The sequence below is a fragment of the Streptomyces chlorus genome (genome assembly GCF_042655885.1).
GTDB classification, from domain to species: Bacteria; Actinomycetota; Actinomycetes; order Streptomycetales; family Streptomycetaceae; genus Streptomyces; species Streptomyces chlorus.
In genome coordinates this window covers 1-57,671 of record NZ_JBHSOA010000025.1, presented here as the reverse complement: position 1 = coordinate 57,671, position 57,671 = coordinate 1, and the positions used below count along the sequence as shown (strand labels likewise).

Below are 57,671 nucleotides of genomic sequence, written 5' to 3'. Positions count from 1 at the left end.
GACGATCGAGGGCGTACTGCGCCTGCCACCGCCCGGCACCCCGGGGTCCGGCCCCGAGAACGCGGGGCCCGGAGCCATCCCGGAGACCGGGGGGCATGAGGGTGGTGCCAAGCCGGGCCGGTCGGAGGGCGGCGGCCCGGACACCGCCGGGCCCGGGCGTGAGCCGCGCGGTCCGCAGGGCGGCCCGGCGGACGACGGCCCGGACGAGGACGAGCTTCACGTACGGATCCACGAGCTGATCGAGCCGGGCGGTCCGGCCGGGAGGCGTCCCCGGCACGGCGCCGGCTTCCTGGCGCCGAAGCGGCGGGGCGGCTGGGAACTACGGCCGTTCAGCGGTACGGAGACCGGCTCCGACGGCGCCCCCGTGCCCGCGGAGGCGGCCGCGCGGGCCCGGCAGTGGGCCGAGGAGGGTGCTCAGGTCGTGCTCGTCCGGCGGGAGGGAACGGCGGTGGCCGTTGCCGCCCTGGTCCCCCAACTGCACCCGCTCGCCCACCACTTGGTGCGCGCTGCACGGGAGTGCGGTGAGGTGCGGCTGGTGGGCGGCCCACCCGGGCTGCACCGCCGGTTCGGGCTCGAGGAGGCCGTGCCCACCGGGCACCGGCGTACGGCCGCCCTGGTGCGCTCCCTCCAGGTGGAGGGGCACGGGGTCGTGGTGGTCTCGGCACGGACCCGGCGTGCCCTCGTCCGCGCGGACCTGGGCATCGGATCGATCACCCTCCCGCGGCACGTGCCGTGGGACGCCGACGCCGCCGCCCCGCCCGATGTCGTCCACCTGCTGCTGACCGCCCTGCCGGAGGCCCGGCGGATCGGCCGGCTGTGTGTCCGGCTGGAGGGCGCCGGCGCCGTGGCGGGCTCGGCTCTCGCCCTGCTCGTGCCCCGCCCGCGGGCCTGGGCGCGGGCTCGTCTGGTAGCCGACGGGGTGAGCATCGCCTCAGTCGCCGCGGGCCTCTGGGCCGGGTGGCGACTGCGCGGGCGTCCGGCCCCGGCAGCCGCCGGACGCACGCCCTGGCACGCCATGGCGGTGCGCCAGGTGATGTCCCGGGCCGGCACCTCGTCCCGGGGGCTGGACGAGACCGAGGCCGCCCGGCGCAGGCAGTTCGAGGGCCGTGACCGGCACGAGGGCGCCGGCACCCTGATCGGCCGGGTCGTGGAGGAGTTGGCCAATCCGCTCACGCCCGTCCTGGCGATCGGCGGCGGTGTCTCGGCGGCGCTCGGCTCCGTGCTGGACGCCCTGCTGATCGGCGGGGTGCTCGGTGTGGACGCGCTGGTCGGCGGGGTGCAGCGGCAACAGGCCGACAACGCGGCACAGCGGCTGGTCGAGGCCACCTCGGTGCGGGTGCGGGTGCGCCGGCCCGACCGGGCGGAGGCGGTGGAGACGGCCGGCGAGCACCTGGTGCGCGGGGACGTGATCGAGCTGCGGGCCGGGGACTCGGTCCCGGCGGACTGCCGGGTGGTGCGGGCACAGGGGCTGGAGGTGGACGAGTCCAGCCTCACCGGCGAGTCGCTGCCGGTCGTGAAGAGCGCGGCGCCGACCGCGGCCCGGGCGGTCGCGGACCGCACCTCGATGCTCTACGAGGGCACGACGGTGGCGGCCGGCCACGCGCTCGGCGTGGTCGTCGCCACCGGGACCGCCACCGAAGCGGGCAGCGCGGCCGATGTGGGCGCCGAGGGCGCACCGCCGGAGAGCGGGGTGGAACGGCGGCTGAAGGCGCTGGGCCGGTGGTTCCTGCCGTTGTCCGTCGCCGCGGGAGTCGCCCTCTTCGCCATCGACCTGCTGCGCAGACGACCCCTGGGCGCCGCCCTGGGGTCCGCGGTCAGCCTGTGCGTGGCGGCCGTACCGGAGGGGCTGCCGTTCGTCGCCACGGTCGCGGAGCTGGCCGCGGCCCGCCGGCTGTCCGCGCGCGACACCCTGGTCCGCAGCGCCTCCACCATCGAGGCGCTGGGCCGCACCGACGTGCTGTGCTTCGACAAGACGGGCACGCTCACCGAGGGCCGGATCAGTCTCCAGCAGGTCTCCGACGGCCTGCGGCGCGGTGGCCCCGACCGGCTCACCCCGGCGCTGCGCCGGATCGTCGCCACAGCCGCCCTGGCCGGTCCGCCGGGCGCGGCCGCGACGCTCGCCCATCCCACCGACCGGGCCATCGCCGGCGGCGCCGAGTCGCTCGGCGCCCCCCCGGCCCGGGCCGCCGGGCTCGGTACGGACGTCTGGGAGCGGCTGGCCGAGCTGCCGTTCGAGCCGGGGCGCGGCTACCACGCCGTGCTGGGGCGGTCCGGCAGCGAGGCGCGGATCGTCGTCAAGGGCGCGCCGGAGATCGTGCTGTCCCGCTGCGACCGGGTCCGCCGGGACGACACCACCGAGCCGTTCGACGAGCGGCTGCGCGCGGAGACGGAAGCGGAGATCGACCGGCTGGCCCGGCGCGGCCTCAGGGTGCTCGCGGTCGCCGAGCGGGTCCTGCCCGCGGGTGCGCGGCAGGACGACACCGCCCCCGCCGGTCCGGGGGACCTCGGCGACGAGGTCGTCGGCGGGCTGTGTCTGCTGGGGTTGCTGGGCCTCGCGGACCCGGTGCGGCCCACCGCCGCGCAGAGCGTGGACCGGCTGTCCCGGGCCGGGGTGCGCATCGTCATGCTCACCGGCGACCACCCCAGCACCGCCGCCGCGATCGCCCGGGAGCTGCGGCCCTCCCAGGAGCCGCGCCTGATGACCGGGGCGGAGCTGGACGCCCTCGACGACGCGGCGCTCGCCGGGACGCTGCCGGACATCACGGTGTTCGCCCGGGTCACCCCGGCGCACAAGGTCCGTATCGTCACCGCGCTGCGTTCGGCCGGCCGCACCGTCGCCGTCACCGGCGACGGCGCCAACGACGCGCCCGCCATCCGGATCGCCGACGTCGGCATCGCCCTCGGCTCCCGGGCCACACCGGCTGCCCGCGCCGCCGCCGACGTGGTCGTCACCGACGACCGGATCGAGACCATCGTCGACGCCTTCGTCGAAGGCCGGGCCATGTGGGGCTCGGTGCGCAGGGCGCTGGGCATCCTGCTCGGCGGCAATCTGGGGGAGATCATCTTCACGCTGGCGAGCACGCTGCTCACCGGGCGCAGTGCGCTGAACGCCCGCCAGCTGCTCCTGGTCAACCTGCTCACGGACATGCTGCCCGCCATGGCCATCGCCGCCCGGCCGCCCGCCGACCACCCCGACCGGCTGCTCGCGGAGGGCCCGGAGGCCTCACTCGGCAAAGCCCTGACCCGCCACATCCGACTGCGCGCCGCCGTCACCACGGTGGCGGCCACGGCCGCCTGGATCGTCGCCCGTGCCACCGGCACCCGGGGGCGCGCCGACACGGTCGCCCTGGTCGCGCTGGTGACCTCCCAACTGTTCCAGACGCTCCAGGACGCGGGCCGTGATCCGGTGGTGGCCGCGGCCGCGGTGGGGTCCCTGGTGGTGCTGGGCATGGTGGTGAGCGTGCCGGGGCTCAGCCACTTCTTCGGCAGCCGGCCACTGGGCCCCGCGGCCTGGACGATCGCGCTGGCGTCGGCGGCCGGGTCGCTGCTGGTGCCCCTCGTGGCCCGGGTCGCCGCCGACGCGCTGGGGAAAGTTCACCCGCAGAACACCCGTGTGCAGCCTGCTGGATGACTTGGAGGCCGACAAAGGAGTCGTACCCGGCACGACGCACACGAAAGGCGGCCGACCCATGCCGCACATCCTCACCACGATCCTGACCCAGGTGGCGGTCGCCCTGATCGAGGCCGCAGTGGTCCGGCTGGCCGTCCAGCTCTGGAAGGCCCTCGGTACGAGCGGGCGCCCGGCGGCCGCATACGCCTGAGCGCCCCCGAACCATCCTGCCCGAATTGTCCGTTCAGGTGGGTTTATCCGCGCGCATTGATGGAACGCGGCCAGGAAGACCCCTCGCCACTCATGCCTCACGGCAGGAGAGGACGGAGATGACTTCCCCAGGTCCACAGACCCAGCCACCGCAACAGCCGGCCCCGCCACAGGCCGGGATCCAAGCCGAGGAGACCCCCACTCCAGAACCGCAGCAAGCCCCGACGGAGCACCCCGAGGAGAAGCGGACGGGCGGCAAGGTACTGCACCTGCGCACCGCGCACGCCCGGGTTCCGATCCCCTACGTGACCCCGGGCGACATGTTCTCCGGCGCCGGCAGGACCACGGCCGCGTCCACGGCCACGTCCATACTCCCCTCGCCCCGCAAGCTGGCCTTCTACGGCCTCCTCGGCGCCATGGCCGTGGTCGAGGCCGTCGAGTGGCCGATCGCGGTCGCCGTGGGCGCCGCGACCGAAGTGATCACCCGCGAGCAGGCGGCACGGCAGCGCCAGGGGCACGAACCCGCCGGGCGGGAACGCGCCGGCCACGAGCAGGGCCGGGAGTCCGCCGCCGACCGGACGGAGACCGCGACGCCGCCGCAGTCGGCGACGGCATGACGGATCCGCCCTGAACGCCGGTGGGACCGGACGCCGTCCGAGCGTTCGGCCCCACCGGCGTTCAGGGCTTCCGAGCCACCCCTCACTCGGCTCGAACCGGCCGGTCGCCACTCAGGTGAGCAGGGAAAGCGCGGCACCGCGTGCCCGAATCTCCGGCACAGGATGCCAATTTCTTGATATGGGGACCTTTTTGGCCCTCTACCTTTGATCGATCATCGATCAGGGAGTTATTGTCACCAGCGAGGTCTCCACCAGAGACCTCATCGCCCTGTCCTGCCAAAGACCAAGGGCACCCCCGAACCCTTACCGATGAGGGAACCCCCTTCGACTGAGGAAGGCGGCGACATGACCGACCTCAAGGCCATCCAGCCGAGCGAGCTGGACCAGCTCCCGGACCGCGACCCCGAGGAGACCGCCGAATGGCAGGCCTCGCTCGACGCCGTCGCCAAGGCGGCCGGGCCGCACCGGACCGCGTATCTGATGCGCCGTACGCTGGAGCGCGCCGAGGGCGCCGGCGTCGCGCTGCCGCAGCTCCTCGAGACCGACTACATCAACACCATCCCCACCGCCGCCGAGCCCGCCGTGGACGGCGACGAGGCGATGGAGTCCCGCATCACCGCGTGGAACCGCTGGAACGCGGCGGCGATGGTGTCCCGCGGCAGCAAGTACGGCGTCGGCGGCCACATCGCCACCTTCGCCTCCGCGGCCTGGCTCTACGAGACCGGCTTCAACCACTTCTTCCGCGGCAAGGAGGGTGACGGCTCCGGAGACCAGCTCTACATCCAGGGCCACGCCTCCCCCGGCATCTACGCCCGCGCCTTCCTCGACGGCAGGCTGACCGAGGCGCACCTCGACAACTTCCGCCGCGAGGCCGGCGGCGACGGACTGCCGTCCTACCCGCACCCGCGGCGCCTGCCCTGGCTGTGGGAGTTCCCCACGGTGTCGATGGGCCTGGGCCCGATCTCCGCGATCTACCAGGCGCGGTTCAACCGCTATCTGACCAGCCGCGGTATCAAGGACCTGTCGAACTCCCACGTGTGGGCGTTCCTCGGCGACGGCGAGATGGACGAGCCGGAGTCCACCACCGCGCTCACCCTCGCCTCCCGCGAGGGCCTGGACAACCTGACCTTCGTCATCAACTGCAACCTGCAGCGGCTCGACGGCCCGGTCCGCGCCAACTTCAAGATCGTGCAGGAGCTGGAGGCCCAGTTCCGCGGCGCCGGCTGGAACGTGATCAAGAGCCTGTGGGGCACCGCCTGGGACGAGCTGTTCCAGCTGGACACCACCGGCGCGCTGGTCCGCCGCCTGCGCGAGGTACCCGACGCGCAGGTCCAGACGTACCAGACCCGCGACGCCGCCTACATCCGCGAGGACTTCTTCGGCAAGGACCCCGCGCTCGTCGAGATGGCGAAGCTGCTGAGCGACGACAAGATCGTCGAGTGCTTCCAGCTCTCGCGCGGCGGCCACGAGGCCCGCAAGGTCTACGCCGCCTACCGCGCCGCGCTCTCCCACACGGGTGCGCCGACCGTGATCCTGGCCCAGACGGTCAAGGGCCACACGCTCGGCGACGGCTTCGCGTCGAAGAACGCCAACCACCAGATGAAGAAGCTGTCGGCGGACGAGTTCAAGGCAATGCGCGACCGCCTCGAACTGCCGATCAAGGACAGCGACTTCGTCGACGGCGTGGTCCCCTACGGCCACCCGGGCACCGACTCCCCCGAGGTCCGTTACCTCCAGGAGCGGCGCGTGGCCCTCGGCGGCCCGGCCCCGGCCCGCCGCGTCCACCCGGTCGCTCCGCTGCCGGCCCCGGCCGAGAAGGCGTTCGCCGCCTTCGACAAGGGCTCCGGCTCGCAGAACGTGGCCACCACCATGGCGTTCGTCCGCCTGGTCAAGGACCTGGTCCGCGACAAGGAGACCGGCAAACGCTGGGTGCCGATCGTCCCCGACGAGGCGCGCACCTTCGGCATGGAGTCGCTCTTCCCCTCGCTCGGCATCTACTCGCCCAAGGGCCAGACCTACGAGCCGGTCGACCGCGACCAGCTGATGTACTACAAAGAGGCCAAGAACGGCCAGATCCTCAACGAGGGGATCACCGAGGCCGGTTCCATGGCCGACTTCATCGCCGCCTCCACGTCGTACGCGACGCACGGCGAGCCGATGATCCCGTTCTACATCTTCTACTCGATGTTCGGCTGGCAGCGTACGGCCGACCAGATGTGGCAGCTCGGCGACCAGCTCGGCCGCGGCTTCCTCGTCGGCGCCACCGCCGGCCGCACCACGCTCACCGGTGAGGGCCTCCAGCACGCCGACGGCCACTCCCCCGTCATCGCGGCGACCAACCCGGCCGCGCTGAGCTACGACCCGGCGTTCGCGTACGAGATCGCCACCATCGTCAAGGACGGTCTGCGCCGGATGTACGGCGCGGCGGCCCCGGGCGAGGACCAGAACGTCTTCTACTACCTGACGGTCTACAACGAGCCGGTCCAGCAGCCGGCCAAGCCGTCGGCCGCCGGGATCGACGAGGGCATCCTCAAGGGCCTGTACCGCTTCAACACGGCGGAGTCGGCCGGGCTCACCCCCGCGGCCAACGCCGCGCGGATCCAGCTGCTCGGCTCCGGTACGGCGATCCACTGGGCGCTGAAGGCGCAGCGGCTGCTCGCCGAGGAGTGGGGCGTGGCGGCCGACGTGTGGTCGGCGACGTCGTGGACCGAACTGCGCCGGGACGCGCTGGACGCCGACGCGGCGCTGCTGCGCGGCGAGGAGCGGGTGCCGTACGTCCGGCAGGCGCTCCAGGGCGCCGAGGGCCCGGTGCTGGCGGTGTCCGACTACATGCGCCAGGTCCCCGACCAGATCGCGCAGTGGGTCGAGCAGGACTACTCCTCGCTGGGTGCCGACGGCTTCGGCCTGTCGGAGACCCGTGAGGCGGCCCGCCGCCACTTCGGTGTCGACGCCGAGTCCATCGTCGTCGCGGCGCTGGCGCAGCTCGCCCGGCGCGGCGAGGTGCGGGCGACGGCCGTGAAGGAAGCGCGCGAGAAGTACGGCCTGTGACAGGGCACGCGTCCTACGGACTGTGATGGCAGGAGGCCCCCGCTGCGGCGGGGGCCTCCTGCCATCATGGGCCGCATGCGTGCTGCCCGGCTGATCAAGATGGTACTGCTGCTCCAGTCCCGGCCCTCCATGACCGCCGCCGAACTGGCGCGCGAGCTGGAGGTGTCGGAGCGGACCGTCACCCGGGACGCGCAGGCACTGTCCGAGGCCGGGGTGCCGGTGTACGCGGACCGGGGACGGGCCGGCGGGTACCGGCTGGTCGGCGGGTACCGGACGAGGCTGACGGGGCTGGCCCGCGACGAGGCGGAGGCGCTGTTCCTGTCCGGGGTGCCGGGCGCGCTGCGCGAGATGGGGCTCGAGGACACGGCCTCCGCGGCCCGGCTGAAGGTGTCGGCGGCGCTGCTGCCGTCCCTGCGGGACGCGCCGAGGACGGCGGCGCAGCGGTTCCATCTGGACGCCCCGGGCTGGTTCCGCGAGGTGCCGGCGCCCGAGCTGCTGCCGGCCGTGGCGGACGCGGTGTGGGACGACCGTCCCGTCATCGCGCGCTACCGGCGCGGGGAGAGCGAGGTGGAGCGGGAGCTGGAGCCGTACGGGCTCGTGCTCAAGGCGGGGGTCTGGTACCTGTGCGCGCGGGTGCCGGGGCAGGGGGCATCGGGCCCGATGGCCTACCGGGTGTACCGGATCGACCGGTTCACGGCGGTGGAGGCGGTGACGGGGACGGGTGTGGGCACGGAACGCTTCGAGCGCGACCCGGAGTTCGACCTGCCCGCGTTCTGGGCGGAGCGGGCGGAGCAGTTCGCGCGCTCGATCCTGCGGGCGGAGGTGGTGGTACGGCTGTCGCCCGAGGGAGTGCGCGCGTTGCCGCACGCCGTGGACGCGGCGGCCGCGCGGGAGGTACTGGCCGAGGCGGCCGGGACCGGAGCGGACGACGACGGGTGGGTGACGGTGACCCTGCCGGTGGAGTCCGAGGAGGTCGCCCGCACCCAGCTGACGGCGCTGGGCTCCGAGGTGGAGGTGCTCGCGCCCGCCTCACTGCGGGAGCGGTTCGCCGCCCAGGCCGTACGGCTGGCCCTGCTGTACGGGCCTGGTGTCTGTCGTTCGGATCAGGCCGGATCAGGGAGCGGGGTCCGGTGCCGGGGGCATTGCCCGCGCCTTTCAGGCAGTGGGGGAGCATCGCAAGGCGGAGGAGCATCGCAAGGCGGAGGAGCATCGCAAGGCGGAGGAGGGAGCCAATGGGGGTCTCCCCTGCTCGAGCGAAGCCGAGAGCTTGGGGAAGGATCCCTAGGGACCGACGACAACGCGGCGAGGTGCGGCACCGGGGCCCGCGAGCCCCGGCCTGATCCGAACGGCAGGCCCTGAGTGATCCGCGTTTTCCGGGGTGCGTCTTGGGGGTCCAAGGCCGATGCTTGACGCGTGATGGACGAGACGGAGTTCTGGGAGCTGGTCGACACCGCCCGCGAGGACGCCGAGGGCGACCCGGAGGAGCAGGCCGACCTGCTCGTGGAGCGGCTCGCGCGGCTGGACCCGGAAGCCGTTCTCGACTTCGCCCGGCACTTCGAGTCCCGCTACCACCGCGCCTACCGCTGGGACCTGTGGGGCGCCGCCTGGGTACTCCTCGACGGGGCGAGCGACGACGCCTTCGACTTCTTCAGGTGCTGGCTGATCGGCCAGGGCCGCGAGGTCTACGAGGGCGCGCTGCACGACCCGGACGCCCTGGCCGATCTGCTGGACGACTTCGACGAGGAGATCGACGGCGACGGCGAGGAGCTCGGCTACGCGGCGGACGAGGCGTACGAGCAGCTCACCGGCATCGTGGCCCCCGACCTGGACCTCCCCGCGGGCCCGGCCGAGCCCGAGGGCACGCCCGTCGACTTCGAGAACGACTCCCGGCTCGCCGAACGCTATCCCCGGCTCTGGGACCGGTTCCGGCCCTGAGCCCCGGGAGACCTGCTCACCGGGGTTGCGCTCACCTCGAGGCCCCCGCGATCCGGCTGTTCTCCCCCTGCGCCTTTTCCTGCGTCTTTTCCTGCGTCTTTTCCTGCCGCTCCTGTCGGCGTCCGGCGTCCGGCCGGCGGCCCTGCAGCTCCGCCGCCATCTCCCTGATCCTCGGCAGCCGGGCGTGCAGGGCGGCACCCGGACAGCTGGTCATGAAGCCGTCGCTGTGGCCCGCGAGGGCGGGCAGCATCACGGTGGTGCCGGCCGCGTAGCGGCTGCCACCGTTACTGGAGACCAGCCGGACGTCGGATCGCGGGTCGGTGCCGGACAGACCGAGCTTCCAGGCGGTCAGCCGGGCGATCGCGCGCTCCATCGCGGGCGGCACGGGCACCCCGGCGGTGAAGGTGCCGAGCGCGGCGATACCCGTACTGCGGTGGTTGAAGCCCTGAGTGTGGGCGCCGGTGACGGGACGGCCGGTGCCGCCCGCTCGGCCTTCGTAGATGGTGCCGCAGCGGTCCACGACGAAGTTGTAGCCGATGTCGTCCCAGTCCCGGGCGGTGGTCTGGCCCTCGTAGAGGCTGCGGATGTGGGTGGGGGCCTCGGCGCAGTCGTAGTCGTTGGGCGAGTCGGTGTGGTGGACGAAGACGGCGACGACCTTGTCGTCGTAGCGCGGGGGCGGCTGTTCGCGGTCGGCGTCGCCCACCCAGGCCGCTCTCGACACGATGGGGGGCCTGGGCGCCGTGTAGGCGACCGTCTTGCGTGCGGGGACGGGGGCGGCCGCCGAGGGCTCCGCGGCCCGTTCGACGCCGTACGCGCACAGCACCAGGGCGACCGCCGCGGCGACGCCCGGCAGGCAGCCGAGCAGCACTTTGACGGTTCTGGGCAGGCCCGTGCGGCCGGTTGTGCGGGATATCCGGGAACCATGGCGCGGCCGCGCTCCCCTTGGTCTTTTGAGGACACGCATGCCTTCACTGTGGGTCGGATCGAGCGGGCCCGCGACGTGGCCGCGCCAACCGGTGGAACCGTGATCCGGTCCACGGCGGAACCATCGTCCGGGTCCTCGGCGTTCTTCCGGGTACACGCGCGTGCGGCCGCTTCCCGGTGGTCACCCGCGCGTGGCTGATCACCGGGCCCCTCCCCCACGTATGAGAGGGCCCGAGAGGAAGGCGGCGTGCGTGGACCTGCTCGACATCCTGCTGTTGCTGGTCGTCCTGGCCTACGCGGCGTCCGGCTACCGGCGCGGTCTGCTGGCCGGCTGCGTGTCGCTGGCCGGTTTCGTGGGCGGTGCCGTCGTCGGCGTGTGGATTCTGCCCTGGGTGATGGACCTGGTGCCCTCGGGGACGACCGGGGCTACGGTGACGGCCCTGGTCACGGTGCTGCTGCCGGCGGCCGCGGGCCATGAGCTCGCGGGCCGGCTGGCGCTGCGGCTGCGGCGGGAGCTGGACCGGGGGCCGCTGCGGGTGGCGGACGGGGTCGGCGGGGCGGTGGCCAACTCGGTGGCCGTGCTGATCGTGGCCTGGGTGATCGCGTCCGTCCTCGGTGCCTCCTCGTCCCCGTTGATCACCTCCGCGATCCGGGACTCGCGGCTGCTCGGCGCGGTCCACGAGGTGATGCCGGACAGCACCCCCGCGTGGTTCTCGCGGGCCACCTCGACGCTGACCGAGGCGGGCTTCCCGCAGGTCTTCAACCCGTTCGAGAACGAGTCGACGGCCGAGGTCGCCGAGCCCTCCGGCGACAGCGTCACCGCCGCCGCCACCCGGGCCGCCCAGCGGAGCACGGTGAAGGTCGAGGGCGTCGCGGGTCTCCAGGGCCGCGAGGGCAGCGGCTTCGTGTACGCGGCGGAGCACGTGATGACCAACGCCCATGTGGTGGCCGGCATCGACGAGCCGACCGTGCGGGTCGGCGGCGTCGGGCGGGCGTACGAGGCCCGGGTGGTGCTGTTCGACCCGCAGAAGGACGTGGCCGTGCTGTACGTGCCCGAACTGCGGGCGCCCGTCCTCCGGTTCGTCGACGACGCCGACCGCGGCGACTCGGCGGTCGTCGCGGGCTACCCGCAGGACGGTGACCTGAATCTCCAGGCGGCGACGGTCGCGAACCAGGTGCGGGCGAGGGGGCAGAACATCTACGGGGACCAGGTCGTCACGCGCGAGATCTACTCCATCCGCTCCACCGTGCGCCCCGGCAACTCCGGCGGGCCGCTGCTGACCACCGACGGCCGGGTGTTCGGCGTGGTGTTCGCCCGGTCCACCTCGGACGCGGAGACCGGCTACGTCCTGACCGCGGCCGAGGTCGCCGGCGACGCGGAGCGCGCGGCGAACGCGACGGCACCGGTGGACACGGGGGAACCGGTGACGTCGTAGACGGCGCCGCGGGCCGCCGCGGATCGACAGGTCGGCATGGGGGTCACTTTACGACCGGGCCCGTCGTGTGTCCGCCGTGATGTCCGGGCGGCGGGGCAGGATGGGAATCATGGAACCTTCCCGCATCGCGGTGGCCGGCGCGTCCGGCCTCATCGGCGGCGCACTCGTACAGTCCCTCACCGCCGACGGGCACAGGGTGGTGCGCCTGGTGCGCAGGACGCCCCGCACGGAGAACGAGGTGCGGTGGGACCCGGAGCGGGGGTCCGTGGACGCGGCCGGGCTCGCCAGGTGCGACGCCGTGGTCAATCTCGCCGGCGCCGGGGTGGGCGACCACCGCTGGACACCCGCGTACAAGGAGCGGATCCGCACCGGCCGGGTGCGGGGTACGGCCGCGCTCGCCGAGGCCGTCGCCGGGATGAAGCGGGACGTACGGCCGCGGGTGTTCGTGAACGGCAGCGCGATCGGCTACTACGGCGAGACCGGCGACCGCGCGGTCGACGAGAGCGCGCCGGCGGGCTCGGGCTTCCTGCCGGAGCTGTGCGTCGAGTGGGAGGCCGCCGCGGCACCGGCGCGGGAGGCGGGTGTGCGGACGGCGTTCGCCCGGACCGGGCTGGTGGTGGCCCGCGGGGGCGGGGCGTGGGGCAGGCTCTTCCCGCTGTTCCGGGCCGGGCTGGGCGGGCGGCTGGGCGACGGACGCCAGTACTGGTCGTACGTCGCCCTGCACGACGAGGTGGCCGCCCTGCGTCATCTGCTCGACACCGACGGGCTGTCCGGGCCGTTCAACCTGACCGCGCCGCACCCGGCGACCAACCGTGAGATCACCGAGGCGATGGCGCGTGTGCTGCGCCGGCCGACGCTGTTCGCGGTACCGGCGCCGGTGCTGCGGACGGTGCTCGGCGAGATGGCCCAGGACGTACTGGGCAGCGCCCGGGTGCTGCCGACGCGGCTGCTGGAGTCGGGGTTCCGGTTCGCGTTCCCGGACATCGAGGGGGCGATCCGCGCGGCGCTGTGACGGGGCGGGCGGGGCGGAGCGCACCCCGGGTGAGGGGCGGTGGGGGCCTGGGGCGCGGGACGACCGGGGCGCGTGCGCCCTGGGGTCTTTCGTGCGGATCAGGCCGGATCGGGGAGCGGGGTCCCGTGCCGGGGCACCGCCCATGCCCTTCGGGCAGTGGGGATCATCGCAAGGCGGAGGGGGGGCCAATGGGGGGGGTCTTCCCTGTTCATGGAGGGTCCCCCCGCTCGAGCGGAGCCGAGAGCTTGGGGAAGGAGCCCCGGGGGCCGCCGACAACGCGGCGAGGTGCGGTGCCGGACCCCTCGAGCCCGGCCTGATCCACACGACAGGCCCTGAATGACCGCTGCGTTCCGTCCGGCGGGCGTATGCGACCGCCGTGCGCCCGTGCCCCTGCCGATGCGCGACTCCCCGGGCGCCTTCCCGGACCTAACCTCGAGCAGAACTCGCTTATCCCTGGGGCCTGTTGGGGGCATGACGTCTCCAGCGTCCGCGCAACCTCGAGGAGGGGCACGTGCTTGAGCCCACGTACCAGGCGGACGTCGTCGTCGTGGGGTCCGGGATCGCCGGACTCTCCGCGGCGCGACGGCTGACCGGCGCAGGAGTCACCACCGTGGTCCTGGAGGCCGCCCACGCGGTGGGCGGCCGGATGGCCACGGAGAAGATCGACGGCTTCCGGCTCGACAGAATCGGGCAGTTGCTGTCCACGGCGTATCCCGAGCTGCGGCCGGCCGCGGGCTTGGACGGGCTCGTCCTGCGCCCGTTCGCGCCCGGGGTCCTGCTGCACAGCGACGGACGACACCACCGCGCGGGCGTGCCCACCGGCGCGCGGGGCGCAAGGGGCGCACTCCACGTGGTGCGCGCCCTGGCGAGCGCCCCCAGGGCGGGGTCGGCACCCCGGAGGCCGGTGGCCGTGCCCGGACGTCAGGTGTCCGCGCCGCGGAGCCGGACCGGCGCCCCGCTGGGCACCGCCGTCGACCAGGCCCGGCTGGGTGCCGCGTTCACCCGGCTCGCGGGCACACCGGTGGAACGGCTGCTGGTCCGGCCGGAGTTGACCGCCGCCGAGGCGCTGCTCGCCCGGGGCCTGCCGGCCCGTACCGTCGACGGCTTCCTCCGTCCGCTGCTCGCCGCCCTGTTGTGCGACCCGGACCTCACCACGTCGAGCCGGTGCGCGGATCTCGCGCTGCGCGCCTTCGCGGCCGGGCGGCTGTGTCTGCCGGAGGGCGGCGCGGAGGCGCTGCCGGAGCTGCTGGCGCGAGGACTGCCGGCGGGCACGGTGCACACCGGCGTCCGGGCCACCTCCGTCTCGACGACGTCGGTGACCACCGCCGAGCACGGCGAGTTCCGCTGCCGCGCGGTGCTGATCGCGACGGACGCGCGCGCCGCCGCGCAGTTGCTGCCGGGCCTGCGGGTGCCGGACTTCCACCCGGTGACGGTGGTGCACCACGCGACGGACGAGCCCCCGGAGACCGGTGCCTCGCTGCTCCTGGACGCCGACCGGGGCGGTCCGGTGACGCACACGGCGGTGGTCAGCCGGGTCGACCCGTCCCGGGCCCCGGCGGGCCGCGCGCTGGTGTCGTCCACGGTCCTGGGTCCGCCCGGGGCGCAGGTGGACACGGACGTACGCATGCACCTGTCCAGGCTGTACGGCATGTCGACGGCGCGCTGGGAGACACTGGCGGTCCACCACACCGCCGACGCCGTGCCGGCGACGCCTCCGCCGCACGATCTGCGCCGCCCGGTGCGGCTGCTGGCGGGTCTGTACGTGTGCGGCGACCACCGCGACACCAGCACCGTGCAGGGCGCCCTGCACTCGGGCCGCCGCGCCTCGGCCGCGATCCTGGCGGACCTGGGCGCGGACCGCCCCCTGCACACGGCCGACCCCCTCCCGACACCCCGAGCAGCCTGACCACCCCGGGTGGGCGGCGCCCCGCGCCGCCCCCTGCACACGGCCGACCCCCTCCCGACACCCCGAGCGATCTGACCACCCCGGGTGGGCGGCGTCCCGCGCCGCCCACCGTCTCCTTGCCGACCACCCCGCCCGCCACCGACGCACGGAGCTCCTACCGACGCACGGCGCCTGTCCGGACCCGTGCCCCCGGGCAGCCGTCAGTCGCTCCACGAGGCGTCTGGCAGTCCCCGACGGCCCTCCGCCGGCCCCGGTGGCCGCGGGGCACGGAGCCACCGCGGCCCCTCGACCCGCGCCCATCGGCGTCGCCGCTCAGCCGTACGCCGCGATCCTCTCCCGGTAGACGCGGACCGGGGCCGCGTCATGGTAGGGCTCCAGGCGGCGTTCGAAGTCGCGGACGTACTCCACGGCCCGTACCGAGCGCATCTCGGCGGCCTGGCCCGCCGCCTCGGCGGCGAGGAGGCAGGCCTGGTCGAGTTCGCCGAGACCGAGGCGCGCGGTGGCGAGGACGACCCGGCAGAACAGGCGGCTGCGGGCGTAACCGGGGGCGCGCAGTTGCAGCGAGCGCTCCGCGTGCTGGGCGGCGGCCCGGAACTGCTGGAGGTCGCGGTGGCAGTGGCCGAACTCGTCGGCGAGCTGGGCCTCGTCGAAGAAGCGCACCCAGTGCGGGACCTCGTCGCCGGGCCGTGTGCTCTCCAGGGCGCGTTCGGCGCGTACCAGCGCCGCGGTGCAGGCGCGGACCTCACCGAGCACCCCGTGCCCGCGCGCCTCCACGGCGTGCAGCAGGGCCTGCACCAGGGGCGGGGTGGAGCCGCCCACGCCCTGCTGGGCCACCCGCGCCAGCTGCACGGCCTCCCGGCCGTGGCCGAGGTAGACGGCCTGCCGGCTCATGGTGACCAGGACGTACGCGCCGTAGGTCCGGTCCGCTGCTGCCTGGGAGAGGCGGAGCGCCTGGACGAAGTAGCGCTGGGCGAGCCCGTGCGCGCCGATGTCGTACGACGTCCAGCCGGCCAGCCGGGTCAGGTCGGCGACGGCGGCGAACAGGCGGCGGCCGGTCTGTTCGCCGTAGCTGCCGCGCAGCATCGGCTCGCACTCGTGCTCCAGGTAGCGCACCAGGGCCTGGCGGGCGTGGCCGCCGCCGTAGGCGTCGTCGAGGGTGCGGAACAGCTCGCCGACGGAGCGCAGGGCGGCGATGTCGCCGCCGGTGACCCGCTGGCCGGGGCCGCGTTCGGCGGCGTGCCGTCGGCGGGGGGCGAACCCGGACGGCCGCCCCGCCGGTCCGCCCGCCGGTCGGATCTGGGCGGGGACGCGGACCGATGGTTCGGCGCGGGCCACCTTCTCGTCGGCACGGCCGATGAGCCAGTCCCGGCTGGGTACGACGAGCCCCGCCGAGGTGAAGGCGATCTTGCGCAGCTCGGCGTGGCTGCCGGAGTCCTTGCGCCACAGCCCGCTGACGATGTCGACGGCCTCGTCGGGGGTGGCGGCGAACTCCAGGCCCGCGTAGACGGGGGCACAGGCGTCCAGGCCGAGGTCCTGGGCGGTGAGCCTGCGGCCGAGGCGCCGGGTGAAGACCTCGGCGATGAGCGCGGGTGTGGTGCCCCTGGGCTGCTGCCCACGCAGCCAGCGGGTGACGGAGGTCTTGTCGTATCTCAGGTCGAGCCCGTGTTCGAGACCGAGCTGGTCCACGCGACGGGCGAGTCCCGCGTTGGAGAACCCCGCTTCTGCGATGAGCGCGGCGAGCTGGCGGTTGGGGGTGCGCTGCGCGGGTCGTTCCGACATCTGCGGTGCGGTCTCCTGCCTTCCGGCGAACGTGGTGGTGCCCGGATTGCCATGAGCAGCCCATGAGCAGCTCTTACGGCCTGCTGAACGGCGCGAATGTAGCGGAGAGTAAACGCCTGGTCGCAGCATTCGACTCGCATTCATCCGATCGTGTGAGGATTAACCTCGCGGCTGACGACCGGGGACCCTGGAGCGGCACGGAACCGGCGCCCCCACGCGCGCCAGGAGAACTGCCGGAACAGCGGCCCGACCGGGCGCCGGAACAGCGACCGGTCGTACGGTCGTACAGTGGCTTGGGCACGTTTCGCGCCTTACCGCGTTTCCGTGTTTCCGTGTTTCCGCCTTGATGCTCGTTTGCCTTACTGCCTTACTACTGCCTGGGAGGCGCTCGCCGTGAGTGAGTTGCGGTTCGTCCGAATGGGTTTCGGGACCGAGTCCGTCGACTACCAGGTGGCCTGGGACGAACAGCGCCGGGTGCACGCGGCGCGGTTCGCCGACGAGGTGCCCGACACCGTGATCCTGCTGGAGCACCCCTCGGTCTACACGGCCGGCCGGCGCACCCAGGACAGCGAGCGCCCTCTCGACGGCACCCCGGTCATCGACGTGGACCGCGGCGGCAAGATCACCTGGCACGGCCCCGGCCAGCTGGTGGGCTACCCGATCCAGAAGCTGCCCCGCCCGGTGGACGTGGTGGCGCACGTGCGGCGCCTGGAGGAGGCTCTGATCCGCACCTCCGCGGAGTTCGGCGTGACAGCCACCCGCATCGAGGGCCGCAGCGGGGTGTGGGTGCTGGGCGACCCGGTCGAACAGCGCCCGGCGCGATATGGAGGGGCAGCGCGCAGCACTTCGGCCGAGGATGGCGGCGGGCGACGGGCGGGCCTCTCCCTGGACTTCGACCCCCGCCTGACCGACGAGGAGTTCGACCCGCGGCTGAACGGCCCCGAGTACGCGCCCTCCAACGCCGGCCAGCGCCGCGAGGACCGCAAGCTCGCCGCCATCGGGATCCGGGTGGCCAAGGGCGTCACCATGCACGGCTTCTCGTACAACGTGCAGCCGGACAACAAGTGGTTCGACCGGATCATCCCGTGCGGCATCCGCGACGCGGGCGTCACCTCCCTCGCGGCCGAACTGGGCCGCGACATCACGCTCGACGAGGTGCTCCCGGTCGTCGAGCGCCATCTGCGCGACATCCTGGAGCACGCCGACCCGAAGCCCCGGGAGATCATCCGCGCGAGCGCCTGATCCGGCCCGATCCGAACGAGAGGCCCTGACCTCGCATCCGGGAATGCGCCCCGCGCCTCGGAGGTTGGCCTGACCGGCAGGCCCGACAAACACGGGCGTACCCTGGTGTACGCCGAAGAATCGAAGCTAGGGAGCCGATGTGTCCGCAGTCGCACCCGACGGACGCAAGATGCTGCGCCTTGAGGTCCGCAACAGCCAGACCCCCATCGAGCGCAAGCCCGAATGGATCAAGACGCGGGCGAAAATGGGGCCCGAGTACACGAAGATGCAGAACCTCGTCAAGAGCGAGGGCCTGCACACGGTCTGCCAGGAAGCCGGCTGCCCGAACATCTACGAGTGCTGGGAGGACCGCGAGGCGACCTTCCTCATCGGCGGCGACCAGTGCACCCGGCGCTGCGACTTCTGCCAGATCGACACCGGCAGGCCCGAGGCCCTCGACCGTGACGAGCCGCGCCGCGTGGGCGAGTCCGTGGTCACCATGGACCTGAACTACGCCACCATCACCGGCGTCGCCCGCGACGACCTGGAGGACGGCGGCGCCTGGCTGTACGCCGAGACCGTGCGCCAGATCCACGCGCAGACCGCCGCGCGCGAGACCGGCCGCACCAAGGTCGAGCTGCTGGCCCCCGACTTCAACGCCGTCCCGGAGCAGCTGGCGGAGGTCTTCTCCTCCCGCCCCGAGGTGTTCGCGCACAACGTCGAGACCGTGCCCCGCATCTTCAAGCGGATCCGCCCCGGCTTCCGCTACGACCGCTCCCTGAAGGTCATCACCGCCGCCCGGGACTACGGCCTGGTCACCAAGTCGAACCTGATCCTCGGCATGGGCGAGACCCGCGAGGAGGTCGGCGAGGCGCTCCGGCAGCTGCACGACGCCGGCTGCGAGCTCGTCACCATCACGCAGTACCTGCGCCCGTCGGTGCGTCACCACCCCGTCGACCGCTGGGTGAAGCCGCACGAGTTCGTGGAGCTGAAGGAGGAGGCCGAGCAGATCGGCTTCTCCGGCGTGATGTCCGGCCCGCTGGTCCGCTCCTCGTACCGCGCCGGCCGCCTGTACCAGATGGCGGTCGAGAAGCGCGGTACGTACGTCGCGGCGCAGGCCGTCTGACGCGACGTCCCCCGCACGCTCCGGCCCCGGGTGAGGCATGCGCGTGAACTCGCGCACAAGATACTACTGGCCGGTAATGGCCGAGAAGACGCGGCCCCGGCCGTCCTCGCAGATGAGGGCGCACGCCGGGGCCGCGTCGGCTTTCGCGGGCGCGAACCTCGGCTTCATGTCGGTTTGACCGGCGGGTCACGCCCTGGTAACACCAATCTGTAACCCTGGAATCACGCCACGTACTCCCGTATCCGAAGACACTTCGAGGGGGACCTCCACGATGCAGGCCGCGCCCGTCCGCGCCACCGCCATCCCGTCCTTCGGCACCGCCCTGCGCGCTGTCGAGTCGCTCCTGATGAGCGGCGGCCAGCGCACCGCCCGCCGCAACGCCTGGACCTCCGTACTGGAGGACCGCCGTCGCGCCAAGGACCGGGTCGAGGCACAGCGCGTGCTCGACCGGTCCCCGACCGTCACCAACCTCTGACCTCTCCCCTGTTTCCTGAACTCCTCCTGCCCGCCACCCGGTTCCGCCCCGACGCCGGTCCCGCGCCCGCTCCCCGCGCGGCATCCGTCCGTCACCCTCCCGGCCCCCACCCGGCCCCTCACGGACACTGCCGTCGTTCTCGCTCCTGGGGACACGTAGACTTCGTGGCATGGCGAGGAAGGAAACCGCAGCGGACGCTGCGAACCCCGGGCGACTGAAGCAGATTGCCCTGACCTACAAGATGACCCGCAGGGCCGACAAAAAGATCGGTCTTGTACTCGCGGCTATCGGAATCGTCACCTTTGGTGTCTTCCTCGCGATCGGTTTCTTGATCGGTCACCCCATCTATCTCGGCATCCTGGGCTTCCTGCTCGCCTTCCTCGCGACGGCGATCGTGTTCGGGCGCAGGGCCGAGCGAGCGGCCTTCGGGCAGATGGAGGGACAGCCGGGCGCTGCCGCGGCCGTACTGGACAACGTCGGCCGGGGCTGGACCACCACCCCCGCCGTGGCGATGAACCGCAACCAGGACGTGGTGCACCGCGCGGTCGGCAAGGCCGGCATCGTGCTGATCGCCGAGGGCAACCCGAACCGGGTGAGGAGCCTGCTCGCCGCCGAGAAGAAGCGGATGAACCGCATCGTCGCGGACGTGCCGGTGCACGACATGGTCGTGGGCACGGGCGAGGGCCAGGTCGAGCTGAAGAAGCTGCGCACGACCATGCTCAAGCTGCCCCGCGTACTCACGGGCCCGCAGGTCACCGCGACCAACGACCGGCTGCGCGCGCTGGGCGACCTGATGAGCAACATGCCGCTCCCGAAGGGCCCGATGCCCAAGGGCATGAAGCTCCCGAAGGGCGGCCCGAAGGCCCGCTGAGGCCCCGTATACGACGCTTGCACGAAGAGGGGGCGCCCGGAGTGATTCCGGGCGCCCCCTCTTCGTCGTACCGGCTTCGTCGTACCGGCGCCGCCGGCGTCAGATCCGTACCTCGACCGTGCGGGCGAGCCGGTCGTGCAGGCCGCGGCCGTCGCGGTCCCAGATCAGGGCGGGGACGGCCAGGCAGAGCAGCGCCGAACGGACCAGGCCGCGCACCGGCTGGACCCGGCCGCTCTCGAGGGCGACGACGCGCAGGCCGAAGAGGCGCTTTCCGGGAGTGAACCCGACCGTGCCGACGGTGAGGACGCTCAGCACGAAGAACAGCAGGAGCGCCCAGTTGCTGGTGCTCTGCCCGTAGCCGTCGGTGATGAGGCCGTATGCGATCAGGACGCACAGCGCCCAGTCGACGGCCAGGGCGCCGATCCTGCGCCCCGGACGGGCGATGGAGCCCGGTCCGTCCTCCGGCAGCCCCAGCTGCTCGCCCCGGTACCCGAACTCGGCGCCGGCGTCTTCCATGGCCGCGCGCGGCCCGGAGAGCCACGATCCGATTGCCTGCCTGTTGTCCACCCGACCACGGTACTGCGCCCGTACATGACCGGCGGAGGGCGGGGTGGACCGGGGAGGGGGCGGGGTGGACCGGGGAGAACGACGATGCGACGGCGGGATGTGACCGGGCTACCGTGAGAGATGAGCCGGTTAACTTGTGCGAAACAAATGGGTCACGCCCGAGAAATCACCCGTCCCTAGGGTCGAGTGCAGCGTGGGCCACCCGCACTGGCCGCACGAACGATCTACCACCCCGGCGGGACGGTCGGGAGTAGGAGGAGCTGGATGTTCCAGAACGCCGACGAGGCCAAGAAGTTCATCGCGGACGAGGACGTCAAGTTCGTCGACGTCCGCTTCTGCGACCTCCCGGGCGTGATGCAGCACTTCACGGTGCCTGCTGAGGCGTTCGACCCCGATGAGGAGCTGGCCTTCGACGGATCCTCGATCCGCGGTTTCCAGGCCATCCACGAGTCCGACATGGCGCTGCGCGCGGACCTCATGACCTCCAGGGTCGACCCCTTCCGTCGTGACAAGACGCTGAACATCAACTTCTTCATCCACGACCCGATCACGGGCGAGCAGTACTCCCGCGACCCGCGCAACGTCGCCAAGAAGGCCGAGGCCTACCTCACCTCCACCGGCATCGCGGACACCGCCTTCTTCGGCCCCGAGGCCGAGTTCTACGTGTTCGACAGCGTGCGCTTCAACACCTCGGCGAACGAGTCCTTCTACCACATCGACTCCGAGGCGGGCGCCTGGAACACCGGTGCGCTGGAGGACAACCGCGGCTACAAGGTCCGCTACAAGGGTGGCTACTTCCCGGTCCCGCCGGTCGACCACTTCGCCGACCTGCGCGCCGAGATCTCCCTGGAGCTGGACCGGTCCGGCCTGAAGGTCGAGCGCCAGCACCACGAGGTGGGCACGGCCGGCCAGGCCGAGATCAACTACAAGTTCAACACCCTGCTCGCGGCCGCCGACGACCTGCAGCTCTTCAAGTACATCGTGAAGAACGTCGCCTGGCGCAACGGCAAGACCGCGACCTTCATGCCGAAGCCGATCTTCGGCGACAACGGCTCGGGCATGCACGTCCACCAGTCGCTGTGGTCGGGCGGCACCCCGCTGTTCTACGACGAGCAGGGCTACGCCGGCCTGTCGGACATGGCCCGCTACTACATCGGCGGCATCCTCCGGCACGCCCCGTCGCTGCTGGCCTTCACCAACCCGACGGTGAACTCGTACCACCGTCTGGTGCCGGGCTTCGAGGCCCCGGTGAACCTGGTGTACTCGCAGCGCAACCGTTCCGCCGCGATGCGCATCCCGATCACCGGCTCGAACCCGAAGGCCAAGCGCGTCGAGTTCCGCGCCCCGGACGCCTCCGGCAACCCGTACCTGGCGTTCTCGGCGCTGCTGCTCGCGGGCCTGGACGGCGTCAAGAACAAGATCGAGCCGGCCGAGCCGATCGACAAGGACCTCTACGAGCTGGCCCCCGAGGAGCACGCCAACGTGGCGCAGGTCCCGACCTCGCTCGACGCCGTCCTCGACCGCCTCGAGGCCGACCACGAGTTCCTCCTCCAGGGCGACGTCTTCACGCCGGACCTGATCGAGACGTGGATCGACCTGAAGCGCACGACCGAGATCGCCCCGCTGGCCCTGCGCCCGCACCCGCACGAGTTCGAGCTCTACTTCGACGTGTAAGGAGCACCGGCCGGACGCACACCGTCCGGCCCTTCTCCGCCCGTACGCCGGAAACGCTGCGAGGGCCGCTGTCACCCTGCCGGGGTGGCAGCGGCCCTCGTTGTCTCGTCCGGGCTCTGCGCGCCCGCTGCGAGGAGGAGTTCGGCCGTCTTTGTGTGGTGGCCGTTCCTGGCCCACTCGAGGGGCGAGCGGCCCTCGCCGTCGTCCTCGCGGAGACCGGGGTCGGCACCATGGGCGAGGAGTTGACGTACGACATCGGCATGGCCCCAGGCGGCGGCCGCGCACAGAGGGGTGCCGTCCGTCTCGTCACGGCTCTCCACGTCCGGGGAAGCTCCCGCGTCCAGCAGGCAGGCGACGATCTCCGTGGCTCCGCCGACGGCGGCCGCGTACAGCGGGGTGGTGCCGTCGGCGTTGGCTCCATCGGGGTCGGCGCCCGCCCGCACGAGCGCTCGCACCGTGCCGGCCTCTTCGCGCATCGCTGCCTGGACCAGTCTTCCGGAGAGCTTCTTGCACCTTCGTCTGTTCATCCGGGCGAGCGTATGCGGCTGCTCTCTCTCCTCGTACTGCCGTTGCCGGCCGCCCCGTACGCGACCGGCCGTTCCGCGCCACGGGCGGCCCCGTACCACCCCCGCGCTCCGTCACCACGCTCCCCCGGCCGACGGCGTCCGACGGCCCCGCGGAACCGTCCGGCCCGGCCGGGAACGAGACTCCCACGTGTGTCCGGAAGACACTTTCCCCGACGAGGCCGACAAGGGATGATTGAAGCTGACACTGCTGTTCGAGAGAGGCCACGGGGATGCCCGAGAGGGACGACGAGGAGCGCGAGTTCGACATCAAGTGGGCGGACACGGCCGAGCACAAGGAGCCGTCGGCCCGAGCCCGTATGCTCGCCGCGCGCTGGAAGGACAGCCCTCCCGGCCCGGTCCCGTTCCGCGGTGAGCCGGAGCACCGGGCATCCCGCCGCTCGTCGTCGTCCTGGGTCTCCACCGCCGTGGTCCTCGGCTGCGTCGCCGCGGTGATCGTTTTCCTCGGCTACATCAACTTCCGGCCGTACTGATCGCAGAGCGGCCGGGCACCCCCGGGGAACGGGGGCGCCCGGCACCGGTCAGGGCTCGGTTCAGCGGTTGTAGCGCATGAAGGCCCGGACCATGTGGCAGGTCATGTCCGACGGCGGGTGGATGCCGATCAGGTGCGCCACGCCGCGTATCGTCTCGTTGCGCGCCTGGTCGGGGAGGTAGACGCCGGAGTCGAGCAGGGCGATGGCGAGCCGCATCGCCTTGAGGCGGCGGTTGTGCGTCACATACCACTCCCGCGGGCGGCCCGGCGGCAGCGGCCGCTTCGCCACGGGCGCGCAGGGCATTTCGAGCGGGACGGCACGCTTCGCTGTGGACTGGGTGGGCATCGGCTTGAGTGCGGCAGCGGGCACAGGGATCCTCCTGTCGCGGTCAGGGTGCCCACCGAGATCCATTCCGACCCCGGCAACACCCTCGAACACTGCTACCAGTTTACTGCCCGGCACTGACATCCGGGGAACCTGAAGCAGCCATCGAAGGCCCAGGTGAGGCGGCGAATTACGGCCGCGGAACATCCGGTTCGGAGGGGGCGCGTGAGGCCGGAGAGAAATCGAACAGAGCTGGGCCGGGCGTACGGTGGGCGGCATGGAGATCTGGATCAATCCGGCCTGTTCCAAGTGCCGGAGCGCCATCAGCCTGCTGGATGCCGAGGGTGCCGGCTACACCGTCCGCCGTTATCTGGAGGACGTGCCGAGCCCGGACGAGATCCGGGAGGTGCTGGAGCGGCTCGGACTGGAGCCGTGGGACATCACCCGCACCCAGGAGGCCGCCGCCGAGGAGCTCGGGCTCAAGGAATGGCCGCGGGACGACGGATCGCGCGAGCGCTGGATCACGGCGCTCTCCGAGCACCCCCGGCTGATCCAGCGCCCGATCATCACCGCCGGGGACGGCACGGCGGTCGTGGCCCGCACCGACGAGGCGGTACGGGACTTCCTGTCCCGCTGAAGACCAATTCCCGTGTGACACAGGCCACTTCGGAGAGTTGACCGGACCGCTGAGCAACTCCGTTCGGGATCTCGTACATAGCGGCGTACGCTCCCCTACCGTTTCAGGAGGCGCGCATGTCGCGCAGGAGAACGCTCGGCCCCAAGAAGAAGATCGCTCTGCTGCTGAGCGCGGTGACGGTGGCCGGCGGCGGCGCCTTCATCATGGCGAGCACGTCGAACGCCTCCCAGGCGCCCACCACCAAGTCGGCGGCCGACTCGACCGTCTGTCAGGGCCTCGCCACCGCGCTCGGCAACAACCAGAAGTTCATCGAGGGCCAACGGGCCGATCCCGACGCGCTGTCCGAGGCGCGGATCGCCAACCGCGAAGCGGTCATCGCCCAGATCGAGCTCCAGCAGAAGGCGTCCGGGTGCACGGTGGGGGAGTCGGCTCAGGACTCCCAGCCCGCGCAGCCCGCGCAGCCCGCGCAGCCCGCCCCGGACGAGCAGGCCGGCGGTGACGACGCGGCGCAGAACCCGGGCGGCGACGGCGCGGCGGCCTCCGGCCAGCAGGTGTGCAACGGCTCCACGATCACCCTCTCCGGCGAGGACGGCGCCCCGGCGGCGTCCAGCAACCAGTTCCCGGCGGGCACCCGGCTCAAGGTCACCAACCTGGACAACAACAAGTCCACGACCGTCGAGGTCACCGGGGTGTCCGGCAGCTGCGCCCTGCTCAACAACGCGGCCTTCGAGCAGGTCCGCGAGCCCGGTAAGTTCCTGATCCGCCGGGCGCTCATCGAGAAGGTGGGCTGAGACCCGGGGCCCGCCCCGGAATCCGGAAGCATCCACCCGCAGAGCCCCCTGCGGCGCAGACCAGGTTCGGGGGGCGTGCCGCAGCGCGCCCCGGCCCGGTCGCGCCCCGGGGTGGGAGCCCTTCCCCGCTCGACCGCCGTCGAGAGCGGGGAAGGGCTCCCTGTCGTGTACGGCCCCGTCGTACCCCGGCCGTGTACGGCGGGGCCCGTCGCGCACCTGGTGACGCGTCTGATGGTCGACACGTGCTGCTCCGCGTTGGAGAAGGCCGGTCAGGTCTGAGCCGTCCCCCGGCTCAACACCCGTCGGCGAAGCGGGGGGTGCCCGTCCGCCGGGTGCCCCTCGCTTCGCCGGGTTTCACGCCGTCCCGGGCGTCCATGCCGTGAACGGGGCTCCTGTTGGGGCCCGGGTTCTGCTTCAATGGGGGCATGGACGGTTTCCGGGAGCTCATCACGACAGGTCGCCGTGACCTCGAGCCCTTCTGGCCCTCCCGTCAGCACGACGACTTCGACCGGGAGTGTTGCCGCGCGACGACCGCGCCGGCCCTCTGACGCCGTACATCCCGGCCTTCCGCCGGCGCGAACCGCGTACGTCCTCGACGAGCCCGACCACGATCTCGCGGCCGTCGAGCATCTCGACGAACCCTTCGCGCGAAAGAGCTGACCTCTCATGGCGACCACTCGTTCCGTCTCCGCCGCGGCCAACGCGGCCACCACCGTCTCCGCGAACTCCGCCACCTCACCCGCCCCGCTGGGCGCCCCTCTCGGCACCTCTTCCCACCCGTCCCGTACCGCGCCGGTGAACGGTCATCCGCGTCACCGGCTGCGGGCCGTCGCGCCGGACGAGGAGGGGGGCCTCCCCTGGTCGAACGAAGTGGAGAGCTTGGGGAAGACGGTCGCCGCTCTGCTCCCGCCGGGCGCCACCTGGCTGCCCGCGCCGCAGCACACCCTGCCCGCCCTGCCCGGACATCCGCCGATGGTCGGCTACCTGGTGCTGGTCCCCGCCGACCAGCGGCCGCCGTTCCCGGTGGCAGTCCCGGGCCCCGGAACGGCGCAGCACCACGGCACGGCTTTCCCGGCCGCACCCGACACCAACGACGACACCGCCGCCGCCGACCAGCGGATCCGGGTCGACACCGTGCAGCGCACCGCCGAGGTGGACGGGCAGCAACTCGACCTCACCTACCTGGAGTTCGAGCTGCTCGCCCATCTCGTGGCCCACCCGAACCGGGTGCACACCCGCGACCACCTGGTCGCCACGGTCTGGGGCTACGGCCATGTGGGCGACGGCCGCACCGTCGACGTCCACATCGCCCGGCTGCGCCGCAAGCTGGGCACCGAGCACCGGGGCACGATCCAGACCGTGCGCCGGGTCGGGTACAAGTACACCCCCTGAGCCACCGCCGCTCTGCCCTCGGCAGATCCCCGTTCCCTCACGCCGCCCGGTCCGGCAGAGTCTGGCCCATGAGGCTCCTGATGCTGGGTGGTACGGAGTTCGCGGGACGGGCCGTCGTGGAGGCGGCGCTGGGGCGGGGCTGGGAGGTGACCGTCTTCCACCGGGGGCGGCACGCGGCCGTGCCGGGCGTGCGGTCGTTGCTGGGCGACCGCACGGCCGACGGCGGCCTGGCCGCCCTGGACGAGGCGGACGGCACGTGGGACGTCGTCGTCGACACCTGGTCGGCGGCCCCGTGGGCCGTCCGCGACACGGCGCGGCTGCTGCGGGACCGCGCCGACCGGTACGTGTACGTGTCGAGCCGCTCGGTGTACGAGTGGCCCGCGCCCGCCGGAGCCACCGAGGAAGCCCCCCTGGTGGCCGACGCCCGCGCGGACGCCGGTCACACCGACTACGCGCGGGACAAGCGGGGCGGCGAGCTGGCCGTCGTGGACGCCTTCGGCGCCGACCGGTCGGTGCTGGTGCGGGCGGGGCTGATCCTCGGACCGTACGAGAACGTCGGCCGGCTGCCCTGGTGGCTGAACCGGATGGCCCGCGGCGGCCCGGTCCTCGCGCCGGGGCCGCGTGACCTGCCCCTCCAGTACGTCGACGTCCGCGACCTCGCCGAGTGGATCCTAGGGGCGGCCGAGCAGGGAATCGGCGGGCCGTACAACCTGACCGGCCCGCAGGGGCACGAGACGATGGGCACACTGCTGGAGGCGTGTGCGGAGGTGACCGGGGGCGCGGCCGAGCTGCGGTGGACCGAGCCGGAGGCGATCCTGCGGGCGGGCATCGAACCGTGGACGCAGCTGCCGGTCTGGGTGCCGCCGGGCGGCGAGATGCACGACGCGCTGCACGCCTCGGACGTCTCCCGGGCGCTCGCGACGGGGCTGCGCTGCCGTCCCGTCACCGAGACCGTGGCCGACACCTGGCGCTGGCTCCAGGGCCTCGGCGGCACCGCGCCCCAGCGCCAGGACCGGACGGCCAAGGGGCTCGACCCGGAGACGGAGGCGAAGGTGCTGGCGGAGACCCGGGAGCCGGGCGGAGGCGGGGAGAAGGTGTAGGTAACACCACCCCCGGGCCGGGGGGTTCGGCCCCGTGACCGGGTGCCGTGACTCGGCCAGACTGGCGTCATGACCACGGAGCGCAGGACCACGGGCCACATGAGCGGTGACACGACGACCATGGACCTCACGAACGCGACGGCCATGAGTCCGGAGGCCGGGAGCGGGGGCAGGCAGAAGGGCGGCGGGCGCGAACGGCGCACCAAGGGCCTTCTGAAGGGGGCGCTGCGGGGGCTGGGGCTGGCGCTGGTGTCGCTCCCGCTGTCGGTGATGGCCTTCACCCTGCCCCTGGTCTCGATCGCGCTGCTCCCGGCCGGCGTCGGCATCGTCACCACCCCGTACGTGCTGAAATGGGCCCGGACCTACGCGAACTGGCGGCGGATGCTGGCCGCGGAGTGGGGCGGGGTGCGCATTCCGCCCGCGTACCGGCCGGTGCCGAAGGACGCCAACCCGTGGGCGCGCACCTTCGGGATGCTCCGCGACCCGGCGACCTGGCGGGAACTGCTGTGGCTTCCGGTCGACATGACCGCGGGGTTCGTCACCGCGCTGCTGCCGGCCATGCTGCTGCTGTACCCGCTGGAGGGGTTCGCGCTCGCGGCCGGGCTGTGGCGGGTGATGCCGGACCCGTACTGGTACGGCTTCGTCCCGGTCGGCGACCAGGCCTCCGCGCTCGGCGCCGGGGCGCTGGCCCTCGGCCTGGTCCTCTTCGCCCATTTCCTCTCCCCGAGGGTGCTCGCCGCGCACTTCCGGCTCACCCGTGCGGTCCTCTCCCCCAGTCCGGGCGAACTGGAGGAGCGCGTACGGGTGTTGACCGAGACACGGCGCGACGCCGTGGACACCTCCGCTGCCGAACTCCGGCGCATCGAGCGGGATCTGCACGACGGGGCACAGGCGCGGCTGGTCGCGATGGGCATGGACCTGGGGACCATCGAGGCGCTGCTCGACAAGGACCCGGAGAAGGCGCGGGAGTTGATCGCGCAGGCCCGCAAGTCGTCGGTGGAGGCGCTGTCGGAGCTGCGTGAACTGGTGCGCGGCATCCATCCGCCGGTGCTGGCGGAGCGCGGTCTGGGCGACGCGGTGCGGGCGCTGGCGCTGCGGCTTCCGGTGGCCACCGAGGTGAGCGTGGACCTGCCGGGGCGGGCCCAGGCGCCGGTGGAGTCGGCCGCGTACTTCGCCGTCAGCGAGGTGCTCACCAACGCCGTGAAGCATGCGGAGGCGGACCGGATCTGGGTCGATCTGCACCATGCCGAGGGGTGTCTGCGGGTGAGCGTCACCGACAACGGCAAGGGCGGTGCGGCGATCGGGGCCGGTTCGGGGCTGACCGGGGTGGAGCGGCGACTGGGTACATTCGACGGCATCCTGGCCGCCAGCAGTCCCGCGGGCGGCCCCACCATGGTCACCATGGAGATCCCTTGCGAGTTGTCCTAGCCGAAGATCTGTTCCTGCTGCGTGACGGGCTGGTCCGGCTCCTCGAGGCCCATGACTTCGAGATCGCCGCGGCGGTGGAGTCCGGGCCGGAGCTCAGCCGCGCGCTGGCCGAGCTGGACCCGGACGTCGCCGTGGTCGACGTCCGTCTGCCGCCGACGCACACCGACGAGGGACTGCAGTGCGCGCTCGAGGCGCGGCGACGGCGGCCCGGACTGCCGGTGCTGGTGCTGTCGCAGCACGTCGAGCAGTTGTACGCACGGGAGTTGCTGGCCGACGGCAGTGGCGCGGTGGGCTATCTGCTGAAGGACCGGGTGTTCGACGCGGAGCAGTTCGTGGACGCCGTACGACGGGTGGCGGCGGGAGGTACGGCGATGGATCCGCAGGTGATCCAGCAGCTGCTGGCGCGGAAGTCGGGCGACGACCGGCCGCTGGCGCGGCTGACGCCCCGGGAGCGGGAAGTGCTGGAGGAGATGGCTCAGGGCCGGTCCAACGCGGCGATCGCCGGCAAGCTGGTGGTGACGGAACGGGCCATCGCCAAGCACACCGCGAACATCTTCGCCAAACTGGGCCTGGAGGTCTCGGACGACGACAACCGGCGGGTGCTGGCGGTTCTCGCCTATCTCGACCACGGCCGGTGAAACCGGACCCGCCGGGCCCCGCCCCTTTTCACTGGATGCGGTTGATCCGCAACTCCTCGCGTTTTAGGGGCTGTTGAAACCAGAGTGCCGTACGAACTTCTCATCAATTTCCGGGACGGCTGAACACCCCCGGGGTGGCTCCCGTACTCAAGGGAGCCGCCCCGCTTCTGTTGGGCGATTCGATACCCATAGGGGGTGCTCCTCAGCGAAGTCAGAGGAGTTGCGTGACTCCGTCCACCGCTGAGGCGGCGGGCTTCCAACCCGAAGGCTGCGGTCCAGCCCGAACCGACCCCTTTGCGGGGCAAGCGCAAATTACCAGAGCACCGGGAAGGCCGAGGGCCCCCTTGCGAGGAGAATGATGGGACGCAATACAAGAAAACGCCGTATGCCGTTGGCCGCCAAGGCCGTGGCCGGGACGGCGGTCCTGGCGCTCGGTGGGGGCGGGCTGGTCTGGGCGAACTTCTACGCTTCGGCTCACGAGTCGAACCAGTCGCAGAACCGGACGAAGTCGAACGCGGCACAACAGATTGCCACGATCGACTGCCCGGACGTCGGCCAGCAGCTCTCCAACGTGCCGGACCAGGCCCGCGGTGAGGTCGACGGTGAACTGGCCTCGATGGACCAGCAGATCACCGACGCCTACCAACGCCTGGTCACCACGCGCCAGGCGCAGGCCGGGGACTCGCAGTACGTCCGGAATGCCATTCTGGGTCCGCTCAAGGACCGGCGTAAGGTGCTCCTCGACCGGATCAAGCTGGAGATCAACCGCGCGGGCGGCCAGGCTCCCGGGAACCTGGACGAACTCGCCTCCTGCTCCGGCCGCCCCGCCGAACAGCCGCAGCCGACCGATGGCCAGAACGGCAACGGCCAGGACGGCAACGGTCAGAACGACGGTGGCCAGGACACCGGCCAGGGTCAAAACGGCGACGGTCAGAACGGCGGTGGCCAGGACACCGGCCAGGGCCAGGACGGCGGGCAGGCCCCGACCGACAACGGCAACGGCGCCGCGGGCCCGTTCGCCGAGGACTTCGTCAACATCAACGACGTCCAGCCGAACTCGCGCAACCTGCCGAACGGTCTGGCCGCCAACGGGAGGAGCGGCTCCAAGGGCTCCTTCACCACGAAGTGCGGTGTCAACGAGAACAAGCTGTACAACAGCGACAACATCATCGTGGCCCCCGGTGTCGCGAACGGCGCGCACCACATGCACGACTACGTCGGCAACCAGAGCAACAGCTCGCTCTCCAGCGACGACGACCTGGTCGTCGCCGAGACCAGCTGCCAGAACAAGGGCGACAAGTCCTCGTACTTCTGGCCGGTGCTGCGCGTGCAGGACGGCACCCAGGAGTTCGACGCGGCCGACCAGGGCGGCGGCGCCGAGGGCAACGTCGGCAGGATCCTGCAGGCCCAGAAGGCCGAGCTCCGGTTCGTCGGCAACAAGCGGAGCAAGGTCGTCGCGATGCCGAAGCTGATGCGCATCATCACCGGTGACGCCAAGGCGTTCATCAACGGTCTGGCGAACGCCAACACCTCGTACAGCTGCACCGGCTTCGAGAACCGACAGTCCACGGACAAGTACGTGCTGTGCCCCGAGGGCAGCCAGCTCGTGCGCACGTCCAACTTCCAGAGCTGCTGGGACGGGCAGAACGCCGACAGCGCCAACCACCGTACCCACGTGGCGTTCGTCCAGGCGGACGGCAGTTGCGCGAACGGCTTCAAGGCCATCCCGCAGCTCCAGGTCCGCCTGGTGTACGACGTTCCCACCCCGACCATCGAGAACGGTCAGGTGAAGAACCCGTACGCCGTGGACAGCTTCCCGGAGCAGCTGCACAAGCCGATCACCGACCACAACGACTTCATCAACGTCATGGACGAGAGCCTGATGAACAAGATGGTCAAGTGCATCAACCAGGGCAAGAAGTGCACGTAGTCCCCTCAGTCGTCCACTGAGAAGGACCGGTGACGAGAAAGGGCCGGTGGCGGGAATCCCGCCACCGGCCCTTTCCGTGTTCCCGGTGTGTCCGGTGCGCTCGTTCGGGCTCCGTGCCCAGCCGGGCCCGGCTTCGGCCCTAGTGCCCGGAGTGCCCACCCGTTTTCTCCCCCGCCCGGCCGGACGGGTGCGCACCGCCGCCGTGGTTCATGCTGCTGTGGTCGATGCCCTCCTCCACGTCGCCGCCGAGCCGGCCGCGCAGGTCGTCGAGCACGTTCTCCTCACCGACGGCGACCCACTTGCGTCCGACGAGGTAGAAGCCGCCGTAGTCCTTGGCCATGTCGATCCACTCGCGCTGACCGCGGTCGGTGGCGAAGGTGGCCAGGACGTACTTCTCCTTGCCGGTCTTGCAGATGGCCTGGCGGATGGTGTCGGCGTCGGTCTGCATGTTCGGCTTGCACTTCACCTCGGCGGCCAGGTGCTCCAGACTGCCGGTGGCCGTGGCCGGCACCTCGCTCTCGCCTCCGCCGGACCCGCAGCCCGCCAGCGCCAGTACCGCCACCGCGCCGGTCAGCGCGAGCATCGGTCGGGTCAGCCTCATGAGTTCCTCCGGTCCCTCCGGCGACATGCCGCACGGAGCCCCGGCGAGGGGCTCTCCGCCTTCGATACGGCTCCGGGGCCCGGAGCACTCAATCCCGGGCGGGACAAGTGGCGGGGGCGGGACAAGGACTGCGGGTGCGGGTGCGGGACAAGCGAAGTCGGGGCCGGTGACGCTGCGCAATCAGGTGACTTACGGCCGCATCGCTCGTTCTGCCTGACGTGCAGTCACAGCATGCCGCCAAGCGCCCCGCACCGCCCTCCCCCGACGGTCCGCTCCTCGACGTCGGGCAGGCCGAGGCCGCCCTCGTCGAGCACTATCCGCGGCTCGTCCGACTCGCCTACCTGATGCTGCCGGCCGAGCGGGGCGTCCGGGGCAGGCGGGTACTGACCGCGCACGCCCTGGTGCAGCGCACGCTCCCCCGCGGCCGCACCGCGGCACCGGTCGTCCCCGCCCCGTCCCGGCGGTCCGCGACGCGCTCCGCCCGGTCCGGGCAGTCCGGCGGGGCCGCCGGCCGGGACGGCGACCCCGGCTACGCGCTGGTCAGACTCCAGGTGGTGCGTGCGGCGCTGCGGGCGAGCCCGTCGCGCAGGCGCGGTGCGCGGCGCAAACGGGCGGGGCTGCCGGCCCTGCCCGCACTGCCGCCGCTCCTGCCCCAGGTGTGGGGGCTGCGCCTGTACCCCCGGTCCGGCGGTGCCGGCGAACTCGCGCTGCACCAGCGGCTGTCCGCGCTGCCCGGTCCGGCCCGCGCCGCCTATGTGCTGCGCGGTCTGGAGCGGCTCCCGGACGACGATGTCCGTGCGGTGCTCACCGACGCGGGCGTCGCCGACGCGGCTGCCGCGCTGCGCGAGGCCGACCGGGTGCCGGCCGAGTACCGGCTGCTCGACTCCCCCGCGTTCGACCCCTGCTCGCTGCAGGCCCGGCCCACCGATCTGGTGCACCGCCGCCGCCATCTGAAGGCGGCGCTGGCCGCCGGGGCCGCGCTGGTCGTCTGCGGCGCGCTCATCGGGTTGCCGGACGACGGCTGGGCACCCGACGGTGCCGCCGCGCCGCCGTACGCGCGGAACCCGGCCGCCGAGGCCGCCCTGGCCCCGGGGAAGCTGACCCGGGTCTCCCCCGCCGCCTGGAAGACCTCCGCGCGTACCGACTTCTCCGTGTGGCCGGCCCGCGGCGACCTGACCGGCGACGCGGGCCTGCTGCGCCGCGCCCTCGCCGTGTGGGCCCGGCCCGGCGAGCGGGTGCGGGTGTCGGCGACGCCGGGCACCCCGTCCGGCGGTCCGGCCGGACCGCCCCAGCTGCTGTACGCCGGGACGGTCGACAACGCGCGCGTGGTGGTCCTCCACGACGGTCTGCGCATCGCCAGGTACGCCGAGCCCACGGACGGCACCGAGGGCGCCGCCCTCGACTTCGCCCGGGTCGACGGCGCGGACCGGGCCGGGGCGAGCGCCCTGGTGCTGGGCCGGTCCGACGGCAATGTCCGCTATCTGACGGCACCCTGGGTACGTGCGGCCGGTGCGCGGGACCTGCGCGAGCCCGGCGCGGACACGACGGACCTCCCGCTCACCGACGGCGTGACCTCGCCGCTGGCCGGCCCGGCCCTGAAGCCCGGCTCGTGCACCTCGTGGAATGTGCTGGAGCTGACCGACGACGCCGGCACCCGGCTGGTGACCGACCTCGGCGAGCTGGTCCCGGCCGTACTGACCGCGGGGCGGCCCGGGGCGGCCGGTGAGGCCGCCGGTGCCGAGGCGCTGCGCACGTGGTCGCCGTTCGCCTGCTCCCTGGCGTCGATGCGCTCCGCGGGCGTACGGAGCGTGAACGCGTGGGCCTTCGCCGAGCAGCCGCTGCCGGACGCGAGCGCAGCGAAGTGGGAGTCCTCCCGCCCGGAGGGTGGGGGAGGTTCGGCCGCCTGGGTGTGCACCCGGGCCGAGACCTGGCGGGGCGGCGGTACCCGGGTGCAGGCCCAGTTCCATACGCCGGGCGGACCGTTCGGGGTGGTGGCGGCCCAGGCCGAGGACGTACCGCAGTGCGGGGAGCGTGAGCCGCGGGTGCTGGCCGGGGTGCTGTGGAAGTCCGGGGCGGGCACCTGGTACCTGCTGGCCGCCGGCAGCCGCGGCACCACGTCGGTCACCGCGACGGGCGGTGTCGAGGGCACCGCGCAGGGCAACCTGCTGACCCTCGAGGCCGAACAGGGCGCCCAGGCCGACCTCGAGGGCACCCTGGAGAACGGGGACTCGGTCACCGGGTTCCGCTGACCCGGGGCGGACCGGCCGGCGGACCGGATGATCACTGCCGCCCGGTCCGGACCGTTCGCGGCCGGGTCCGATCGGTAGGCTGTGTGTATGACTACCGGGGTACGCCGCAGAATGGGAGTCGAGGAGCGACGGCAGCAGTTGATCGGCGTCGCCCTCGAACTGTTCAGCCGCCGCTCGCCCGACGACGTCTCCATCGACGAGATCGCGTCGGCGGCCGGCATCTCGCGCCCGCTGGTCTATCACTACTTCCCCGGCAAACTCAGCCTCTACGAAGCCGCGTTGAGGCGTGCCGCGGACGATCTGGCATCGCGGTTCGTGGAGCCGCGCGAGGGCCCGCTGGGGGCGCGGCTGCTGCGGGTGATGGGCCGGTACTTCGACTTCGTCGACGAGCACGGGCCCGGTTTCTCCGCCCTGATGCGCGGCGGCCCGGCGGTCCCCGCAGGCGGAACCTTCTCAAGGAAGTCAGTCTCGACCACCAACGCGCTGGTCGACTCCGTACGGCAGCGGGCGTACGAACAGATTCTGTCGCACATGGGCGCGGTGGAGCCGCCCGCGCGGCTGGAACTGGTGGTGCGGTCCTGGATCTCGCTCGCCGAGTCGACGGCGCTGCTCTGGCTGGACGGCCGTCGTATACCGCGGGACGAGCTGGAGGCCCAGCTGGTGCACGACTTCGCCGCGCTCTGTGCCGTCGCCGCGGCCCACGACGAGGAGTTGGGCGTGCTGCTGCGCGACCTGCTCAAGGACGAGCCGGGCGACGGACCGTTCGTCGACCTGGTCACCCGGCTCATCGCCCTGGCGTCCCGGTGAGCACCACGACGACGTGGGGTCTGGTCGTCGAGACGACCATGGGTACCGGGGAGCGCAAGCACACGGAGGCACAGGTGGTGGCGCACGTCACCGGGTCCCGGACGGAGGCGCTCGCGGAGCTGGAGCGACGGGCACGGAACCACGTGCCCATGCACCCCATGAGCCCCAAGCGCCGTCGCCTCCTGCGGGCCGGCGACGGGTTCCTGCTCGTCGTCGACGGGTCGTGGCAGTCATTCGTGACCCGGTTCACCGTGGCGGAACTGCTGGAGGACTCTGCCGCGCCCCCCGCCCCAAAACCCGTGGTCGAGGCACCGGCCCCGGCACCGGCCGCCCCTGCCGCTCCACCGGGTGAGCCGGCGGAGCGGCGGGTCGGGCCGGCCGTCGAGCTGGACGCGGACGGAGTGCCGGTGCGGCCGGCCTGGCTGGGCCGCACCGACCTGACGTGAAACCGTCCGCCGGCCGGTGAGGCCCTACTCGCTCTCGAACTTGCGGTACGACGCGTCGAGGTCGCGTACCTCGGCGGAGGCGTGCAGGGTCAGATCGCCGACCGCCCGCACATGCTTCCGTACCAGTTCCAGGACGGCCTCGGTGAGCCGCGCCTTGGTCTCCTCGGTCCGCCCGGGGAGCAGGGCGATGTGGATGTGCACGAGGGCGTACTCCGCCTCCTCGTCGTGGCCGATGAAGACGTCCTCGGTCGGGCGGAACCGGGTCTTGCACGCCGGGAGCTTCGCCGCCGCGATCTCCACCACGGTGGTGTGCAGGTCCCGGGCGAAGGCGGGCCAGTCGTGGTCGAAGCCGTGCTTCAGCTGCGCCGAGTAGTCGACAGTGATCTGCGGCATGGGTGAGCCCTCCGGTTCCAGGTCGGAGGGCCCACCCTAGCTTCCGCGCCCGGTGCCTCAGCCGGCCGCGGTGAACACCGCGACCGAGCGGGCCGGGACGGTGAAGGTGCCGGTGTCCGCCGCGTAGGACGAGGTCTTCACCCCCGCGTCCGAGCCCGCCGCCTGCACCGGGTGCAGCCGGTGGCCCGTGCCGGCGAGGGCGCCGACGCGCTGTTCCTGCCGGTGGGGCGTGGCGTTGAAGACGACGACCAGGTCACCGAGGCGCATGGTGATCACGCCGGGTGTCTCGTCCTTCCCGGACAGCGGGAAGGACAGCGCGGACTGCACCTGCCCCGCGGTGTCGAGGGAGAAGGCCCCCTCCGTCGTACGGATCTTCAGCAGGTCCCGGTACGCGGCCGAGGCGCCCTCGATCTGCGGGCACCCGACCTGCACCGCGCCCAGCAGGGGCTTGGCGTAGGGCCACTTGTCGGCGTTGTCGGCGGCCGGCGGCAGACCGCGGCCGAAGCCGTTGCCGTCGGCGCAGTTCCAGTGGAGGGCGTTGAACCAGTCGCCGCTGTCGTAGGAGTTGCGGTCCAGGGACTTGGAGCGCAGCAGGTCGGTGCCGGCCTGGGAGAGCGCCGGGCCCTGCGAGAGGGCGGCGGTCGCCATGGCGAGGACCTGCATACGGGCCCGGTCGTCGACGCTCACGGACGTCGGCAGCTTGAACGTGAGCGCGTCGAACAGCGACTCGTTGTCGTGCGCGTCGGCGTAGGCGAGGGCGTCACCCGGGGCGGCGGCGTAGCCGGCCGGTGAGCCGTTGTAGTCGACCTGGGAGCCCTTGACCTCCTTGCCGTCGGTGTCGGTGAAGCGGTACTCGGCGAGGTTGCCGCTCAGGCCCACCTTGATCAGGTCCTGGTAGTGCAGGAGGCGGGCCTTCTGCTCGGCCTCGGTGCCGTTGCTCTTCGAGGTGTTCGGGTCGGTGTAGAGGCCGGAGGCGAAGCCCTGGACGCCGGGGTCCTCGTCGAAGGGGCCGCCGCCGCGGACGGCGTCACGGGCCCGGTCGGAGAAGGTGGCTATGCCGGTGCCGGCCATGTTCTGCTGCGTGGCCTGCTCGAAGCGGGCGTCGTCGGCGATCTCGCCGAAGTTCCAGCCCTCGCCGTACAGGATGATCTTCTTGCCGTCGACGCCGTCCTTCTTCACGGTGAGCGCGTCGAGGGCCTTGCGCACGGCGAGCATGTTCGCCTTCGGGTGGTGGCCCATGAGGTCGAAGCGGAAGCCGTCGACCTTGTACTCCTTGGCCCAGGTGACGATCGAGTCCACGACGAGCTTGCCCATCATGGCGTTCTCGGGCGCGGTGTTGGCGCAGCAGGTGCTGTTGGCGACGGAGCCGTCGGCGAGGAGCCGCTGGTAGTAGCCGGGCACGATCCGGTCCAGGACGCTGGTGTTCGCCTGGCCACTGGCCGCGGTGTGGTTGTAGACGACGTCCATGACGACGCGCAGGCCGTCCTCGTTGAGCGCCTTGACCATCTTCCGGAACTCGACGGTACGGGCCGTGCCGTCCGGGTCGGTGGCGTAGGAGCCCTCGGGGACCGTGTAGTGGTACGGGTCGTAGCCCCAGTTGTAGGCGTCCTTGGCGGCGGCCTTCGCCACGCACTCCTGCTGCTTCTCGGAGTCGGCCGGGTGGGCGGCGAGATCGCAGTCGACGGTGGACCGGTCGGACTTCTTCTCGGGGATGGTGGCGATGTCGAAGGCGGGCAGCAGGTGCACGTACGAGGTGCCGGCCTGCGCCAGCTTCCGCAGGTGCTTCGAGCCGTCGCTGTCCTTGTCGGTGAAGGCGAGATAGGTGCCGGGCTGCTTCGCCGTGCGGTCCTCGACGGAGAAGTCGCGGATGTGCAGCTCCTGGATCTGGGCGTCCTTGAGGGGGACGGCCTTCGGCTTGTCCAGGCCCGACCAGCCCTTGGGGGCGAGGTCGCGGTCGCCGAGGTCGACGGCGAGGCTGCGCACGGAGTCGGTGGTCAGGGCGACCGAGTAGGGGTCGGTGACCTTGTTGGTGACGAGCTCGCGGGTGCTGGGCGCCCACACCTTCACCACGTACCGGTAGGGCTTGCCCTTCCAGGACGTCGGGCCGGTGACGGACCAGACGCCGGTGGCGTCGTCGCGTTTCATCGTGGCGGTGGAGCCGCCGATCTCCAGCGAGACGCTCTGCGCGGTCGGCGCCCACACGGAGAGCGTGGGACGGCCGTCGCGGAAGACGGGGCCGAGCGCCGCCTTCGTCGCGCCGGCCGCGTACAGGTCGTCCAGGGCGCCCGCGATCTGCACGCCGGTCGCCGCGAGGACGGCGCCGCTGGCAGATCGCTGGGCGGCGACGACCTGGCCGCGCAGGGCCTCGCGTACGCGGTCCCGGTCGCGCGGGTCGACGGTCCAGGCGGTGCCGTCCTTGAGGTGCGGGAACGTCGCCTTCTGGGCGTCGGTGAGGGACGTCTTCGTCAGCCGGAGCACGTGCGTGTCGTCGCCGGTGAGCGTGCCGTCCTGCGCCTTGATCGAGCCGGTGCGGGAGGCGAGGAGCTGGGTGGAGGCCGCTCCCTCGGAGCCGTTCCAGACGACGGTGTTCCGGTCGATCCAGACCGCCTTCGAGGTGGTCAGGTCGACGGCGGCGGCCGAGCCGGGCGGCTGGGGCAGCAGGTACTTCTCCTCACCGCTCACCAGCCACACCTCATGGCCGTTCGCCTTGAGGTCGAGCGACTGGTCGGAGGGGAGGTCCTTCTCGTCGCCCTTGTGGATGATGTAGCTGAGACTGGTGGCACCCTCGGCGAGCGGTACCTCGAAGACCGCGCCATAGGGATCAGTCTTCACCGGCTTCAGGGGCTTCGACCAGTCGGTGGGATCGGCGGCGCCGGTCCACGTGTGGAGTCCCCAGCCGTCGTAGTTCCCGTCCGCGCGGTGGTAGTGCAGCACCGCCTTGGTCTTGTCCTGCGCCGGGTACTCGGGCCGTTCGGTGGTGACGGCCTCCTTGCCCTGCTCGATCCAGATCTCGCCGTGCCTGGTGACGTCGATCGTGCGGTCGGTGGAGACGTCCTTGTTGCCGTCCTTGTCGATCACCAGGAAGCCGACGTCCGAGGCACCGGGCTTGAGCTTGACGTGGGCGAAGGCGCCGTAGGCGTCGCGGCCGGTGAAGGGGTGGCTGTCCGGCCACTCGGTGGCCTCGCCCTCGGCGAGGTCGCCCCAGGCGTACAGGCCCCAGTCGTCGTAGTCGCCGTCGGCACGCTGGTAGTGGACGATCGCGTGGTCGCGGGAGGCGGCGGACGGCGGCTCCGCCACGGGCGGGGTGCCGGTGGTGGAGGCGGCCGGGGCGCTCGCGGTGCGTCCGGCCGAGTCGATCACGACGGCCTTGTAGCGCAGGGCGGTGCCGGCGGGCACGTCGTCGCCGATGGTGTGGGTGACCTTGTGGGGGGCGTGGTCGGAGGAACCGAGCGTGCGCCACTTCCCGGTGCCGGTCTGGGCGGCGAAGACAACGCGGTTGAGCTGCCCGCCCTCGACGTCGGCGGTGAGCTCGACGGTGCCGGTGGCGCCGGCCTCGGGGGCCGTGAGGGTGACCGTGGGCTTGGCGGCCGGCTTGGCGAGCGGGCCGGACGCCTTGAGGACGATCGCCGAGCCCGCCGGGACGGTGACAGTGATCTTCTTGCCGGCGTCGCTGGTCACGGAGGCGTCGGTGCCGTGGATACCGCGGAAGGTCATGCGGGCGGAACCGGTCGCGAAGGTGGCCTTCCTCGCCTCGTCGGCGTTGTTGAAGGCGACGACGTACTCGGTGGTGTCCTGGCCGGTGCGGGTGCCGGTCGCGGTGCGGGAGAAGGCGTAGACGCCGGGGCCGTCGGCCGCGTACCGCTCCTGCTGCACACCGTCGGTGAGGGCGGGGTGGGCCTTGCGGAGTTTCGCGAGGGCGCTGATCTGCCGGTAGAGCGGGGACTTCGTGTCGTAGGTGTCGTCGGCGTGGGTGCGGTCGGTGCCGATGAGGTCGTCGTCGAGGTAGTCGGCGGTGCGGGAGGCGAACAGGGTCTGGCGGGCGTCCTTGTCGCCGCCGGCGCCGGTGAAGCCCTGCTCGTCGCCGTAGTAGACGACGGGGTTGCCGCGGCTGAGGAACATCAGCTCGTTGGCGAGCATGTCCTTCTTCAGCAGGTCGGCGTCGGACGCCTTCGGGTTGTCCTGCTTCAGGAACGTCCCGATGCGGCCCATGTCGTGGTTGCCGAGGAAGGTGACCTGCTCGTAGGCGTTGGCCTTGTCGGTCGTGTACTTGTGGTCGTCGCCGAAGACGGAGGCGAGTTTCTGTGCGCCGCCGCCCTGGGAGGCGTACTGGCGGGCCGCCTCCTGGAAGGGGAAGTCGAGGGTGGCGTCGAGACGGCCCTCGGTGACGTAGGGGGCGGTGACGTCGGTGTCGGCGGAGTAGACCTCGCCGAACATGAAGAAGTCGTCGCGCCCCTTCTTGGCCGCGTAGGCGTCCAGGGCGGTGGCCCACTGGGTCCAGAACTCCATGTTGACGTGCTTCACGGTGTCGATCCGGAAGCCGTCGATGTCGAAGTCCTTCACCCACCGCTGGTAGATCTTCTCCATGCCGTCGACGACCTCGGGACGCTCGGTCCACAGGTCGTCGAGGCCGGAGAAGTCGCCGTACTCGCTGGACTCGCCGGCGAAGGTGGAGTCGCCCCGGTTGTGGTACATCGTCGGGTCGTTGAGCCACGACGGGACCTTGACGTTCTTCTTCGCGGCGGGGACGACCGGGGTCCGCGGGAACGATCCTGCGTCGACGCGCGGGAAGGTGCGCGAGCCGTCGGCGTAGTCGGCGTCGTCGAAGGGCTTCCCGTCCTTGGTCAGGTAGGGGAAGGCGCCCTTGGAGAGGTAGTCGTAGGACTTCTCCTCGTAGTCGACGACGTCGGCGGTGTGGTTGGTGATGACGTCGAAGAAGACCTTCATGCCCTTGTCGTGGGCCTTGTCGATGAGGGTCTCGAGGTCCTTGTTGGTGCCGAAGTGCGGGTCGACCTGCGTGAAGTCGGTGATCCAGTACCCGTGGTAGCCGGCGGAGGCGTCCTTGCCGGTGCCCTGCACGGGCTGGTTCTTGAAGATGGGCGCCATCCAGATGGATGTGGTGCCGAGCCCCTTGATGTAGTCGAGTTTCTGGGTGAGGCCCTTGAGGTCGCCGCCCTGGTAGAAGCCCTTGTCGGTGGGGTCGTACCCGGTGCTGAGCCGCGAACCGGTCAGCCCGCCCCGGTCGTTCTTCGTGTCCCCGTTGGCGAACCGGTCCGGCAGGACGAAGTAGAACTGCTCCCGGGTGAGATCGTGCCGCGCGGGGGCCTTCGCCAGTGAGGCGTCGGACGGGGGCGCGGGGGGTGTGGCGGCACGGGCCGCCAGGGGCTGCACGAGGGCGGCGGCGAGCGCGGCCGCGGTGACGGCGGCCACCCGCCTGCCGTGCGCGGTGCGGCGTCTCCCGGACGCCGGCCATCTGGGTGTCACAGGCGTGAACTCCTTGCGATTACGGCTCATTCGGGGCCGATCCCGCACCACGGCACGACCTGTTCCAGCCATGTCACCGGGGTGTCGCGCGACCGTATCGCCGTTGAAAGCTTTACAGCAAGGGTTGTGAAAGTAACGGTAAGGACTTTCATACGGACGCCGGTCGCGCCACCTCCGGTGAACGGCGGCGCGACCGGCGCGCGTTCAGCAGGACGACTTGCCCGCGTACACCGCGAGGGCCGTGTTCGAGCCCAGGGTGGCGGTCAGCTGCCCCGAACCGTTCACCGTCACCTGCGTGTTGTTCTGGACGTTGCAGTACGTGCCGGAGGGCAGTGAGGTCTGGTAGGTGCGGGTCAGGGAGCCGGACTCGTGGTTGACGGCCACGAAGCCCTTGTTGCCCCGGCCGAAGGCGATGGCGTCGTTCCCGTTGTCCCACCAGTTCGTCACGGCCTGGCCGCGCGTGGTGTTGCGGAAGGCGACCATGGACTTGATCTCCGGCCAGGCGTGCTGGCACTTCCAGCCGTTCTGCCAGCAGGCGTTCACCTGACCGCCGTTGGGCGGTCCGGCGTCGTGGTCGGAGAACTCGTAGCCGGAGTTGATGTCCGGGGAGCCGTAGGGCCAGGCCAGCATGAAGACGTTGGCCAGGGTGTAGTTGGCGTTGTCCTTGTAGTTGAGCGTGGAGCCGTTGCGCTCGGTGTCGTGGTTGTCGACGAAGACGCCGGAGACACCGCTGTTCATGTAGCCCCAGCCCTCGCCGTAGTTCTTCAGGTAGGCGAGGTTCTCGTTGTTGAAGACCCGCTTGAGGTCGTAGGCGTAGCGGAACTCCTGGACGTCGCCGGTGCCGGTGTACTCGCCGGGCTGGACGGCCTCGCCGGCGCCGTAGATGGCCTCCTGCTTCCAGTACACGCCGGGGTTGCTCAGGCGGGACTTGATGTTCGCCAGGTCGGCGGCCGGCATGTGCTTGGCCGCGTCGATGCGGAAGCCGTCCACCCCGAGGGAGAGCAGGTCGTTGAGGTACCCGGCGATGGTTTTGCGGACGTACTCCTCTCCGGTGTCGAGGTCGGCGAGACCGACCAGTTCGCAGTTCTGGACGTTCCAGCGGTCCTGGTAGTTGGTGATCTGCGAGGTGCAGTTGTCGAAGTCGGGCGACGAGTACAGGCCGGGGTAGTTGTACTTGGTGTACGAGGAGCCGCCGGTACCGGTTCCGTTGCCCGCGGACATGTGGTTGATGACCGCGTCGGCGACGACCTTCACGCCGGCCGCGTGACACGTGTTCACCATGTTCCGGAAGGCGGTGCGGTCGCCGAGCCGGCCTGCGATCTTGTAGCTGACCGGCTGGTACGACGTCCACCACTGCGAGCCCTGTATGTGCTCGGCGGGCGGGGAGACCTGGACGGAGCCGTACCCGGCGGGGCCGAGGGTGGTGGTGCACTCGCGGGCGACCGAGTTGAAGTTCCACTCGAAGAGGACGGCGGTGACGTCCTTGTTCCCGGGCGGCGCGGCCTGCGCGACAGTCGGGGTCATGACAACCGAGGCGACCGCGAGCGCGGCGACCCCGGCGAGGGTTCTGCGTGCCATGTGGGGTTCCTTCTTCATCGAAGGGTGTGGGGAGTGCGAAGGCGGCTGAAGCTTCTTGCTGAAACCTTCAGAAACCTTGCGGCAACGCAGATGTTAGAGGCCCGCCACCCGAAAGGGCAGCGGGCCGTACGAAGTTGAATGAAAAAGTTGCGGACCGGACCTTCGGGCCGTGCCCGTACCGGGTCAGTCCGTGGTGAACCACACCGTCGTGTCGCCCGGCACCTTCGCCTGGCCGTCCGCCCCGTCCACGTCACCGCTGGCGAGCAGCACCCGCCCGTACGCCGGGGTGATCACCGCCTCGCCCGTGGTGTTGGCGACGCACACGAACTCCCCGCGCCTAAAGGCGAGGACGCCCTCGGGTGCCCGCAGCCACTCCACCGCGTCGCCCGCGCCCAGGTCGGCCTGGTCCCGGCGCGCGGCGAGCGCGGTCCGGTACAGCTCCAGGGTCGAGCCGGCCGCTCCGGTCTGCGCCTCGACGCTCAGCTCGCCCCAGGTCTCCGGCTGCGGCAGCCAACTGCCGCCGCCCCCGAAGCCGTAGGAGGAACCGTCGCGGGTCCATGGGATCGGTACCCGGCATCCGTCGCGGAAGCCGTCCTGGCCCGCGCCCCGGAAGTACGCCGGGTCCTGACGCACCTCGTCGGGGAGGTCGACGACGTCCGGGAGACCCAGTTCCTCGCCCTGGTAGACGTAGGCCGAGCCGGGCAGTGCCAGCATCAGCAGCGTCGCCGCGCGGGCCCGGCGCAGACCGAGTTCGCGGTCCCCGGCCTCCCGGATCTGGGTGCCGAGGCCCGCCGGGTTGCCGAAGCGGGTGGCGTGCCGGGTGACGTCGTGGTTGGACAGCACCCAGGTGGCGGGGGCGCCGACCGGGCGCATGGAGTCCAGCGTGCGGTCGATGACCACGCGCAGTTCCTCGGCGTCCCAGTGGGTGCCCAGGTACTGGAAGTTGAACGCCTGGTGCAGCTCGTCCGGGCGGACGTAGTTGGCGGTGCGCTCCACGGTCGGCGTCCACGCCTCGGCGACGAAGATCCGCTCACCCGCGTACTCGTCGAGGACGAGCCGCCACTGCCGGTAGATGTCGTGCACGCCGTCCTGGTCGAAGAACGGCATGACATCGTTGCCCAGCAGCTTCAGCTGCTCGTGGTCCCCCAGGTCGGGCAGGCCCTCGGCCTTCACCATGCCGTGCGCGACGTCGATGCGGAAGCCGTCGACGCCCATGTCCAGCCAGAAGCGGAGGATGGAGCGGAACTCGTCGCCGACGGCCGGGTGCTCCCAGTTGAAGTCGGGCTGCTCGGGTGCGAAGAGGTGCAGGTACCACTCGCCCGGGGTGCCGTCGGGCTCGGTGACCCGGGTCCAGGCGGGGCCGCCGAAGATCGACTCCCAGTCGTTGGGCGGGAGCTCGCCGCCTGCGCCCTTGCCGGGGCGGAAGTGGTAGCGGTCGCGCGAAGGCGAGCCGGGGCCCTCGGCGAGCGCCCGCTTGAACCACTCGTGCTGGTCGGAGGAGTGGTTGGGCACGATGTCGACGATGATCCGCAGGCCCAGTTCGTGGGCGTCCCGGATCAGCGCGTCCGCGTCGAGCAGGGTGCCGAACATGGGGTCGACGGCACGGTAGTCGGCGACGTCGTAGCCGGCGTCGGCCTGCGGGGAGGCGTAGAAGGGGCTGAGCCACACGGCGTCCACCCCGAGGTCGCGCAGGTACGGCAGGCGGGAGCGGATGCCCTCCAGGTCGCCCATGCCGTCGCCGTTGCTGTCGGCGAAGCTGCGCGGATACACCTGGTAGATCACCGCGTCCCGCCACCAGTCGTGGCGCCTGGTGACGGTGGCTACGGCAGCGTCGGTCGTCGGAGTGGGGGCCGGGGCGGCGGCGTGCTGCTGGCTCATGTCGTCCTTGAATACGTGGGGTCGGTCAGGGAGGCGAGTGGGGCCGAGGAGGCGGGATGCGGCTGACGAGGCGGCCGCGGTGCCGGCGGGGTCGGATGTTTGTGCACCGCGACCGCCTCCCCACGCGCGGTGAGGCGCGCGGGAGTCCTGCGGAGGGCGTCAGCCCTTCGTGCCGCCCGCGGTGAGGCCGGCCACCAGGTTCTTCTGCACGAGGTAGAAGAACGCGGAGACGGGTATCGCGATCAGGACCGCGGTGGCGGCCATGAGGTTGCGCTGGGCGTCGTGCTCGCTGACGAAGCTCTGCAGACCGACGGCGAGCGTGTACTTCTCGTCGTCCAGCATGAACGTCGTGGCGAAGGCGACCTCGCCGAACGCGGTGATGAAGCTGTAGAAGGCGGCGACCGCCAGGCCCGGCTTGGCGAGCGGCAGGATCAGCCGCACGAACGTGCCGAACGGGGACAGCCCGTCGACCCGGCCCGCCTCGTCGATCTCGAACGGAATGGTGTCGAAATAGCCCTTCATCAGCCAGGCACAGTACGGCACCGCGGTCGAGCAGTAGACGAGGATGAGGCCGAAGTAGGTGTCGATCAGCTGAAGGTCGGACAGGATCTGGTACATCGGGACCATCAGGACGGCCACCGGGAACATCTGGGTGACCAGCAGGACCCACATGAACTTCTTGTACCCGGGGAACCGCATCCGGGAAACCGCGTACCCGGTGGTGGCGGCGACCAGGACGCCGATGACGGTGGTGCCGAGCGAGACGATCAGCGAACTCTTCAGCCAGTCGAAGAAGTTCGTGTTCTGCAGCACGAACGCGTAGTTGTCCAGCGTCATCTTGCCCCAGATACCGCCGGGGCGCAGATAGTCGTCCTTGTCCGGGCCGAGGGACAGGAAGACCAGCCAGGCGACCGGGAACAGCGCGACGACGCTCGCCACGACCAGGATGCCGTGCGAGGCGAGGGCCCCGCCGCGGCCGATCTCACCGCGCCGGGTGCTGGGCCGCCGGGGCGTGGTCTTCTCTGCCGGCTTGCCCGTCACCACGGCTGACGGCGGGCTGTCGAGGGTGCTCATGGGGGCTCCTGCCTCAGATCGCGAGCTGCTGCTCATTGCGGTTCAGCCAGCGGCGGTAGAAGGAGGTGAAGACGATCAGGATGGCCAGCAGCAGCATGCCGTAGGCCGCGGACTGCGCGAAGTCGCGCGGCTGCTGCCCGAAGCCGAGTTGGTACGCCCAGGTGACGAGGATCTGCGCGTCCGGGGCGGTGTTGCCGAACAGCAGGAAGATGACCGCGAACTGGTTGAAGGTCCAGATGATGCCGAGCAGGACGACGGTGGAGCTGACCGAGCGCAGGCCCGGCAGGGTGACGTGACGGAACCGCTGCCAGGCGCTGGCGCCGTCCATCTCGGCCGCCTCGTACAGCGTCCCGTCGATCGACTGGAGGCCGCCGAGCAGGGAGACCATCATGAACGGCACACCGCACCAGGTGTTGACCATGATCGCGGCGAACCGCTGCCAGAAGGTGTCCTCGAGCCACAGCGGCGTCGGCAGGCCCAGGGACTCCAGGGCCGAGTTGATGATGCCGGCGTCGGCGAGCATGAACCGCCAGCCGAAGACGGTGACGAAGGTCGGCACGGCCCACGGCAGGATGAGGATCAGCCGGTAGAAGGTGCGGCCCCGCAGCTTCTGGTTGAGCAGCAGGGCGAGACCCAGACCGATGGTGTAGTGCAGGCCGACGCAGGCCGCCGTCCAGACGATCGTCCAGATGAAGTGCGACCAGAAGCGGTCGTACGCCGTCTCGCCCCAGAGGATGTCGGCGTAGTTGTCCAGGCCGATGAACTTGTACGTGGCCTCGATCTCGTTGACGCCGATGGTGCGGGCCGAGTTGAGGCTGTTGGCGTCGGTGAGGGTGAGGTAGAAGCCGTACGCCAGGGGATACAGCACGAGGACGCCGAGCACGACGACCACGGGCACGATCATGGCGAAGGCGTACCAGTACTTCTGGTAGGCGTGCTTCAGGCGGTCGGCCCGGCCGGCGCGGGGCGGGCGGTCACCGCTGCGCTTGCCGGTCGCGCGGTCGATGGCGACTGTCATGGTTCGGCACCTTCTGGATGATCAAGGGGTTCGGCACACAGGCCGGTGGCCGCCGGGTCCTCCCTTCCCGGAAGGGACCCGGCGGCCACGCGGGCCCTACTTGCTGAAGTCCGGCACCAGCTTGGCGATGGCGATCTCGGCGTCGTTCAGACCCTTGTCCAGGGAGTCCTTGCCGCCCGCGATCTGGAGCAGTTCGTCGTCGAGCGGACCCCACAGCGAGCTGTACTCGGGCAGGGCCGGGCGCGGCTGGGCGGCCTCGAGGACCGTCTGGTAGCCGGCGATGCCCGGGTCGGCCTTGACCTTGTCGGTGTAGGCGTCGTCACGCGTGGGCAGCGTGGAGTTCTTCAGGGCGATGGTCTCCTGGGCCTTGGCCGAGCTCATGAAGTTCACGAACTTCAGCGCGGCCTTCTGCTTCGCGGCGTCGGAGCCGGCGTAGACGGAGAGGTTGTGGCCGCCGGTCGGGGCGCCCGCCGTGCCGGCGGAGCCGGCCGGGACGGTGGCGATGCCCAGGTTGTTCTTGTCCTTGAAGGCCGAGCCCTTGTAGAAGTTGGTGATCTCCCACGGGCCCTGGATGATCGCGGCGACCTTGCCGTTGACGAACGCGTCCTGGATGTGGGCGTAGGCGTCGGCGGTGGTGTCGGCCTTCTTGAGGCCCTTGCCGTCGAAGAGGTCCAGCCAGGTGCCGTAGGCCTTCTTGGCCTCGGGCGACTTGACGGTGATCTTCTTGGCGTCGGCGTCGACCGTGTCGGTGCCCTCGCCGTAGAGGAAGGACTGGGCGTAGTAGGCCTGGGTGGAGCCCCAGTAGCCGTCGACGCCGGTCTTGTCCTTGACGGTGGCGGCGGCCTTCTTCAGGTCGTCCCAGGTCTTGGGAGCCTCGACGCCGGCCTTCTCGAACAGTTCCTTGTTGTAGACCAGCGCGAGCGTGTCCGTGACGAACGGGACGCCGTAGACCTTGTCCTCGTACGTGGCCTGCTCGATCAGGTTGGACTTGAACTTCGCCTGGTCCTTCAGCGCCTCGGTGCCGTCCAGCGGCAGGAAGAAGCCCTTCTTGGCGAAGGCGGGGGTCCAGCCGACCTCGGAGCGCAGCACGTCGGGGGCACCCTTGGAGCCGGCGGCGGTGTCGAACTTGTTCTGCGCCTGGTCGAAGGGGACGTTGACGTACTTGACCTTGACGTCCTTGTTGGCGGCTTCGAACTCCTTGACCAGGGCCTGGTACGTCGGCGCCTCGTTGGTCGCGTTGGAGGTGTCCCACCAGGTGATGGTGACCGGGCCGTCGGCCGAGTCGCCGCTGTCGCTGTCTCCGCCGCAGGCCGTCGCCGTGAGGGCGAGGGACGCCACCAGCGCGGTGGCCGCTATGCCACGCCGCATGAGTTCTCCTTGAGGGTGAAAGCCCGTGTGCTGCAGATACGGCCCCGTCTGCCGACCTGCCGACTTGCCGACCGCGCCAATGGGGCCGCCGGGCGACGTGAACGTAACAGCGATGCAACCGATTCGAAAGACCTTGCTGAAAAATTTTGCAAGAAAGCCCGACGGTTACCCCGTCGTGACCTCTCCTTGACCCCTCCCCGCGATACCCCGATCGCCGCGCCACCGCCGGGTTTCCGGCGCCAGGACAGGCGTTCGGACGGTTGTGCAAGACTCTGCAAGTACTTGCCATCCGTTTCCGTCGGGGGAATCATCCGTTGCGGGACGGACGCCGAGCACCCACGCCGAGCACGACCGGCCGACCACGACATGAGGGACCGCGATGACCCAGCAGCCCGCGACGGGCCGTTCGACGGCGCGCACCAGGCGTCCGGCCGGTGTGCAAGGAGTGGGGCGGCCGATAGGGTCCGGTGCTGTGACCACACGTCTTGCCGACATCGCCGCTCAGGCCGGGGTGAGTGAGGCGACCGTCAGCCGCGTGCTCAACGGCAAGCCGGGCGTCGCCGCCACCACCCGCCAGTCCGTCCTCGCCGCTCTCGACGTCCTGGGTTACGAACGCCCGGTGCGGCTGCGGCAGCGCAGCGAGGGCCTGGTGGGGCTGATCACTCCCGAGCTGGAGAATCCGATCTTCCCGGCGCTGGCCCAGGTCATCGGGCAGGCACTGACCCGCCAGGGCTACACGCCGGTGCTGGCCACCCAGACCCCGGGCGGGTCGACGGAGGACGAGCTGACGGAGATGCTGGTCGACCGCGGGGTGGCCGGCATCATCTACGTCTCCGGACTGCACGCGGACACCACGGCCGACATGCAGCGCTACGAGCGACTGCGCGCCCGGGGGGTGCCGTTCGTGCTGGTCGACGGCTTCTCGCCGAAGGTGCAGGCGCCGTTCATCTCGCCCGACGACCGGGCGGCGATGGGGCTGGCGGTCACGCATCTCGCCTCCCTCGGCCACACCCGGATCGGGCTGGCGCTGGGGCCGAAGCGGTTCGTGCCGGTGCAGCGCAAGATCGAGGGCTTCGTCCGCACCGTGCAGGAGCAGCTGGGGCTGGCCGCCGAGACCGTGGAGACGGAACTGGTCCAGCACTCCCTGTACACCTTGGAGGGCGGCCAGGCCGCCGCCACCGCGCTCATGGACCGCGGGTGCACGGCGGTGGTGTGCGCCAGCGACATGATGGCGCTGGGCGCGATACGGGCGGCCCGGCAGCGCGGGCTCGAGGTGCCGACGGACATCTCGGTGGTCGGCTTCGACGACTCCCCGCTGATCGCCTTCACCGACCCGCCGCTGACCACGGTCCGCAAGCCGGTCCCGGCGATGGGGCAGGCCGCGGTGCGCACCCTGCTGGAGGAGATCGGCGGGACGCCCGCCCCGCACAGCGAGTTCGTGTTCATGCCGGAGCTGGTGGTCCGCGGCTCGACGGCTTCGGCACCCGGGGACCGGAACCGGCCCTAGGGCCGGCCGGGGACAGGAATTGGGGTTCCCCAGGTCACCGTGTCGTCCCCAGGTCGGAGTCGCCGGACTTCGCGCACTGCCCGGGCAGGAGGCCGCGGGACTCTTTCCGGGGGAGGACATGCGGGTCGGCCGCGGCCGGGGCATGATCTGCGGAAGGGGCTTTTCTGGCAGACTCTGTGCTCATGGGCGAAACGACGGTGACCACGCTGGAAGGCCGGCATCAGGCCGCAGCGCGCCCCGTCGAGGACAGGGTGGGGACGGGACTCCTGCGCCGGCTTCGTACCCCCCGCCGGCCGCGGCTGTGGTTCGAGATCCTGCTGATCGCGGTGAGTTACTGGACGTACTCGCTCGTCCGCAACGCCGTGCCCGAGCAGAAGTCCGAGGCGCTGCGCAACGCGGACTGGCTCTGGAACCTGGAGCGGCAGTTCGGTCTCGCCTTCGAACAGTCGGTCAACCACGCCGTGAACTCGGTGACCTGGCTCGTCATCGGCATGAATTACTACTACGCCACACTGCACTTCGTGGTCACGCTGGGCGTTCTGGTGTGGCTCTCCCGTAGTCACCCCGGCCGTTACGCGGCGGCCAGACTGGTGCTGTTCTCGACCACCGCCGTCGCTCTGGCCGGTTACTACCTGTTCCCGCTCGCCCCGCCGCGTCTGATGACCGGCGGCGACTTCATCGACACCGTGATGGTCCACGAGACCTGGGGTTCGATGGCCTCCGGCGACCTGAAGAACATGTCCAACCAGTACGCCGCGATGCCGTCGATGCACATCGGCTGGTCGGTGTGGTGCGGGCTGACCGTCTTCGCGCTGGCGAGGGTCCCGTGGGCGAAGGTCCTGGGCCTGCTGTACCCGGCGGGCACGCTGGTGGTCATCGTCGCCACCGCCAACCACTTCTGGCTGGACGCGGTGGGCGGCGTGCTCTGCCTCGCCTTCGGCTACGCGCTGGCGACCCTCTGGTACGGGAGCAAGCCGTACGCGCTGCCGCGAGAGGTGCCGGACGGTGGGGACGGTGGCAGCCGGGACAGAGGCGGCTGGAGCAGGGCCTTCTCGGGCAGAGGTTTCCCGGGCAAGGGTTTCCCGGCCAGGGCTTTCCCGGGCAGGCGCGGCACGGGCAAGGCCGTCGCGGGTTCGGACGGTGGGGGCACGGACGGTGGAGGCACGGACGGTGGAGGCACGGGCCGCGCGAACGCGGGCGTCGTGAGCCCGCGCGCCCCGGACGACTCCGCCGGCCCTCGCACGGCCGACGGCGCCCTCGCCACGCGCCCCCCTGGCGGCGCCCCCGCCACGAGCGCGTCCCCCCACGCGCCGGACGCCCCGCGCCACTGAGGCTGAATCCACCGACGAAAACCGGACCCGAGCAGCCTTCGTCCAGGTCAGCGGCCCGACTGAGCCGTTCCGCGCCTTCACCTCTCAGGTGAAGATCGACTACCCCCCGAAGGAGTGGTTGACCTGGGAGGACACGGTCTGCCCTCCATGGTCATCGGTGGATCCAGGCTGAGGCGTCCTTCACCATCGAGGAGGCGCCCGTACCACTGCGGCGCCCCGCACTCCGGGTGACCACGCCCGCCGCCTGCGCCGGGTGCCTGCGACCCGCCCCTACGCCCCGCCGTAGAACAGCTCCTCCATCACGCCCCGCGCCCTGCGGGCCGTGCGCCGGTACACGTCGAGCATGTCGCCGGCGTGGCCCGGACCGTAGCCGAGGTAGCGGCCGACGGCGGCCAGGTCGCGCGGGTCGGCGGGGAAGGTGTCCCCGGCCCGGCCCCGGACCAGCATGACCGCGTTGCGCACGCCGGTGGCCAGCACCCAGGCCTCATCGAGGATGCCCGCGTCCCCCGCGGAGATCAGCCCGGCCGCCTGGGCGGCCGCCAGCGCCTCGCGGGTACGGGTGGTACGCAGCCCCGGCTCGTGCGCGGCGTGCCGCAGCTGGATCAGCTGGACGGTCCACTCCACGTCGGTCAGGCCGCCGGGACCGAGCTTGACGTGCAGCTTGGGGTCGGTGCCGCGCGGCAGCCGCTCGGACTCCATGCGGGCCTTCAGGCGCCGGATCTCGCGCACGTCTTCCTCGGCGAGCCCGGCGGGCGGGTAGCGCAGCGGTTCGATCAGCTCGACGAAGCGGCGGCCGAGCTCCTCGTCGCCGGCCACGTGCTCGGCGCGCAGCAGCGCGTGCCGCTCCCACACCAGGGACCAGCGCCGGTAGTACGCCTCGTACGACCCCAGGGTGCGCACCAGCGGTCCGGACCGGCCCTCGGGACGCAGGTCCGCGTCGATGAGCAGGGGCGGGTCGGCGCTGGGGGCCTGGAGCAGGCGGCGCATCTCGGCGACGACCTTGCCGGCCGCGTCGGCCGCCTCCCGCTCGTCCACGCCGTCGCGCGGCTCGTGGACGAACAGGACGTCCGCGTCGGAGCCGTAGCTCAGCTCGTGGCCGCCGAAGCGGCCCATCCCGATGATCGCGAAGCGGGTGGGCAGACTGTCCCCCCAGCCCTCCCGGACGACCGCGCGCAGCGTGCCGGCGAGGGTGGCGGCGGTCAGGTCGGACACGGCGCCGCCGACCAGGTCCACCAGGGCGCCCTGGTCGGCCTCGGCGGGCTGGGACTCGGTGCCGTAGGAGCCGATGATGTCGGTGGCGGCCGTGCGGAACAGCTCGCGGCGGCGGACCCCGCGGGCGGCGGCGACCGCCTGGGCGGCGCCGTCGGCGCGACGGACGGCGGCGAGGACCTCCTGTTCCAGGTGGGCGCGGGAACGTGGCCTGAGGCCGCCGGCATCTCCGTCGCCGAGCAGGGCCACCGCCTCGGGGGCGCGCAGCAGCAGGTCGGGGGCGAGCCGCCCGGCGGACAGGACGCGGGCGAGGTTCTCGGCGGCGGCGCCCTCGTCGCGCAGCAGCCGCAGGTACCAGGGGGTCTTGCCGAGCGCGTCGGAGACCTTGCGGAAGTTGAGCAGGCCGGCGTCCGGGTCGGCGGATTCGGCGAACCAGCCGAGCAGCACCGGCAGCAGGGTCCGCTGGATGGCCGCCTTGCGGGTCACGCCGGACGCCAGCGCCTCCAGGTGGCGCAGGGCGGCGGCCGGGTCGGCGTAGCCGAGGGCGACCAGCCGTTCGCGGGCCGCCTCGGCGCTGAGCCGGGCCTCGCCGGGGGCGAGCTGGGCGACCGCGTCGAGCAGCGGCCGGTAGAACAGCTTCTCGTGCAGCCGCCGTACGACGGAGGTGTGCCGCCGCCACTCGCGGGTCAGGCTCGTCACCGGGTCGGTGCGCAGGCCCAGGGAGCGGCCGATGCGACGCAGGTCGGCGTCGTTCTCCGGAACCAGGTGGGTGCGACGCAGCCTGAAGAGCTGGATGCGATGCTCCAGGGAGCGCAGGAAGCGGTAGGCGCCGTCGAACTGGGCGGCGTCCGCACGGCCGACGTAGCCGCCGGCGGCGAGGGCACCCAGCGCGTCGAGGGTGGTGGCGCTGCGCAGGGAGGTGTCGGCGCGGCCGTGCACCAGTTGGAGCAGCTGTACGGCGAACTCGACGTCGCGCAGTCCGCCGGGGCCGAGCTTGAGCTGGCGGTCGACCTCGGCGGTGGGGATGTTGTCGATCACCCGGCGGCGCATCTTCTGCACGTCGGCGACGAAGTTCTCCCGCTCGGCGACCTGCCACACCAGCGGTCGCAGGGCGGCCACGTACTCCTCGCCGAGGGCGAGGTCGCCGGCCACCGGGCGGGCCTTGAGCAGCGCCTGGAACTCCCAGGTCTTGGCCCAGCGCTGGTAGTACGCGCGGTGCGAGGCGAGGGTGCGCACCAGCGGGCCGTTGCGGCCCTCGGGCCGCAGGTTGGCGTCGACGGGCCAGATGGTGCCCTCGACGGTGTTCGCGGAGCAGATCCGCATCATGTGCGCGGCCAGCCGGGTGGCGGCGCGCAGGGCCTTGTCCTCGTCGGCGCCGTTCACCGCCTCGCCGACGAAGATGACGTCGACGTCCGACACGTAGTTCAGCTCGTGCCCGCCGCACTTGCCCATCGCGACCACCGCGAGCCGGCACAGGGCGGCGTCCCCGGGCGCGGCGGCCTCGGCGAGCGCGAGGGCGGCGCGCAGGGTGGCGGTGGCGAGGTCGGCGAGTTCGGCGGCGGTCTCGGACACCTCGGTGGTGCCGCAGACGTCGCGGGCGGCGATGGACAGCAGGCAGCGCCGGTAGGCGACGCGCAGCGACACGGGGTCGGTGGCTCCGGCGAGGCCGTGCTCGAACTCGGTCACGCCGGGGTGCAGGTCCCGCGCCTCGTACGTGACGAGCACCTGCCAGTCGTCGGCGTGCCGGGCGAGATGGTCGGCCAGGGCCTCGGAGGCGCCGAGCACGCCGAGCAGCCGGTCGCGCAGCGGTTTGGCGGCGATCAGCGTGTCCAGCAGCTCCTGCCGGCCGGTGGCGCCGGTCTGCGCCTCCAGCAGCCGGACCAGTCCCAGCAGCGCGAGGTCGGGGTCGGCGGTGCCGCCGAGCGCCTCGAGCAGCACCGGATCGTCGCGCACCGCGGCCAGCTCGGGGCTGTCCAGCAGCCGCTCGGCGGCCGACGGGTCGGTGAAACCGTGCCGCAGCAGCCGCGTGAAGGTACTGCTCCTGCGCCCCGGCACCGACGTCATCCCCGGCCTCCCTCGGTCCTCGGCTCGCCTCGACCTCACCACGAGCTCATCCAGGCAACGAGCCTATCCGCCCCACCGCGCCCCGGCCCCGGCCCCGGGACGGCCGTGCGCGATGAGTTCCGGGGGCGGGCGGATGGGGTCAGACCATCCGGGACACGCCGTCGTGTTTTCGGTGGCGCCCAGCACTGTTTTCGGCTTCGGTAAGGGAGAGCCGTTCAGCCAGACCAGATGGCGGTTCGCGTGACGCCGAGAGACCGCACCGACCGCACCGACCCAGCCGGAGGAACCCCGATGAACATGGCCATGACCCTCGAAGTGCTTCCGCTGCCCGTCAGCGACATCGACCGGGCCAGGGACTTCTACCGGGACAAGGTCGGCTTCCACGTCGACATCGACCAGGAGGTCATGCCGGGCATGCGCATCGTCCAGCTGACGCCCCCGGGCTCCGGCTGTTCGATCGCGCTGGGCGACAGCATCTGGAAGATGTCGGGCGGCGCCCGCCCGGCCCCGGGCTCGTACCAGGGCCTGCAGCTGTGCGTCGCCGACATCAAGGCGGCCCACGCCGAACTGACCGCCCGCGGCCTGGAGATCTCCGAGCCGGTCGTGTACGCCCCGGACGACGGCGCCACCTTCATGTACTTCAAGGACCCGGACGGCAACGGCTGGGCCGTCCAGGAGTACCGCCGCCGCGCCTCCGAACCCCTCCACCAGCTCCTGACGGACCTGGCCACCGAGGCGGGCGGCCCGGATCACTCGTAGGTGTACCGCTCCCCTCTTCCCCTCACCCGGCGTCGCCGCCGTACCTACCGTGAAACGCCTCGCGATACGACGCGACGCGTACGACGGAGGGGTGCGGATGTCGGCGGACGGTGAGGCGGTACAGGTCAGGGGCGAGGCGGACGAGCCGGGGTGGGAGGTCGACCCGGATGACGAGTGGGGAGTGGCCGTCGTCGCCACGGTGGGCCGTCAGTTGAAGCTGCGGCGGGAGTCCGTGGGCATGCGGGTCGCCGACTTCGCGGCGGCGATGGGATACGGGGAGGACCTCGCCTACAAGGTCGAGGCCGGCAACCGGATCCCCCGCCCCGAGTACCTGGAGAAGGCCGACGAGGTGCTGGGCGCGGGCGGACTGCTCGCCGCGATGTCGGAGGACGTGGCGAAGGTCCGGGACTCCAAGAACACCCGGGGCCCCGGCTCACCGTCCCCCCCGGCCGCCTGGACGGACTTCCTGGGGAGCGCGGGCGGCGGTGACCGCCGGGGCGGGCACCGCCTTCCCGGTCGCAGCGGAGTGTCTCAGCACCGGCAGATCCTTCCGCAGCTCAAACGCGGTGGCCTCGGAGCACTGCTTCTCGCCCTCTTGACGCTTGTTGAGATACGGCAGTTATACGCGCCTCGAAGGGCCTGCTCAGCGCGGACGATGCGAAGGCGTTCCTCATCCTGCTCGCCGCACGCTCACCAGCGGGGACCGGCCGTCGCACAGAAGAACACCGCCGAACTGGCCCCGCTCGCAAGGAGGTGGGCCTCGACCGTCCGCCGGGACCGCGACGTCACCGCCGCGGGAAGCCCCGGTTATGTGCGGGAGATCTGCGAGGACGCGTGAGGCGGGCGGCGGCAGGGCGAGGCCCCGTTGACAGAACACGTGCAAGATCACACAATCGTCGCCATGACCACGTACTGGTTCGTCAGGATGTCGGGGGCGCCGCGCGTCCCGGATCGAACCGGCTGCGAGCGCTCCGGCCGATAGCCGGCCGCGCCCTCTGACCCCGGCCCGGCCTCTCGCCGCCCGAGCCCGCTTCCCCGCCTTCCCGGCCGACGGCCCCGCGCAGCCCCTCTCCCGGGCCGTCCCGGCAGTCCCGCACACCCGCGTACGGCGGGTGTGCTCCTCGGCGTCCGCGATGCCGGGACGGTCCGTGCCCCGACACGGCCGGCCCGTCCGCATCCCCGTGACCCGTTCGAACACCGTGTGCAGAGGAAGGACGTCCCGTGACCGTCACGAACACCGCACCGACCACCACCCTGCGTGAGGCACGCATCCCCGGAGACGGCATCTACGAAGGACGGCGCGTCCTGCGCCGTGTGCCCGAGGGGTGGGAGGAGCGGCCCTACGAGCTGTTCGAGGTCGAGCCGCAGGCGCGCACGATCGGTGCCGAGATCGGAGGAGTCGACCTGTCCCGTCCGCTCGGCCCCGGGCTGCGCGCCGAACTCCACCGGGCCCTGCTGGAGTGGAAGGTGCTGTTCTTCCGGGGCCAGCACCTCGCCCCCGACCGGCAGCGCGCCTTCGCGCGCCACTGGGGCAAACTGGAGACCAACCCGCTGCTCGCCGCCGGTTCCAGCGAGGACGTCGTCCGCTTCGACAAGGGCAGCGGGTCCACTCCGACGTTCGAGAACGTCTGGCACGCCGACGTCACCTTCCGCGAGCGGCCGGCACTCGGTGCCGTCCTCCAGTTGCGCGAGGTGCCGCCGGCCGGCGGCGACACCCTGTGGGCCGACATGGCCGCCGCCTACGACAACCTCCCGCAGGACGTGAAGGACCGTGTCGACGGTGCCCGCGCCGTGCACGACTTCATCCCCGGTTTCGCGCGGTTCTACGGGCCCGAACGGCTCGCGCCGCACCAGGAGCACTTCCCGCCCGTGGAACACCCCGTCGTGCGCACACATCCCGACACCGGGCGGCGCATGCTGTTCGTGAACGCCTCCTTCACCACCCGGATCACCGGCATGTCCCGTGAGGAGAGCGACCGGCTGCTGCGCTACCTCTTCCAGCAGGCGCACATCCCCGAGTACCAGGTCCGTTTCCGCTGGCAGCCCGGTGACGTGGCGTTCTGGGACAACCGGGCCACCCAGCACTACGCGGTCAACGACTACGGCGCCCACCGCCGAGTCGCCGAACGCGTCGCCATCGCGGGCGACCGCCCCTTCTGATCCTCCGGCGCACGGCCGTGCGGGGTCCGGGACCCCGCAC

At 71.8% G+C, this 57,671-nt stretch carries 42 protein-coding genes and 3 pseudogenes (1 of these 45 running past the window's edge); 31 read left to right on the top strand and 14 right to left on the bottom strand.

What is annotated here, in order from left to right; all coding sequences use genetic code 11:
- The 6 genes and pseudogenes from ACFPZI_RS11830 to ACFPZI_RS11805 all read left to right on the top strand — a co-directional run.
- Window positions 1-3,631, top strand: the 3' portion of a protein-coding gene (locus ACFPZI_RS11830; RefSeq protein ID WP_381361928.1) for a cation-translocating P-type ATPase. The gene continues 938 nt to the left of window position 1, outside the view; the window shows 3,631 of its 4,569 coding nt (coding positions 939-4,569); its start codon lies off the left edge, out of view; its stop codon occupies window positions 3,629-3,631.
- 58 nt (window positions 3,632-3,689) lie between these two features.
- Window positions 3,690-3,821, top strand: coding sequence for a hypothetical protein (locus ACFPZI_RS11825; RefSeq protein ID WP_381361925.1), 132 nt, complete (start codon window positions 3,690-3,692; stop codon window positions 3,819-3,821).
- A 118-nt stretch (window positions 3,822-3,939) separates the two neighbouring features.
- On the top strand, window positions 3,940-4,437 hold the full coding sequence (locus tag ACFPZI_RS11820) for a hypothetical protein (RefSeq protein WP_381361923.1): 498 nt from the start codon (window positions 3,940-3,942) through the stop codon (window positions 4,435-4,437).
- A gap of 345 nt (window positions 4,438-4,782) precedes the next feature.
- The gene (gene aceE / locus ACFPZI_RS11815) at window positions 4,783-7,485 is read left to right on the top strand and encodes a pyruvate dehydrogenase (acetyl-transferring), homodimeric type (protein WP_381361920.1); all 2,703 of its coding nucleotides are present in this window, start codon (window positions 4,783-4,785) and stop codon (window positions 7,483-7,485) included.
- A 75-nt stretch (window positions 7,486-7,560) separates the two neighbouring features.
- A pseudogene (locus ACFPZI_RS11810) lies at window positions 7,561-8,568 on the top strand (helix-turn-helix transcriptional regulator); the annotation flags it as partial.
- 333 nt (window positions 8,569-8,901) lie between these two features.
- On the top strand, window positions 8,902-9,420 hold the full coding sequence (locus ACFPZI_RS11805; RefSeq protein ID WP_381362915.1) for a DUF4240 domain-containing protein: 519 nt from the start codon (window positions 8,902-8,904) through the stop codon (window positions 9,418-9,420).
- A gap of 31 nt (window positions 9,421-9,451) precedes the next feature.
- Here the strand turns inward: ACFPZI_RS11805 and ACFPZI_RS11800 are convergent, their stop codons facing one another.
- On the bottom strand, window positions 9,452-10,288 hold the full coding sequence (locus ACFPZI_RS11800; RefSeq protein WP_381361918.1) for a peptidoglycan recognition protein family protein: 837 nt from the start codon (window positions 10,286-10,288) through the stop codon (window positions 9,452-9,454).
- Window positions 10,289-10,595: 307 nt separating this feature from the next.
- Here ACFPZI_RS11800 and ACFPZI_RS11795 point away from each other — a divergent pair, with 307 nt between their 5' ends.
- From ACFPZI_RS11795 to ACFPZI_RS11785, 3 genes are all read left to right on the top strand, one after another.
- Complete coding sequence (locus ACFPZI_RS11795) at window positions 10,596-11,780, top strand: MarP family serine protease (protein WP_381361915.1); 1,185 nt, start codon at window positions 10,596-10,598, stop codon at window positions 11,778-11,780.
- Between the two features lie 109 nt (window positions 11,781-11,889).
- Window positions 11,890-12,792 carry a TIGR01777 family oxidoreductase gene (locus ACFPZI_RS11790; RefSeq protein ID WP_381361912.1) on the top strand — a complete coding sequence of 301 codons (903 nt, stop codon included), beginning with the start codon at window positions 11,890-11,892 and terminating at the stop codon, window positions 12,790-12,792.
- 511 nt (window positions 12,793-13,303) lie between these two features.
- A complete protein-coding gene (locus ACFPZI_RS11785) occupies window positions 13,304-14,698 on the top strand; it encodes an NAD(P)/FAD-dependent oxidoreductase (RefSeq protein ID WP_381361910.1) in 1,395 nt (464 codons plus the stop codon).
- 312 nt (window positions 14,699-15,010) lie between these two features.
- Here ACFPZI_RS11785 and ACFPZI_RS11780 read toward each other — a convergent pair whose 3' ends face one another.
- The gene (locus ACFPZI_RS11780) at window positions 15,011-16,477 is read right to left on the bottom strand and encodes a regulator (RefSeq protein WP_381361907.1); all 1,467 of its coding nucleotides are present in this window, start codon (window positions 16,475-16,477) and stop codon (window positions 15,011-15,013) included.
- Window positions 16,478-16,870: 393 nt separating this feature from the next.
- On the opposite strand from ACFPZI_RS11780, the gene lipB reads away from it, so the two are divergent.
- The 4 genes from lipB to ACFPZI_RS11760 all read left to right on the top strand — a co-directional run bounded on the left by lipB (window position 16,871) and on the right by ACFPZI_RS11760 (window position 20,170).
- Window positions 16,871-17,719, top strand: a complete 849-nt coding sequence (lipB, locus tag ACFPZI_RS11775; RefSeq protein WP_381361905.1) for a lipoyl(octanoyl) transferase LipB — start codon at window positions 16,871-16,873, stop codon at window positions 17,717-17,719.
- Between the two features lie 139 nt (window positions 17,720-17,858).
- Window positions 17,859-18,824 carry a lipoyl synthase gene (lipA, locus tag ACFPZI_RS11770; RefSeq protein WP_360037770.1) on the top strand — a complete coding sequence of 322 codons (966 nt, stop codon included), beginning with the start codon at window positions 17,859-17,861 and terminating at the stop codon, window positions 18,822-18,824.
- A 271-nt stretch (window positions 18,825-19,095) separates the two neighbouring features.
- Window positions 19,096-19,299: an SCO2195 family GlnR-regulated protein gene (locus tag ACFPZI_RS11765; RefSeq protein WP_381361902.1), complete on the top strand. Its 204-nt coding sequence runs from the start codon at window positions 19,096-19,098 to the stop codon at window positions 19,297-19,299.
- A 169-nt stretch (window positions 19,300-19,468) separates the two neighbouring features.
- Window positions 19,469-20,170, top strand: a complete 702-nt coding sequence (locus tag ACFPZI_RS11760) for a DUF4191 domain-containing protein (protein WP_381361899.1) — start codon at window positions 19,469-19,471, stop codon at window positions 20,168-20,170.
- 99 nt (window positions 20,171-20,269) lie between these two features.
- On the opposite strand, the gene ACFPZI_RS11755 is transcribed toward ACFPZI_RS11760, so the two are convergent.
- Entirely contained in the window at window positions 20,270-20,737 is a 468-nt protein-coding gene (locus ACFPZI_RS11755) for an RDD family protein (RefSeq protein ID WP_381361896.1), read from the bottom strand.
- A 264-nt stretch (window positions 20,738-21,001) separates the two neighbouring features.
- Here ACFPZI_RS11755 and glnA point away from each other — a divergent pair, with 264 nt between their 5' ends.
- Window positions 21,002-22,411 (top strand): type I glutamate--ammonia ligase, encoded by a 1,410-nt coding sequence (glnA, locus tag ACFPZI_RS11750; protein ID WP_381361893.1) that lies wholly within the window; start codon window positions 21,002-21,004, stop codon window positions 22,409-22,411.
- A 71-nt stretch (window positions 22,412-22,482) separates the two neighbouring features.
- On the opposite strand, the gene ACFPZI_RS11745 is transcribed toward glnA, so the two are convergent.
- Complete coding sequence (locus ACFPZI_RS11745; protein WP_381361890.1) at window positions 22,483-22,938, bottom strand: ankyrin repeat domain-containing protein; 456 nt, start codon at window positions 22,936-22,938, stop codon at window positions 22,483-22,485.
- A gap of 269 nt (window positions 22,939-23,207) precedes the next feature.
- Here ACFPZI_RS11745 and ACFPZI_RS11740 point away from each other — a divergent pair, with 269 nt between their 5' ends.
- On the top strand, window positions 23,208-23,468 hold the full coding sequence (locus tag ACFPZI_RS11740) for an SCO2583/SCO2584 N-terminal domain-containing protein (protein WP_381361888.1): 261 nt from the start codon (window positions 23,208-23,210) through the stop codon (window positions 23,466-23,468).
- A gap of 60 nt (window positions 23,469-23,528) precedes the next feature.
- On the opposite strand, the gene ACFPZI_RS11735 is transcribed toward ACFPZI_RS11740, so the two are convergent.
- Entirely contained in the window at window positions 23,529-23,837 is a 309-nt protein-coding gene (locus ACFPZI_RS11735) for a hypothetical protein (protein WP_381361885.1), read from the bottom strand.
- A gap of 232 nt (window positions 23,838-24,069) precedes the next feature.
- Here ACFPZI_RS11735 and ACFPZI_RS11730 point away from each other — a divergent pair, with 232 nt between their 5' ends.
- The 7 genes from ACFPZI_RS11730 to ACFPZI_RS11700 all read left to right on the top strand — a co-directional run bounded on the left by ACFPZI_RS11730 (window position 24,070) and on the right by ACFPZI_RS11700 (window position 31,708).
- On the top strand, window positions 24,070-24,429 hold the full coding sequence (locus ACFPZI_RS11730; protein WP_381361882.1) for an arsenate reductase family protein: 360 nt from the start codon (window positions 24,070-24,072) through the stop codon (window positions 24,427-24,429).
- A 116-nt stretch (window positions 24,430-24,545) separates the two neighbouring features.
- Entirely contained in the window at window positions 24,546-25,220 is a 675-nt protein-coding gene (locus ACFPZI_RS11725; RefSeq protein WP_381361879.1) for an RlpA-like double-psi beta-barrel domain-containing protein, read from the top strand.
- Window positions 25,221-25,886: 666 nt separating this feature from the next.
- On the top strand, window positions 25,887-26,612 hold the full coding sequence (locus ACFPZI_RS11720; protein WP_381361876.1) for a winged helix-turn-helix domain-containing protein: 726 nt from the start codon (window positions 25,887-25,889) through the stop codon (window positions 26,610-26,612).
- Window positions 26,613-26,680: 68 nt separating this feature from the next.
- Complete coding sequence (locus ACFPZI_RS11715; RefSeq protein ID WP_381361873.1) at window positions 26,681-27,712, top strand: SDR family oxidoreductase; 1,032 nt, start codon at window positions 26,681-26,683, stop codon at window positions 27,710-27,712.
- Window positions 27,713-27,856: 144 nt separating this feature from the next.
- Entirely contained in the window at window positions 27,857-29,140 is a 1,284-nt protein-coding gene (locus ACFPZI_RS11710; protein WP_381362913.1) for a sensor histidine kinase, read from the top strand.
- Window positions 29,125-29,778, top strand: coding sequence for a response regulator transcription factor (locus ACFPZI_RS11705; protein WP_381361870.1), 654 nt, complete (start codon window positions 29,125-29,127; stop codon window positions 29,776-29,778). The genes ACFPZI_RS11710 and ACFPZI_RS11705 overlap by 16 nt, the downstream gene beginning before the upstream one ends.
- Before the next feature lie 358 nt (window positions 29,779-30,136).
- Window positions 30,137-31,708, top strand: coding sequence for a DUF1996 domain-containing protein (locus tag ACFPZI_RS11700; protein ID WP_381361868.1), 1,572 nt, complete (start codon window positions 30,137-30,139; stop codon window positions 31,706-31,708).
- Window positions 31,709-31,847: 139 nt separating this feature from the next.
- Here the strand turns inward: ACFPZI_RS11700 and ACFPZI_RS11695 are convergent, their stop codons facing one another.
- Complete coding sequence (locus ACFPZI_RS11695; RefSeq protein ID WP_381361866.1) at window positions 31,848-32,309, bottom strand: hypothetical protein; 462 nt, start codon at window positions 32,307-32,309, stop codon at window positions 31,848-31,850.
- A gap of 218 nt (window positions 32,310-32,527) precedes the next feature.
- Between ACFPZI_RS11695 and ACFPZI_RS11690 the strand changes: the two genes are divergently transcribed.
- The 3 genes from ACFPZI_RS11690 (at window position 32,528) to ACFPZI_RS11680 (ending at window position 35,811) form a co-directional block, all read left to right on the top strand.
- Window positions 32,528-34,558, top strand: coding sequence for a hypothetical protein (locus ACFPZI_RS11690; RefSeq protein WP_381361863.1), 2,031 nt, complete (start codon window positions 32,528-32,530; stop codon window positions 34,556-34,558).
- Window positions 34,559-34,645: 87 nt separating this feature from the next.
- Window positions 34,646-35,365 (top strand): TetR/AcrR family transcriptional regulator, encoded by a 720-nt coding sequence (locus tag ACFPZI_RS11685; RefSeq protein WP_381361860.1) that lies wholly within the window; start codon window positions 34,646-34,648, stop codon window positions 35,363-35,365.
- Window positions 35,362-35,811 (top strand): hypothetical protein, encoded by a 450-nt coding sequence (locus ACFPZI_RS11680; RefSeq protein WP_381361857.1) that lies wholly within the window; start codon window positions 35,362-35,364, stop codon window positions 35,809-35,811. The genes ACFPZI_RS11685 and ACFPZI_RS11680 overlap by 4 nt, the downstream gene beginning before the upstream one ends.
- A 24-nt stretch (window positions 35,812-35,835) precedes the next feature.
- Here the strand turns inward: ACFPZI_RS11680 and ACFPZI_RS11675 are convergent, their stop codons facing one another.
- The 7 genes from ACFPZI_RS11675 to ACFPZI_RS11645 all read right to left on the bottom strand — a co-directional run bounded on the left by ACFPZI_RS11675 (window position 35,836) and on the right by ACFPZI_RS11645 (window position 48,601).
- Window positions 35,836-36,204 carry a 5-carboxymethyl-2-hydroxymuconate Delta-isomerase gene (locus ACFPZI_RS11675; RefSeq protein WP_381361854.1) on the bottom strand — a complete coding sequence of 123 codons (369 nt, stop codon included), beginning with the start codon at window positions 36,202-36,204 and terminating at the stop codon, window positions 35,836-35,838.
- Between the two features lie 57 nt (window positions 36,205-36,261).
- A complete protein-coding gene (gene pulA, locus ACFPZI_RS11670) occupies window positions 36,262-41,685 on the bottom strand; it encodes a pullulanase-type alpha-1,6-glucosidase (protein ID WP_381361851.1) in 5,424 nt (1,807 codons plus the stop codon).
- A gap of 204 nt (window positions 41,686-41,889) precedes the next feature.
- The gene (locus ACFPZI_RS11665; RefSeq protein WP_381361848.1) at window positions 41,890-43,263 is read right to left on the bottom strand and encodes an alpha-amylase; all 1,374 of its coding nucleotides are present in this window, start codon (window positions 43,261-43,263) and stop codon (window positions 41,890-41,892) included.
- Between the two features lie 183 nt (window positions 43,264-43,446).
- Entirely contained in the window at window positions 43,447-45,141 is a 1,695-nt protein-coding gene (locus tag ACFPZI_RS11660; protein ID WP_381361845.1) for a glycoside hydrolase family 13 protein, read from the bottom strand.
- Window positions 45,142-45,300: 159 nt separating this feature from the next.
- Window positions 45,301-46,215, bottom strand: a complete 915-nt coding sequence (locus ACFPZI_RS11655; RefSeq protein ID WP_381361842.1) for a sugar ABC transporter permease — start codon at window positions 46,213-46,215, stop codon at window positions 45,301-45,303.
- Between the two features lie 13 nt (window positions 46,216-46,228).
- On the bottom strand, window positions 46,229-47,233 hold the full coding sequence (locus ACFPZI_RS11650) for a carbohydrate ABC transporter permease (RefSeq protein WP_381361839.1): 1,005 nt from the start codon (window positions 47,231-47,233) through the stop codon (window positions 46,229-46,231).
- 96 nt (window positions 47,234-47,329) lie between these two features.
- On the bottom strand, window positions 47,330-48,601 hold the full coding sequence (locus ACFPZI_RS11645; protein ID WP_381361836.1) for an extracellular solute-binding protein: 1,272 nt from the start codon (window positions 48,599-48,601) through the stop codon (window positions 47,330-47,332).
- A 472-nt stretch (window positions 48,602-49,073) separates the two neighbouring features.
- Between ACFPZI_RS11645 and ACFPZI_RS11640 the strand changes: the two genes are divergently transcribed.
- On the top strand, window positions 49,074-50,108 hold the full coding sequence (locus tag ACFPZI_RS11640) for a LacI family DNA-binding transcriptional regulator (protein ID WP_381361833.1): 1,035 nt from the start codon (window positions 49,074-49,076) through the stop codon (window positions 50,106-50,108).
- 182 nt (window positions 50,109-50,290) lie between these two features.
- Window positions 50,291-51,124 (top strand): annotated as a pseudogene (locus ACFPZI_RS11635) (phosphatase PAP2 family protein); the annotation flags it as partial.
- Window positions 51,125-51,709: 585 nt separating this feature from the next.
- On the opposite strand, the gene ACFPZI_RS11630 reads toward ACFPZI_RS11635, so the two are convergent.
- Complete coding sequence (locus ACFPZI_RS11630) at window positions 51,710-54,712, bottom strand: bifunctional [glutamine synthetase] adenylyltransferase/[glutamine synthetase]-adenylyl-L-tyrosine phosphorylase (protein ID WP_381361830.1); 3,003 nt, start codon at window positions 54,710-54,712, stop codon at window positions 51,710-51,712.
- A gap of 148 nt (window positions 54,713-54,860) precedes the next feature.
- Here ACFPZI_RS11630 and ACFPZI_RS11625 point away from each other — a divergent pair.
- The 4 genes and pseudogenes from ACFPZI_RS11625 to ACFPZI_RS11610 form a co-directional block, all read left to right on the top strand.
- Window positions 54,861-54,956, top strand: a pseudogene (locus ACFPZI_RS11625) (pyridoxamine 5'-phosphate oxidase family protein); the annotation flags it as partial.
- Window positions 54,957-55,009: 53 nt separating this feature from the next.
- Entirely contained in the window at window positions 55,010-55,471 is a 462-nt protein-coding gene (locus ACFPZI_RS11620) for a VOC family protein (RefSeq protein WP_381362912.1), read from the top strand.
- 97 nt (window positions 55,472-55,568) lie between these two features.
- Window positions 55,569-56,309, top strand: coding sequence for a helix-turn-helix domain-containing protein (locus ACFPZI_RS11615; protein WP_381362910.1), 741 nt, complete (start codon window positions 55,569-55,571; stop codon window positions 56,307-56,309).
- A 383-nt stretch (window positions 56,310-56,692) separates the two neighbouring features.
- Window positions 56,693-57,631, top strand: a complete 939-nt coding sequence (locus ACFPZI_RS11610; protein WP_381361827.1) for a TauD/TfdA dioxygenase family protein — start codon at window positions 56,693-56,695, stop codon at window positions 57,629-57,631.
- Window positions 57,632-57,671: the final 40 nt, after the last annotated feature.

Excerpts from the sequence above, each read along its gene's own strand:
- ACFPZI_RS11675 (WP_381361854.1), bottom strand. The coding sequence starts at position 36,204 with ATGCCGCAGATCACTGTCGACTACTCGGCGCAGCTGAAGCACGGCTTC.
- ACFPZI_RS11740 (WP_381361888.1), top strand. The coding sequence starts at position 23,208 with ATGCCCGAGAGGGACGACGAGGAGCGCGAGTTCGACATCAAGTGGGCG.
- ACFPZI_RS11645 (WP_381361836.1), bottom strand. The coding sequence starts at position 48,601 with ATGCGGCGTGGCATAGCGGCCACCGCGCTGGTGGCGTCCCTCGCCCTC.
- ACFPZI_RS11745 (WP_381361890.1), bottom strand. The coding sequence starts at position 22,938 with ATGAACAGACGAAGGTGCAAGAAGCTCTCCGGAAGACTGGTCCAGGCA.
- ACFPZI_RS11725 (WP_381361879.1), top strand. The coding sequence starts at position 24,546 with ATGTCGCGCAGGAGAACGCTCGGCCCCAAGAAGAAGATCGCTCTGCTG.
- glnA (WP_381361893.1), top strand. The coding sequence starts at position 21,002 with ATGTTCCAGAACGCCGACGAGGCCAAGAAGTTCATCGCGGACGAGGAC.
- ACFPZI_RS11630 (WP_381361830.1), bottom strand. The coding sequence starts at position 54,712 with ATGACGTCGGTGCCGGGGCGCAGGAGCAGTACCTTCACGCGGCTGCTG.
- ACFPZI_RS11805 (WP_381362915.1), top strand. The coding sequence starts at position 8,902 with ATGGACGAGACGGAGTTCTGGGAGCTGGTCGACACCGCCCGCGAGGAC.
- ACFPZI_RS11685 (WP_381361860.1), top strand. The coding sequence starts at position 34,646 with ATGACTACCGGGGTACGCCGCAGAATGGGAGTCGAGGAGCGACGGCAG.
- ACFPZI_RS11760 (WP_381361899.1), top strand. The coding sequence starts at position 19,469 with ATGGCGAGGAAGGAAACCGCAGCGGACGCTGCGAACCCCGGGCGACTG.
- aceE (WP_381361920.1), top strand. The coding sequence starts at position 4,783 with ATGACCGACCTCAAGGCCATCCAGCCGAGCGAGCTGGACCAGCTCCCG.
- ACFPZI_RS11655 (WP_381361842.1), bottom strand. The coding sequence starts at position 46,215 with ATGAGCACCCTCGACAGCCCGCCGTCAGCCGTGGTGACGGGCAAGCCG.
- ACFPZI_RS11715 (WP_381361873.1), top strand. The coding sequence starts at position 26,681 with ATGAGGCTCCTGATGCTGGGTGGTACGGAGTTCGCGGGACGGGCCGTC.
- ACFPZI_RS11660 (WP_381361845.1), bottom strand. The coding sequence starts at position 45,141 with ATGAGCCAGCAGCACGCCGCCGCCCCGGCCCCCACTCCGACGACCGAC.
- ACFPZI_RS11620 (WP_381362912.1), top strand. The coding sequence starts at position 55,010 with ATGGCCATGACCCTCGAAGTGCTTCCGCTGCCCGTCAGCGACATCGAC.
- ACFPZI_RS11790 (WP_381361912.1), top strand. The coding sequence starts at position 11,890 with ATGGAACCTTCCCGCATCGCGGTGGCCGGCGCGTCCGGCCTCATCGGC.
- ACFPZI_RS11650 (WP_381361839.1), bottom strand. The coding sequence starts at position 47,233 with ATGACAGTCGCCATCGACCGCGCGACCGGCAAGCGCAGCGGTGACCGC.
- ACFPZI_RS11820 (WP_381361923.1), top strand. The coding sequence starts at position 3,940 with ATGACTTCCCCAGGTCCACAGACCCAGCCACCGCAACAGCCGGCCCCG.
- ACFPZI_RS11825 (WP_381361925.1), top strand. The coding sequence starts at position 3,690 with ATGCCGCACATCCTCACCACGATCCTGACCCAGGTGGCGGTCGCCCTG.
- ACFPZI_RS11665 (WP_381361848.1), bottom strand. The coding sequence starts at position 43,263 with ATGGCACGCAGAACCCTCGCCGGGGTCGCCGCGCTCGCGGTCGCCTCG.
- ACFPZI_RS11710 (WP_381362913.1), top strand. The coding sequence starts at position 27,857 with ATGAGTCCGGAGGCCGGGAGCGGGGGCAGGCAGAAGGGCGGCGGGCGC.
- ACFPZI_RS11700 (WP_381361868.1), top strand. The coding sequence starts at position 30,137 with ATGGGACGCAATACAAGAAAACGCCGTATGCCGTTGGCCGCCAAGGCC.
- ACFPZI_RS11765 (WP_381361902.1), top strand. The coding sequence starts at position 19,096 with ATGCAGGCCGCGCCCGTCCGCGCCACCGCCATCCCGTCCTTCGGCACC.
- ACFPZI_RS11695 (WP_381361866.1), bottom strand. The coding sequence starts at position 32,309 with ATGAGGCTGACCCGACCGATGCTCGCGCTGACCGGCGCGGTGGCGGTA.
- ACFPZI_RS11615 (WP_381362910.1), top strand. The coding sequence starts at position 55,569 with ATGTCGGCGGACGGTGAGGCGGTACAGGTCAGGGGCGAGGCGGACGAG.
- ACFPZI_RS11780 (WP_381361907.1), bottom strand. The coding sequence starts at position 16,477 with ATGTCGGAACGACCCGCGCAGCGCACCCCCAACCGCCAGCTCGCCGCG.
- ACFPZI_RS11730 (WP_381361882.1), top strand. The coding sequence starts at position 24,070 with ATGGAGATCTGGATCAATCCGGCCTGTTCCAAGTGCCGGAGCGCCATC.
- ACFPZI_RS11720 (WP_381361876.1), top strand. The coding sequence starts at position 25,887 with ATGGCGACCACTCGTTCCGTCTCCGCCGCGGCCAACGCGGCCACCACC.